Here is a 55552-nt window from a genome sequence, read left to right on the forward strand (position 1 = left end):
TGGCTTCGCGGTGGCGGCCCACCCGCCAGGACACGAGCCACAGCCAGGCCAGCGTGGCGGCGGCGCCGAGCGCGAACAGCAGGAAGGAGAACTCGGGCACGAAACCCGGTGCCAGGCGCGCCACGTTGGCGGCGGGCTTGGCCGGCACGCCGGTCATCATGGCCACCCAGATCACCCAGATGACCAGGGCGCAGAAGGAGAAGAAGAGCAGCGTGAACCAGTCGATCAGCGCCGCCACGCTGCGCCGCAAGGTGGGCAGGGCGAAGGCGGCCAGCGCGGCCAGCGCGGGCAAGGCGAGCAGCAGGGCGCGGTCGCGATCCGGGTCCAGCGCGGAGTGCAGCACCACGACCAGCGCGGCCCACAACGGCAGGGCCACGTGGGGCTGCTGCCACTGGCGGCGCCAGCGCCACACCGTCCAGAGCGCCAGCGGCCAGGCCGGCCAAGTGAACCAGAGCAGCAGCCGGCCCCAGCTGTCCCAGGGACGGCTCAGCGCCAGGGACGTGTCGGGCAGCGCCAGGGCTCCCGACCAGGCGCTGCCCAGGGCCATGAGCGCGCCGACGGCGCTGGCGGCACCCAGCGTGGCGGCATCGTGGCGTTCTTCGCCGGGCTGAGCCTGGCGGTTGAACCACAGCAGCGCCAGCCAGCCCAGGCCCAGGGTCAGCGCCAGGGTGGCCGAGCCGCTGAGCGCCAGCGCCAGCCAGCCGCCCGCCCACCACATGAGGCCGCGCCAGGCGCGGGGCAGGCTGGGATGCGCCAGCCGGGCGGCGCCGAGCAGCATGGCGGCGGTGGCGGCCAGGCGCACCCCGTCGGGCGTGGTTTCATGCGAGAACTGCGCCAGGCCCAGGCAGGCCACCAGGGCCAGCAAGCCGGCGTCGGCCAGGGCGCGGGCGTAGTCGGCCGGTTGCGCCTCACCGCCGAAGGCGAAGGCCACGGGCAGGGCGGCGGGCTGGCGCGCCAGCTGGTACACCGCGTACCAGGTGCAGCTCAGGGTGAGCGCCAGCAGCAGGCCAAAGGGCAGGCGGGCCGCGAAATCGGGGGGCAGGAACGGCAGGGCCTTGATGAACAGCGCGCCCAGCCAGTAGGGCAGCAGGGCGGCGTCCTCCACCGGCAGGCCCAGCACGGCGGGGTGCCACCAGCTGCCGCCGGCGGCCATTTCGGCCATGGCCCCGAATGCGCCGACGTCGGCGTTCTTCCAGGGCTCGCGGCCCAGGAAGCCGGGCAGCACATAGGCCACGCAGAACAGAATCAGGGCCACGCGCGGCAGGCGGCGCACGGCCGACTGGCTCACGATGGCGGGCGTCGGGCGGTTCACGGCTGGGGACTATACAAGCGGCATGGCCGGGGCAAGCGGCGTGCGCGTGGCGGCGGGGGCAAAAAAAAAGCAGCCGGTGGCGGCTGCTTTTGGGGGATCAGGCGCCAGGCTTACTTGGCTGCCTTGGCGTAGCGGTTGCGGAACTTCTCGACGCGGCCGCCCATGTTGTCCACGCTCTTCTGCGTGCCCGTGTAGAAGGGGTGCGACTCGCTGGAGGTGTCGAGCTTGAACAGCGGCAGTTCGCGGCCATCGTCCAGCTTGACGGTTTCCTTGGTGGGGGCGCAGGAATTGATGATGAACTGGGCGCCGTTCGACAGGTCCTGGAAGCAGACCGGGCGGTAGTTCGGGTGGATGCCTTCTTTCATGGCGGTTCCTTGAGGTCGGTTGCGACAGCCGCGCCGGAACCCTTCCGACGTACTTGCCGCCAAGCAAAGCCGGCGATTATAGCCGAGCGCGAATGTCTGGCCGGGAATGGCGCGGGACCGGCTTGGCCGGGCCGCGGGCCTGGGCCCCCGTCCAGGGGGGCGCGGGAGGCTTAGCCTCCTCGGCGCATCATGTCGAAGAACTCGGAGTTGTTCTTCGTCGCCTTCATGCTCTTGAGGACCATTTCCATGGCCTCGATCTCGTCCATGTTGTACATGAACTGGCGCAGGATCCGGGTCTTCTGCAGGATCTCGGGCTGCAACAGCAGCTCTTCGCGGCGGGTGCCGCTGCGGTTGAGCTGGATGGAAGGGAAGACGCGCTTTTCGTACAGGCGGCGGTCCAGGTGGATCTCGCAGTTGCCGGTGCCCTTGAACTCCTCGAAGATCACCTCGTCCATGCGCGAGCCGGTATCAACCAGGGCGGTGGCGATGATGGTCAGCGAGCCGCCTTCCTCCACCTTGCGCGCCGCGCCGAAGAATCGCTTGGGCCGCTGCAGGGCGTTGGCGTCCACGCCGCCGGTGAGCACCTTGCCCGAGGAGGGCAGCACGTTGTTGTAGGCGCGGGCCAGGCGGGTGATCGAGTCGAGCATGATCACCACGTCTTTCTTGAGCTCGACCAAGCGCTTGGCGCGTTCGATCACCATCTCGGCCACGTGCACGTGGCGGGCGGCCGGTTCGTCGAAGGTGGAGGCGATGACCTCGCCGCGCACGGTGCGCTGCATCTCGGTCACTTCCTCGGGGCGCTCGTCCACCAGCAGGACCATGAGCTCCACGTCGGGGTGGTTGGCGGTGATGGCGTGGCAGATGTGCTGCATCATCACCGTCTTGCCGCTCTTGGGCGGGGCGACGATCAGCGCGCGCTGGCCGCGGCCGATGGGCGCGATGATGTCGATGATGCGACCGGTGATGTTCTCTTCGCTCTTGATGTCGCGTTCCAGGCGCATCTGCTCCTTGGGGAACAGCGGCGTCAGGTTCTCGAACATGATCTTGTGCTTGTTCTCCTCGGGAGCCAGGCCGTTGATCTTGTCGAGCTTGTTGAGGGCGAAGTAGCGTTCGCCGTCCTTGGGGATGCGGACCTCGCCCTCGATCATGTCGCCGGTGTGCAGGTTGAAGCGGCGGATCTGGCTGGGCGAGATGTAGATGTCGTCGGTGCTGGCCGTGTAGCTGGTGTCCGGCGCGCGCAGGAAGCCGAAGCCATCGGGCAGGACCTCGAGCACGCCGTCGGCGAAGATCTGTTCGCCGGCTTTCGCTCGCTTCTTGATGATGGCGAACATCAGCTCCTGCTTGCGCATGCGGCCGGTGTTTTCGATTTCGAGCGCTTCGGCCTGCTTGACCACTTCGGAAACGTGCAGGGCCTTGAGTTCGTTCAGGTGCATAGCCGTCACTCCAGGGCGGAGGCGATAGGGGGATGAGCGGGGAGGTGGGCGCTGCGGTCCGGATGACGGACGTTGCGCTGGGGGAAAGCGGCGGGCTTGCTGCCCGCGTTGCGGCGGATTATGACAGGAATCGCTGCGTGTGCGCCCTGTCGCCGAGCCCGCGCGCGGCTCGGGGCCCGGGCGGGTGCCCGGGCCAGGGAGGGGGGTCAGGCCAACTGCTGGTCGATGAAGGCGGTGAGCTGGGCCTTGCTGAGGGCGCCCACCTTGGTGGCGGCGAGCTGGCCGTCCTTGAACAGCATCAGCGTGGGGATGCCGCGGATGCCGAATTTGGCGGGCACATCGCGGTTGTCGTCGACGTTGAGCTTGGCGACCTGCAGCTTGCCGTCGTAGGTGCCGGCGACCTCGTCCAGGATGGGCGCGATCATCTTGCAGGGGCCGCACCATTCGGCCCAGAAATCCACCAGCACCGGGGCTTTGCTGTCCAGCACATCGGCCTTGAAGCTGGCATCGGAAACGTGTTTGATCAGGTCGCTGGCCATGGTTCGTCCTTGGGTGTTCGGTGAGCGGTGGGAGGTTACAGTGCGGCGCTTGCGGCAGGCCGGGCGACGACATCGGCTCCCTCGTGCAAGCGGCCGCATTGTGACAGAAACCCCCCATCCATGACGCCAGCGCCCGCGAGACCTCACGACGAGTCAGCCCTTGTGGCCGGCGCTGTGCAGGACGGCGGGATGCCGTGCGCGTGGCGCCTGCCCATGGACGAACTGGCGCGCCAGGTCGCCCAGGCGGGCCTGGCGCCGTCGCGCGTGGTCGTGCTGCTGCCCTACGGAGCGCTCGTGGCCGAGGCGCGCCGCGCCTGGGCCGCCCGTGCGCCGCTGGCCTCGGGCTTCGCGCCGCGCTTCACCACGGCGCGCGATTGGGCCGCCGCGCTGTCTCCCTGGCGGCCGGGCTCGGACGACATCAGCCACGACATGGCGCGCGACGCGCTGGTCGCCGCCGCCTGGATAGAGCGCGTGGTGCGCGAGCGCCTGGAGCCCGGCCTGCGCCGCGAATTGGTGGCGCGCCTCATCGGCGCCGCGCGGCAGCTGGCCCCGCTGGCGGCCGCGCAGCCGCCCGAGCGGCGCGCGGCCTGGGCCGAGGACCGCCGCGCCGCGTTGGCCGCCACGCTGGGCTCGGCCGCCGCGCAATGGGAGTCGCTGGTGGCGAGCCTGGCCATCACCTGGGCGGGCAGCTCGGCCTACGTCACCGACGCCTTGTGGTCACCGCTGGCCGCACCCGGTGCCGACGCCGACCGCCTGCTGTGCCTGCCCGGCCACCACCCCGACCCGCTGGCCGAGGCCTTGCTGGCCCACTGGGGTGATCGCGCCGCTCGGCTCGCCTGGTCGGCGCCCGCCGAGCCGGCCCCGCGCGTGTGGGCCTGCGAGGACTTCGAGGCCGAGGCCCAGGCCGCGGCCGCCTGCGCCATCGAACACCTCAACGCCGGGCGTGCGCCGGTGGCGCTGATCGCCAACGACCGCTTGCTCACCCGCCGTGCGAGCGCGCTGCTGGTGGGCGCCGGCGTGCGCCTGCGCGACGAGACCGGCTGGAAGCTGTCCACCACGCGCGCGGCCGCCAGCCTGATGGCCCTGCTGCGCGCGGCGGACGCGCGCGCCAGCACCGACGAGGTGCTGGATTGGCTCAAGCTCTCGCCGGCCTTCCCGCCGCTGGCGGTGGAGTCGCTGGAGCGGCGGCTGCGGCAGCGGGGTGTGGCGCGCTGGTCCGCCGTGCCGCTGGACTGGCGCGGCGCCGACATCGATCCCCAGCGCGCCGAACTGCAGGCCTCGCGCCCCTTGCTCCTGTGGCTCAAGGACACCGCGGCGGCCCTGGAGCGCAGCGGCCAGTGGGCTGCCCTGCAGGCCGACGAAGCCGGCCGCCAACTGATTGGCGTGTTGCGATTGGGCGAGGGCGCGCACGAACTCGACGGCCTGGGTGAGGCCGCCGCCGGTGAGCGCGGCGCCAAGGCTCGCTGGCCGCTCACGGCCTTCGCCGCCTGGGTGCGCGACGTGCTCGAGGGCGCGGTGTTCCAGCCCACCGTGGCCGGCGCGCCGCAGGTCGTCGTGCTGCCGATGGCGCAGCGCCTGGGCCGCCGCGTGGCCGCCGTGGTGGCGCCCGGCAGCGACGAACGCCACCTGAGCGCCAGCCCCGAACCCGACAGCGCCTGGACCGCCGCACAGCGCGCGCTGCTGGGCCTGCCCGACCGCGAGGCCCTGGCCCGCGCCGAGGCCTCGGCCTGGGCGCAGTTGTTCGACGGCGCGCCGGTGGACGCGCTGTGGCGCCGCCACGAGGCCGGCGAGGCGCTGCTGCCCAGCGCCTTCATCGACGGCATCGAACCGCGCCCGGCCAGCGAGCTGCTGCCCGCCAGCGCCGTGCCCGCGGGCGGCACGGCCCCGCCCGCGGCCCGCGCGCCCGCGCTGCTGCCCGAGCGCCTGTCCGCCAGCGCCTACGACGACCTGCGCACCTGCCCCTACCGCTTCTTCGCGCGCCGCCAGTTGCGGCTCGACGAGGTGGACGAGCTCGACACCGAGCCCGACCAGGGCGACCTGGGCAACTGGCTGCACGCGGTGCTGCGCGCTTTCCACGAAGCGCGCGGCGACGATCGCCCGGGCGAGGACGCCGACCGCGCCGCGCTCGACGCGCTGGCCGAGCGTGTGGCGCTGGACATGGGCCTGGGTGATGAGGTGCAGGCCGGCGGCTTCCTGCCGTACCGCGCCGTCTGGCCCGCGCTGCGCGAGGCCTACCTGCGCTGGCTCTGGCCGCACGAGGCCGAGGGCTGGCGCTTCGTGGCGGCCGAGGCCGAGCGCGAGCAGCGCGCGGGCCGCTGGGCCTTGTATGGCCGGCTCGACCGCATCGACGCGCGGCGCGACGCCGATGGCGGCGAGAGCTTCGTCATCGACCACAAAACCGAGAGCCGCGCGCGCACCGAGGCGCGCGTGAAGGAGCCGATGGAGGACACGCAACTGGCCTTCTACGCCGCGCTGCTGTCCGAGCCGCGCCTGCGCGCGGCCTACCTCAGCATCGCCGACACGCGCGGCGAGCGCGACGAACCCGCGAAGCTGATCGAGCAGACCGAGGTGCTGGCGGCGCGCGACGCCATCGTGCAGGGCTTGGTGCACGACCTCGACCGCGTGGCCGGCGGTGCCGCCATGCGGGCGTTGGGCGAGGGCATGGCCTGCGAGTACTGCGCGGCGCGCGGCCTGTGCCGCAAGGATTTCTGGACCCCGTCGACCGACGGCGTGCAGGGACTGCCATGAGCGGGCTTGCTTACCGCGTCGATGGCCAGCCTGCTGGCCCCGAGGCCTTCTATGCCCGCGCCTGCGACCCGGCGCGCAGTGTGGCGGTGGAGGCCTGCGCCGGCGCCGGCAAGACCTGGATGCTGGTTTCGCGCATCCTGCGCGCGCTGCTCGACGGCGCGCTGCCGCAGGACATCCTGGCCATTACCTTCACCAAGAAGGCCGCGGGCGAGATGCGCGAGCGCCTGCAGCAGGCGGTGGCCGAATGGTCCCGGCTGAGCGACGACGAACTGTGCGCCGCGCTGGTGATGCGCGGCCTGAACGAGGCCGCCGCGAGCGCCCTGGTGCCCGCCGCGCGCGGCCTGCGCGAGTGGTTGCGCCAACACGGCCGTCCGGTGCAGCTGCGCACCTTCCACAGCTGGTTCGCGGCGCTGCTGCGCGGCGCGCCCCTGTCCGTGCTGCAAGAGCTGGGCTTGCCGCCCCAGTACGAGCTGCAGGAAGACGACAGCGCCATCCTTCAGCGGTTGTGGCCGCGTTTTTATGCCGCGCTCGCGCAGGACGCCGCCGCGCGCGAGGACTTCTTCGCCAGCGTGGCCGACATCGGTCGCCACCAGACCCTGGCCGCGCTGCGCAACGCGGTCGCCAAGCGGGTGGAGTTCCAGTGGGCCGACAGCGCGGGCGCCGTCGACGGCGCCGTGCGGCCGTTGGCCGAGCAGATGCCCGACTGGGCGGGCGCGGGCGACGACCCGTTGGCCTGGTTGGTGTGCGGCGAGCGCTTCCGCGCCGAACTGCTGGCCGCGGCGGCGGCGCTGGGTGGCCTCGCCAAGGCCAAGAAGGCCGAGACCGCCGCGCGCGAACTGGAGCAGGCGGTGTCGGCCGGCGACGGCCGCGCCGCGATCGCTGCCTTGACCACCGCCAAGGGCACGCCGCGCAAGCTGGGCGAGCAGGCCGACGCGCTGCCCGCCGTGCAGGCCGCGCACGCGCGCATCGAAGAAGCGCTGCAGGCCGAACGCCAGCAGCGCGCCTGGGTGCACCACCAGCGGCTGGCGCGGCTCACGCGTGTGCTGCTGAGCGCGCTGGCCGAGCTCAAGCGCGAGCGCGGCTGGGTCGACATGAACGACGTGGAGGGCGCGGCGCGCCGCCTGCTGGGCGACGCCGAGCTCTCCGGCTGGCTGCAGCAGCGCCTGGACGCGCGCGTGCGCCACCTGCTCATCGACGAATTCCAGGACACCAACCCGCTGCAATGGCAGGCCCTGTACGGCTGGCTCTCGGCCTACGCGGGCGCCGGGCCGGGACAGGCCCCCAGCGTCTTCATCGTCGGCGACCCCAAGCAGTCCATCTACCGCTTCCGCCGCGCCGAGCCGCAGGTGTTCCGCGCGGCCCAGGCTTTCGTGGTCGAGGGCCTGGGCGGCTCGCTGCTGGCCTGCGACCACACGCGCCGCTGCGCCATCGCCGTGGTGGACGCCGTCAACACCGCCTTGCAGCGGGCCGTGGACGCGGGCGAGTACGGCGAGGCCGTGGGCGCGGCCTTCCGCCCCCACACCACCGCCAGCCCGCAGGCGGGCGCCGTGCTGTCCCTGCCCGTGGTCCCGCGCGAGGCGCGCACCCCCACAGAGGCGGGGGACCCGAGCGCCTGGCGCGACAGCCTGGCCACGCCCCGCCACCTGGCCGAGGACCTGATGAGCGAGCGGGAGGCCCGCCAGGCGGCCGACTGGATCGCCGATGAGATCGCCGCCGGCCGGTTGCGCGCCGACGAGGTGATGGTGCTCGCTCGCAAGCGCGAGCGCCTGGGCTGGATGCATGAAGCCTTGCGCGAGCGCGGCATCGCCAGCGAACAGCCCGAGAAGCTGGACCTGGCCGAGGCGCCCGCCGTGCAGGATGTCATCGCGCTCATCGACGCCCTGGTGTCCCCGGGCCACGACCTGAGCCTGGCGCGCGCCCTGCGCTCGCCCATCGGCGGCTGGGGCGACGAGGACCTGGCCGCGCTGGCCGCCGCCGTGCGCGCGGCCGGCGCGGGCGCGCGCTGGTGGCCCGTGCTGCAGGACGCGGCCGGCTCGGCCGAGGTCCCGCCGCTGTGGCGCGACACCGCCACCCGCTGGCGGGCCTGGCGCGAGGCACTGCTGAACCTGCCGCCGCACGACGCGCTCTCGCTCGTGTTCCGCGACGGCGATCTGCCCGCGCGCTACCTGCGCGCCGTGCCGCCTGCGCAGCGCGCCGCCACGCTGGCGCAGCTGCAGGCCCTGCTGGGGCAGGCGCTCGACCACGAAGGTGGCCGCTTCCTCAGCGCCTACCGCTTCGTGCGCGCGCTCAAGGCCGGTGGCACGCCGCTGCCGCCGGTGGCCACGCCCGGCGCGGTGCGCCTGCTCACCATCCACGGCGCCAAGGGCCTGGAGGCCGACACCGTGCTGCTGCTCGACACCGACGCGGCGCCCGCGCGCGCCGAAACCATGGGCGTGCTGGTCGACTGGCCCGGCGAGGCGCCGCAGCCGCGCCGCTTCGTCTTCCTGGCGAGCGAGAAGTCGGCGCCGCTCTGCGCCCAGGCGCTGCTCGACGCCGAGCGCCGCGCGCGCTCGCTGGAAGAACTCAACGCGCTCTACGTGGCCATGACGCGCGCGGGCCGCCGGCTCGTGGTGTCCAGCTTCGAGCCCGGCCGCGCGGGCACCGGCGCGTCCTGGTGGCAGCGGCTGTCGCCGCTCGCCGAGCCGCTGGCCGCGCCCGAGGCCGCCGCGCCCGCCGCGCGGGCCGACGCCGAGCCGTTTGTCCTGCACGCGCTGCCCGGCTTGCGCGTGGCCCCGGAACCGGTGGCCGACACCGAAGCGGCCGAGGCCGACGAGCAGACCCGTTTCGGTCGCGCCGTGCACCAGCTGCTGCAGTGGTGCCCCACACCCGCGCGCGGGTTTGACTGGACCCCCACGCACCAGCGCGCCGCCGCCGAGCGGCACGCGCTCGACGCCGCCGGCGGCGCCCGGGCCGTCGAGGCCGCGCGACGCATCGTGCGCGGCGAAGCGGCCTGGGCCTGGGACGACGGGCTCGTCGAACAATGGGGCAACGAGGTGGAGCTGCTGCACGGCGGGCAGCTGCGCCGCCTCGACCGCCTGGTGCGCGAGCGCGCCAGCGGCACCTGGTGGGTGCTGGACTTCAAGACCCACGAAGCGCCGCACACCGTGCCCGCGCACCGCGAGCAGATGGCGGCTTACCGCGCGGCGGTGTCGGCCATCCACCCCGGGGAGCCGTTGCGCCTGGCGTTCATCAACCCGCAAGGGCGGGTGTTCGAATGGAGCGGGGAATGAAGCCTGATCAACGCGTGGCCATCGTCGGCGGTGGCCCGGCGGGCCTGATGGCGGCCGAGGTGCTGTCGGGCGCTGGTGTGCCCGTGGACCTGTTCGACGCCATGCCCTCGGTGGGGCGCAAGTTTCTGCTCGCCGGCAAGGGCGGCCTCAATCTCACGCACGCCGAAGCCTTCGACGCCTTCGTTTCGCGCTTCGGCGAACGCGCCGGGGCGCTGAGGCCCCTGCTCGAACGCTTCGGCCCGCAGCAGGTGCGCGACTGGGCCGAGGGCCTGGGCATCGGCACCTTCGTCGGCAGTTCGCGGCGGGTGTTCCCCACCGACATGAAGGCCGCGCCGCTGCTGCGCGCCTGGCTGCACCGGCTGCGGCACCCGGCGCCGGGCGGCGAGGCCGTGCACTTCCACATGCGGCACCGCTGGCTGGGCTTCGGCGCCGATGGTGGGCTGCGCTTCCACACCCCCGACGGCGAGCGGACGGTGCACGCGCGCGCCGCCTTGCTGGCCCTGGGCGGTGCGAGCTGGCCGCGCCTGGGTTCCGACGGCGCCTGGGTGCCGCGCTTGCGCGAGGCGGGTCTCGACGTGGCCGATCTGCGGGCCGCCAACTGCGGCTTCGACGTGGCGGGCGCGCCGGCGCGCGGGGTGGCCGAGGGCTGGAGCGCCGTGTTCGCCGAGCGCTGGGCGGGCCAGCCCTTCAAGACCGTGGCGGTGGCGGTGGGCGGGCCGCCGCCGGCCGCCGCGCGGCCGGACGCGCGCCCCGATGCGCGGCAGTGGCATCGCGGCGAGTTCGTCGCCACCGCCACCGGCGTTGAAGGCAGCCTGGTCTATGCGCTGTCGGCGCCGCTGCGCGAAGGCATCGCGCGTGAGGGCTCGGCCACGCTGTGGGTTGACCTGCTGCCCGACCGCTCGGCCGAGCGGGTGCTGGCGGAGGTGGCGCACCCGCGCGGCTCGCGCAGCCTGTCCAGCCACCTGAAGGGCCGGCTCGGGCTCGACGGCATCAAGCTCGCCTTGCTCAACGAATGCCTGGACCGTGAGGCCATGCACGACGCCGCGCGCCTCGCGGTCGCCATCAAGGCCCTGCCGCTGCGCCTGATCCGCCCCCGCCCGATGGCCGAGGCCATCAGCACGGCCGGCGGCGTGCGCCTGGCGTGTTTGGACGAGGGCCTGATGGCGCGCGGGCGGCCCGGCCTGTTCGTGGCGGGCGAGATGCTCGACTGGGAGGCACCCACGGGGGGCTACCTGCTGACGGCCAGCCTGGCCAGCGGGGCGTGGGCGGGAGAGGCGATGCGGCGCTGGGTGCGGCCGGGCTGAACGGCCAGGGCTGGGTGGCGGTGGCGAAGGGCGCGGATGAACTTTGCCCTGGGGCCCGTTACTCAGCGCAGGCCCCGGCCATCCGGGGTTGCCATTTGCCCTCATCTCCTTCCTTCGTGAAAGCCCTTCGATGACCCAACCCACCGCCATCAAGCGTTCATCGACTCCCGTGACAGCGCCGCAGGTGCCCGTCGACCAGGGCAGCGCCACCGCCCAAAGAGTGGATAGGGTGCTCGGTCGCAATCCCCAGGCGAAGCAAGCCTTCGTCTTCAAGCTGCCGGGGTTTCGAGAGCTGTCGATGGCGACGCCCAACTGGTTCAAGCGGTGTCAGAAAGGCATGGATGCCATCAACCGGGATACCCACCGGTTCTTTCACAAACTGGGCGTCGAGAACCTGTTCCACCCGGATCCCACGGTGCGCGAAGCGGCGACATTCGTGGCGCAAATCGCTGAAAAGAACGGCAGCGATGCGTTCGACGTGACACCGAAGCTGCGCGCGGCGGTACGCACACTGGCCGACCCCTCCAGCGGAGCCTTTCAGCGTTTCCAGCACCGCGAAGAGAAAGACCGATTCTTGAAAGAGACCGGCTTTGGCAACCAGCTGACGGCGCTTGCCCGACAGAAGCTGGCGTCTGGTGCTGCCAGTGCGAGCCCTCTCGTGGAACTCGATGCGGTCGTGTCGGCGTTCCATCCTGCACTTCCTCATGAACTGCAGGAACGATACGACGCGATGCGCCAAGGCCGCGTCAGATGGTCTCGCGAACTCGACGCCGCCGTGACCGCCTATGCGCGTCAGACGTACGGCGGCGAGAACCCTTTCGAGGCGCGGTCATCCGCGGGCCAACCGGTGTCGGACCTGCTGACGTTCATCACGACGGGGGGGACGGAAAAACTGGCCAAGGGGGGGCGTTCGATCCAAGCCTTGAACGGATTCGATGGCATCACATTCGGCACTCGCACCGAGGCGCTTCACCACCTGCTGTGGAATACGCCCTTCCTCGTCCGCGTGCCGCCCGCGGAAGCCAACCGGTTCATGAAGCTGTACAACGAACTCGCGAACGCGGGGCTGTAAGGACGCGCTGATGCGCGGTGCACCAGCATCGCGATCCACCTCAACGGGAGATGCTGTCGGCATCTCCCGTTGTGTTTGGGGCGGATGAATCGCCAAGCCGCCTCCCGCCGCTAGGCGGGCGCTGTTCGGTCGCTTAATTCAGTCGCTCAAGGCGCTGAGGTCCAGCGCATACGACCTGCCCAGCCACAAGGCGCTGTCGCGGTGGTCGCCCAGTTCATCGCCGGTGTTGGGGTGGATGAACACATCAAGCGCGCCATGGTTGAGCGCGAGCCAGCTGGTCACACACGAAAACTGGTCGGCCTCAAAGGCCAGTTGGTACGACCACATCGGGTGTGGCCCCACGGGTTTTTCGTGGAAACGGCCGATCTGCACCCGCTCGGCCAGATCGCTGGCGATCAATTCCCGCAGGGCCCAGGCCGCGTCGCGCGTGGCGGCGTCGAAGTAGACGTGGGCGTGCCAGCTGGCGATGGAAGAGGGATCGCGCGGGGACATGGGAAGAGAAAGAAGGTGACGAGCCTTGACCCCGGCACTGGCTCCACAGTTAGGGCTGCTTGGTTCCCCACCTGACCCGGTTGGCCGCTTCACCATGCGGGAAGGCCCGTCACCCGCGATTGTAGGCGACGGGGCATGACCGCCACCGGGGCACGGGTACCCCGACGCATAGAATCGCCCGATGTCCTACGTCGTCCTCGCCCGCAAGTACCGGCCGCGCAATTTCCGCGAGATGGTGGGCCAGGGCCACGTGGTGCAGGCCCTCGCCAACGCGCTCACCAGCCAGCGCCTGCACCACGCCTACCTGTTCACGGGCACGCGTGGTGTGGGCAAGACCACGGTCTCGCGCATCCTGGCCAAATCGCTCAACTGCACCGGGCCCGACGGGCAGGGCGGCATCACCGCCGAGCCCTGTGGTGTGTGCCAGGCCTGCACCGACATCGATGCCGGCCGCTTCGTCGACTACACCGAACTCGACGCGGCCTCCAACCGCGGCGTGGACGAGGTGCAGTCGCTGCTGGAGCAGGCGGTCTACAAGCCGGTGCAGGGCCGCTTCAAGGTCTTCATGATCGACGAGGTCCACATGCTCACCAACACCGCGTTCAACGCGATGTTGAAGACGCTGGAGGAGCCGCCCGAGTACCTCAAGTTCGTGCTCGCCACCACCGACCCGCAGAAGGTGCCGGTGACGGTGCTGTCGCGCTGCCTGCAGTTCAACCTGCGTCCCATGGCACCCGAGACCGTGGCTGAACACCTTCAGCAGGTGCTGCAGGCCGAGGGCGTGAACGCCGAGCCGCAGGCGCTGCGGCTGCTGTCGCGCGCGGCGCGCGGGTCCATGCGCGACGCGCTGTCGCTCACCGACCAGGCCATCGCCTTCGGCGGCGGCCAGCTGCTGGAGGCGCCGGTGCGCCAGATGCTCGGCGCGGTCGACCGCAGCCATGTGCTGCGCCTCATCGACGCGCTGGCGCGCGCCGACGGCGCGGCCGTGGTGGACACCGTGAACACGTTGCGCATGAACGGCTTGAGCGCGGCGTCCACGCTGGAGGAGATGACCGGCCTGCTGCAGCGCATGGCGGTGCTGCAGAGCGTGCCTGAGTCGGCCACCACCGACGACGACCCCGACGCGCCCGAGATCGCGCGCCTGGCCGAGGCCCTGCCCGCCGACGAGACGCAACTGCTCTACAGCCTGTGCCTGCATGGCCGCACCGAACTGGGCCTGGCACCCGACGAGTACGCGGCCTTGACCATGGTGCTGCTGCGCCTGCTCGCCTTCAAGCCTTCGGGCGCGGCGGAAAAAAAAACTCTGAGGCCGGCTGAGGCCCGGCCAGCGCCGGCGGTACCGGTCGCCACGGCGGCGCCTGCCGTGCCCGCTGCGCCTGTGGCCGTCGCACCGCGTCCGGTGCCCGCTGCGCCCGTGGGGGCGCCGGTCGCTGGCGAACCGGGCGCGCGACCGGCCCCCGCCGCGCCAGCGCAGGCCCCCGCGCCGGTGGCGCCCGTGGCCCGGGAGCCCATCGCCGCGCCGCCGCTGCCCGCGACCGCCGCCGATGGCCCGCCCGACGACGAAGCCCCGTGGCCCGAGCCCGACGAGGACCTGCCGCCCTGGGACCCGGTGCCGGCGCCCACGGCGGCTCGGTCACCCGCGGCACCGGCCCCCGCCGCCGCGCCGGTGGTGCGCATCCCCGTGCGCGACCCGGGCTCGCCGGGCCGGCTAGACCAACCCCGGCCCGCCGCCGCGCCCTTGCAGCCCACGCCCGAGGGCGACTTCTGGACCGGGCTGGTGCAGCAGCTGGCGGACAGTGGCGCTATCACCGCGCTGACACGCGAGCTCGCGCTGCAGTCACAGCTGGTGTCGCGCGAGGGTGCGCGCTGGCTGCTGCGCATCGAACGCGAAACCCTGGCCCAGGGCAGCAACCGCGAACGGCTCATGGCCGCGCTGCACGCCGCGGGCCACACCGTCGAACTCGCGCTGGAGAACGGCGTGGTCACCGATTCGCCCGCGCGGCGCGCCACCGCCGAGGCCGAGCGCCGCCAGCGCGAGGCCGAGCAGCAGATCCTCGGCGACCCCTTCGTTCAGGCCATGATGCGCGACTTCGGCGGCACAATCGTGCCCGGCTCGCTCAAGGCGATAAGCTGAATCACCCCCGCCGCGCTTCGCGCGACCCCCTCCAGGGGGCACACCAGCGGCCCGTCCTGCACATGTCAAAGGGCGGTTCCGCGGTGTGCCCCGATCAACCCCAAGGATTGCCATGTTCAACAAAGGACAACTTGCCGGCCTCATGAAGCAGGCCCAGGCCATGCAGGACAACCTCAAGAAGGCCCAGGAAGAACTCGCCCACATCGAGGTCACCGGCGAGTCCGGCGCCGGCCTGGTCAAGGTGGTCATGACCTGCAAGCACGACGTCAAGCGGGTCACCATCGACCCCAGCCTGCTCGCCGACGACAAGGACATGCTCGAAGACCTCGTGGCTGCCGCCTTCAACGCCGCCGTGCGCAAGGCCGAGGAGACCTCCAGCGAGAAGATGGGCAAGCTCACCGCTGGCATGCCGGGCCTGCCGCCGGGCATGAAGTTTCCCTTCTGATCCCCCGCCCGGTGGCCGACAACCATTCCCTGGAGAACCTGGTGCAGGCGCTGCGGCGCCTGCCCGGCGTGGGTGTGAAGTCGGCCCAGCGCATGGCCTTTCACCTGCTGCAGCACGACCGCGAGGGCGCGCAGCTGCTGGCAGGAGCCTTGCAGGCGGCGGTGAGCGAGGTGCGCCACTGCGCGCTCTGCCACACCTTCACCGAAGACGAGGTCTGCGCCACCTGCCGCGACCCGCGGCGCGACCGCAGCCAGCTCTGCGTGGTGGAAACCCCGGCCGATCAGGCCGCCATGGAGCGCACCGGGGCCTACAAAGGCCTGTACTTCGTGCTCATGGGCAAGCTCAGTCCGCTTGACGGCGTGGGCCCGCGCGACATCGGCCTGGACAAGCTGTTCGACCGCGTGGACGACCCCGCCGCCGAGGTGCCGGTGCGCGAGGTGATCCTGGCCACCAACTTCACCGCCGAGGGCGAGACCACCGCGCACGTCATCGCGCAGGCGCTGAAGGACCGGGGCCTGCAGGTCACGCGCCTGGCGCGCGGCGTGCCGGTGGGCAGCGAGCTCGAGTACGTCGACCTGGGCACCATCGCGCACGCCCTGGTCGATCGGCGCTGAAGTTCCCGTTCCGCGGGTCGGTGTAAACCCGCTCAGGACTCGCCCGGATGGCGGGCGCGCCTCGCCCCCCTAATCTCGGCGCATGGGTCCCCTGAACCGCCGCCAGTGGAGCGCCGCCATGGCCGGGCTGGCGCTGGCCGCCGGTGCGGGGCCGGCCGGGGCCGCTCAGCCCACCCCGCGTCCGGCCCCCTGGCCACCCAAGCTGGTGGACACCCGCATCGTGATCGCGCTGGAGCCGCGCACCGGCCTGGGCAACCTGCCGCTCACGGTGGCCGAACAGCGCCACTTCTTCCGCGAGGAAGGCCTGGACGTGGAGCTGCGCGAATTTCCCGACCTGGGCCAGGCCATGGCGGCGGTGCAGGCCAAGGCGGCGCACGTGGTGTGCGTGCCCTTCGCGCAGCTGATCGCGCCGCCGGTGCACGCCCTGGGCTGGCAGAGCTTCGTGGTGCAGGGCCGCGCGCCGCAGGTGGTGCTGGGCGTGTCGCACAAGACGGTGCCGGGGTTTCGTGGCCCGGCCGATCTGCGCGGGCGGCGCGTCGGACTGCACGCCAAGGACCCGCTGGCCCGGCGCGTGCTCACGGCATTCCTGCAGCGCGAACAGGTGAGGGAGGACGAGGTGCAGGTGCTGCCCCAGTCCAGCCCCGGGGCGGCGCTGCTGGCGTTTCGCGGCGGGCAGCTGGACGCGCTGTGCCACGCCGATCCCATGATGACGCTGCTGGAGCAGTTGGGCGAGCTGCGCGTGGCGGTGGACACGCGCAGCCTGGGCGGCACCACCGAGGTGTTCGGCGGGCCCGTGCCGGTGGGCTGCCTGAGCGCGCCGGCCGAATTCCTGGAGCAGTACCCGCGCGTGACGCAGGCGCTGACCGACGCCGTGGTGCACGCGCTCAAATGGCTGCAGACGGCCGGTCCCTCGGACCTCATCAAGACCGTGCCCGAGAGCCACTTCCAGGGCGACCGGGCAATCTACCTGGCCACGGTGGAGCGATCGCGCGACGCCTGGACGGCCGATGGCCTGATGCCGCGCGGCGGTCCCGAGGCCATGAACCGCGTGGGGGAGGGAACGCCGCTGGCGCCGGCCGAGGTGGCGCGGCATTTCACGAACGCCTTCGCGCAGAAGGCGAAGGCGCGCTTCAGGGCCTGAGGCCCGCCCGCGCGCCGCGTCACTGGCGCGCGGTCTTGCTCGACCCCGAGCTGGCCGTGCGGGACTTGCTGGAGGAGGTCTTCGCGGCGGTCGCCGGTTTTTTGGCCGCGGGTTTTTTTGCCGCGGCCGAGCGGCTCGCGCTGGCGCGTGGCTTGACCGCCTTGGTGGACCGCGCCGTGGTCGTGGCCTTGGCGCGCTGGGACGGCAGGTGCAGGGTCACGCGCTGGCCGGTCTTGAGCGAACTGCCCACCGAGAGGCGGTTCCATTCGGCCACGCTCGCCGCGCTCAGGCCGTAGCGCCGCGCCAGGCGGGCCACGTTCTCGCCCTTGCGGGCCTTCACCACCACGCGCCGCGTGGTCACTTCGGGCTGCAGGCTGAGGGTGCCGTTGTCGGCCACGTGGGCGGGCACGTCGCGGTCCAGCTTGCCGTTGCGCGGCACGATGAGGCTGGAGCCCGCGCGCAGCCGCATGCGCGGCGGAATGGCGTTGACCTTGCGCAGTTCGGCCTCGCTCATGCCCACGCGCTCGGCCGCCTGCGCCACCGTCATGGTGCTGGGCACCACCCAGGCCGTCCAGCTCGCCAGCGGGCCGTTGTAGGCCTGCAGCTTGCGTTGGAAGATCACCGCGTTGTCCCAGGGCAGCAGCACCTGGGGCGTGCCGGCGGCCATCACCACGGGCTGCTTGAGGGACGGGTTGAGCGCGCGCACGTCGGCCTCCTCGACCTCGGCCAGGCGCGCGATCACGGCCACGTCCATGTCGCGCTCGATGCCGACCGTGTCGAAGAAGGGGTGGTTGCCGATGTCGGGCAGGGTGGCCGAGTAGCGCGCCGGGTTGGCCACGATGTTCTTTACCGCCTGCAGCTTGGGCACGTAGTGGCGGGTCTCGGCGGGCATGATGAGGTCGCCATAGCCCGTGGGCAGGCCCGCGCGCTGGTTGCGCGTGATGGCACGGCTGACGTTGCCCTGGCCCCAGTTGTAGGCGGCCAGCGCGAGGTGCCAGTCGCCGAAGCGGGCGTGCAGTTGCTCCAGGTAATCGAGCGCGGCGCGGGTGGAGGCCAGCACGTCGCGCCGGTCGTCGCGGAACGCGTTCTGCTTCAGGTCGAAGGAGGCGCCGGTGGCCGGCATGAACTGCCACATGCCGGCGGCGCGCGCGCTGGACACGGCCTGCGGGTTGAAGGCGCTTTCGATGAAGGGCAGCAGCGCCAGCTCCATGGGCAGGCCACGCGCCTCGATCTCCTCCACGATGTGGAAGAGGTAGCGGCTGGAGCGCTCGGTCATGCGCTGGATGTAGTCGGGGCGCGAGAGGTACCACTGCTCGTGCTGGCGCACCAGCTCGTCGTTCAGGTCGGGCAGGGCCAGGCCGCGGCGGATGCGCTCCCACAGATCGGCGGGCGCGGCCAGCGAGGTGACGGTGGGCGCGTCCATCGGCGCGACGGCGAGGTCACTCAGGGGCACGTTGCCGGGCAGGCGCACGGCGGGACCGCCGCGCGCGCCGGTGGCGGGGTCGCTGGCGGGCGCGCTGGCGGTGGGCGAGCCGGGGGCATCGACGGCGACGGTGCTGGCGCAGCCGGCCAGCGCCACGGGGAGGGCGAGGGCCAGCGCCAGGCGCTGGGCACCGCCACGCAGGCGCGCGAGCGCCGGGGCAAGACAAGGGATCATCGAAAAACGTTCTTCCATTCGCGCAGCGTGGCGAACACGGCCACCGGATCGGCCGAGAGGCCGGGCGCCTGTTGCTGAGCCGCGGCCACCACCTCGGGTTCCGCGGTGCGCAGAAATGGGTTGATGCGCCGCTCCAGATCGATGGAGCTGGGCAGGGTGGGCTGGTTGCGCGCGCGCTGCTGCTGGCAGTGCCGCGCATAGGCCGCGAGCTCGGCGTTGCCGGGTTCCACCGCTTGCGCGAATTTCAGGTTGGAGAGGGTGTACTCATGCGTGCAGCACACGCGGGTGGTGCCGGGCAGGGCCGCCAGGCGGTTCAGCGAATGGTGCATCTGCGCGGGCGTGCCTTCGAACAGTCGGCCGCAGCCGCCCGAAAACAGCGTGTCGCCGCAGAACAGCAGGGGCAGGCCGTCGAGTTCGGGGGTGTAGTACGCGATGTGGCCGCTGGTGTGGCCCGGCACGTCGATCACCTCGAAGGCCAGGCCCAGCGCCGCGACCCGCTCGCCCCCGCCCACGCGGTGCAGCGGCTCGGGCATGGGCTCGTGGACGGGGCCGATGACCTGGGCACCCGTGGCCTCGCGCAGGGCGGCCACGCCGCCGGTGTGGTCGGCGTGGTGGTGCGTGATGAGGATGGTGTCGAGCGCCAGGCCCAGGTCCTTCAGCGTGGCCAGCACGCCCGAGGCCTCGCCCGGGTCGACCACCAGCGCGCGGCGGCCGTCGTGCAGCAGCCAGATGTAGTTGTCGGTGAAGGCGGGGATGGGCAGGAGCTGCATGGGGGCTGCGGTGGGCGTAGGGGTGGGGCGTGTAGAGTGCGGGCACTGTGAACACGCCCCCGCGCCGATGACCGAAAAAATTATAGGGTTGACCGAATGGTTCGCGACCCCGCCTGGCAGGTACCTGCTGGCCTGGGAGCAGGACCGGTTCGACCTGGCGGTGGCCGATGTGTTCGGTTTCCATGCCTTGCAGCTCGGTGTGCCCGAGCTCGACGCGCTGCGCGCCAACCGCATGCCGCAGCGCTGGCTGGCCTTGCCCGAAGGCGATGCGCCCGCCATCGATGGCGCGCGCGTGGCGCTCGTCACCGACGCCGCGGCCCTGCCGTTTCCCGAGGCCAGCCTCGACCTGGTGGTGCTGCCGCACACGCTGGAGCTCAGCGCCGACCCGCACCAGGTGCTGCGGGAGGTCGAGCGCGTGCTGGTGCCCGAGGGTCGGGTGGTGCTCACCGGCTTCAATCCCGCGAGCCTGTGGGGCCTGCGCCAGGCGCGCGCGCGCGCCCTGCAGCGGCTGGGCCGGGGCACGCGTCCGTACCTGCCCGAGGCGGGCGAGTTCATCGGGCCGGGCCGCCTGCGCGACTGGTTGCGATTGCTGAGCTTCGAGATCGAGGCCCAGCACTGCGGCTGCTACCGTCCCGCGGTGCGCACCGACAAATGGCTGCACCGCCTGCGCTGGATGGACCGCGCCGGCGCGCGCTGGTGGCCGATCTTTGGTGCGGTGCACGTCACCACCGCGGTCAAGCGGGTGCGCGGCATGCGCCTGCTGGGCCCGGCCTGGAAGCCGCGCCGCGTGCCGGCCACGGCGCCGGTGCCGCTGGCCAACCGGCAGCGGCGCTGAGGCGCTCGCCGTCGCGCCGCGCGGCGGCACGCACGGCCACCGGGCATTTTTTCTTTGGATGGAGCATTCTTTGGACCACGTGGTGATCTACACCGATGGCGCCTGCAAGGGCAATCCCGGCCCCGGCGGCTGGGGCGTTTATCTGAAATCCGGCGGGCATGAAAAGGAGTTGTGGGGCGGCGAGCGCGACACCACGAACAACCGCATGGAACTCATGGCGGTCATCCAGGCTCTGTCCGCCCTGAAGCGGCCCTGCCGGGTGTCGCTGCACCTGGACAGCGAGTACGTGCGCAAGGGCATCACCGAATGGATCCACGGCTGGAAGAAGAAGGGCTGGGTGACGGCAAGCAAGCAGCCGGTCAAGAACGCCGATCTGTGGCAGCGCCTCGACGCCTTGGTGCACGGCGGGCCGCACCGCGTCGAGTGGCACTGGGTGAAGGGCCACGCCGGCCACGCCGGCAACGAGCGCGCCGACGCGCTGGCCAACCGGGGCGTGCCGGGCTGAGGGTTCTGCGCGAAAAATCGCCCGGTTCGACTGTTACCGTTTGTCAGCGGGACACATTCGGACTGCACAATGTCGGGATTGTTGGCATGGAAACTGTTGCCCCAGGGGCACAGGGCTGACAGCAGCATTCGAGCGGAGACTTCATGGCGAAACCCAAATCAACGGTCTGGCTGGCGGTGCTGGGCCTGGCGCTGGCGCTGGGCGGTGCCTGGTGGTGGCAGCAGCAGCCGCGCGCCTCGGGCGTGTCCGGCTCGGCGGGCGCGGCCTCAGCGCCCCGTGCCGCCAGCGGCGCCGGTCCGGTCAGCGTGGAGATCGCCGCCGTCAAGCAGGCGCGCCTGCAGGACGACGCCCAGGCCGTGGGCTCGCTGAACTCGCGCCAGGCCGTCACCCTCAAGCCCGAAACGGCGGGCCGCGTCGCCCGCATCGCGTTCAAGGACGGCCAGGGCGTCAAGCGTGGCCAGTTGCTGGTGCAGCTCGACGACACGCTGCAGCGCGCCGAGCTGAGCCAGGCCCAGGCCCAGCTGTCCATCGCGCGCGCCAACCTCAAGCGCAATGAGGAGCTGCTGGCGCAGAGCTTCGTGGCCGCGCGCGTGGTGGACGAAAGCCGCGCCGCCCTGCAGGTGGCAGAGGCTCAGGTGGACCTGGCCCAGGCGCGGCTGCAGCGCATGCGCATCACCGCGCCCTTCGATGGCACGCTGGGCCTGCGCAGCATCAACCTGGGCCAGTACGTGAAGGACGGCGATCCGCTCGTCAACCTGGAGGACACCTCCCAGCTGACGGTGGATTTCCGCCTGCCCGAGCGCTATCAGAACCGCATCGCCCCGGGCCAGTCCGTGCAGGTGCAGCTCGACGCGCTGCCCGGCCAGCGCTACCCGGCGCGTGTGCTCGCGGTCGATCCCCTGCTGGACGCCAACGGCCGCTCCATCGCGGTGCGCGCCGAGATGCCGTCCTCCCGCGGCCAGGAGCTGCGCCCCGGCATGTTCGCGCGCGTGCTGATCGTGTTCTCGGTGAACGAGAACGCGCTGGTGGTGCCCGAGGAGGCCCTGGTGCCCCAGGGCGGACGCCAGTACGTCTACGTGCTCGACGAGCAGGGGCAGGGCGACGCGCGCAAGCGCACCTCGCGCCGCGTCGAGGTGGAGCTGGGCGTGCGCCGCGGCGCCGACGTGCAGATCACCCAGGGCCTGAAACCCGGCGACACCGTGGTGGTGGCCGGCCAGCAGCGCCTGCAGCGCGACGGCACCGTGGTGCGCGTGGTGGACCTGGCGGCCCGCGCCGCCGCCGCGAACTGACGCCGCCGCGCGCCCGCCACCGGAGGCCCGCATGCAACTGCCCGAAGTCGCCATCCGCCGGCCGGTGTTCGCCACCGTGCTGTCGCTGCTCATCCTGCTGGTGGGCCTGGTCTCGTTCAACAACCTCACGGTGCGCGAGTACCCGCGCATCGACGAACCCACCGTCACCGTCACCACCCGCTTCGGCGGCGCCTCCAGCGAGGTGATCGAGTCCCAGGTCACCAAGGTGCTGGAAGACTCGCTCGCCGGCATCGAGGGGGTGGACATCATCACATCCATCAGCCGGCAGGAGCAGAGCCAGATCACGGTGCGCTTCAAGCTCGAGCGCGACCCCGACTCCGCCGCCGCCGACGTGCGCGACAAGGTCAGCCGCGTGCGCCAGCGCCTGCCCGACGACGTCGACGAACCCACCATCGCCAAGGTCGAGGCCGACGCCACGCCCGTCATCTGGCTCGCGCTCAACTCCGACACGGTGTCGGCCCTGGACCTCAGCGACGTGGCCAACCGCCTCATCAAGCCGCGCCTGCAGACCGCGCCCGGCGCGGCCGATGTGCGCATCTGGGGCGAGCGGCGTTTCTCCATGCGCATCTGGCTCGACCCGGACCGCCTGGCCGCCTACAACCTGACGGTGCAGGACGTGGAGGACGCGCTGCGCCGCTCCAACCTGGAGGTGCCGGCCGGGCGCATCGAGAGCTCGCAGCGCGAGTTCAACGTGACGGCCGCCACCGACGTGCAGACGCCCGAGCAGTTCCGCGCCATCGGCATCCGCACGGTCAAGGGCCAGACCATCCGCATCGGCGACGTGGCGCGCGTGGAGCAGGCGCCGCAGGACGAGCGCACGTCGGTGCGCTACAACGGCCGCGACGCCGTGTCGCTGGGCGTGATCCGACAGGCCACGGCCAACCCGCTGGAGCTCTCGGCCGCGGTGCAGAAGATGCTGCCCAGCATCAGCGCCGAACTGCCCAGGGGCGTGAGCATCGAGGTCGCCAACGACAACTCCATCTTCATCGACCGCTCCATCAAGGCGGTCTACACCACCATCGCCGAGGCGGTGGTGCTGGTGGCGCTGGTGATCTTCCTGTTCCTGCGCACGCTGCGCGCCTCGGTCATTCCGCTGATCACCATCCCGGTCAGCCTGATCGGCTCCTTCGCGCTGATGGGCCTGTTCGGCTTCTCCATCAACACGCTCACGCTGCTGGCGCTGGTGCTGGCCATCGGCCTGGTGGTGGACGACGCCATCGTGATGCTGGAGAACATCTACCGCCACATCGAGGAGGGCATGAAGCCCTTCGACGCGGCGATCAAGGGCGCGCGCGAGATTGGTTTTGCCATCGTGGCCATGACGCTCACGCTGGCGGCGGTGTACGCGCCGCTGGCCTTCACGCCCGGGCGCACCGGGCGGCTGTTCGCCGAGTTCGCGCTGGCGCTGGCCGGCGCGGTGGTGGTCTCGGGCTTCGTGGCGCTCACGCTCTCGCCCATGATGTGCTCCAAGCTGCTGCGCCACGTGGACCAGCCCGGCCGCTTCGACCGCTTCATGGAGCGTGTTCTGGTGCGCATCAACCAGGGCTACGACCGCCTGCTGGGCCTGTCGCTGCAGGTGCGCTGGCTGGTGGTGGGGGTGATGCTCGCCAGCGCCGGCGCGAGCTGGTGGCTGCTGAGCTCCACGCGCTCGGAGCTGGCACCCATGGAAGACCGCGGCGTGGTGCTGGCCAACATCAATGGACCCGACGGCGCCACCCTGGCCTACACGCGCCGCTATGTGGACGCGATCGAGAAGATGGCCAGGGAGCAGCCGGAGTTCGACCGCATCTTCGCGGTGGTGGGCAACCCCTCGGTGGCGCAGGGCAGCGTGACCATGCGCGGCAAGGCCTGGGAGGAGCGTGAGCGCAGCACCATGGAGATCGCGCGCGCGCTGGCGCCGCGCATGGCGGCGCTGCCGGGCATCAGCGCTTACCCGATCACGCCGCCTTCGCTGGGCCAGGGCTTTCGCGAGCGGCCGCTCAACTTCGTCATCGTCACCAACGACACCTACGAAAACCTCGCAGCCGTGGTGCGCCAGTTCCAGGACCGCATGGCGCAGAACCCGGGTCTGGTGCAGGTCGACACCGACCTGCGCCTGAACAAGCCCGAGATCCGCATGGACGTGGACCGCGAGCGCGCCGCCGACATGGGCGTGAGCGTGGACGCCATCGCGCGAACGGTGGAAACCATGCTGGGGGGGCGCACGGTCACGCGCTACAAGCGCGACGGCGAACAGTACGACGTGGTGGTGCAGACCGTCTCGGCCAACCGCAGCACGCCCGAAGACATCGACCGGCTGTTCGTGCGCGGGCGCGGCGACGCGATGATCCCGCTGGCCTCGCTGATCAGCACGCGTGAGGTGGTGGTGCCGCGCGAACTGAACCATTTCGGCCAACGCCGCAGCGCCTCGATCACGGCCAACGTGGCGCCCGACTACTCGCTGGGCGAGGCGCTGCAGTTCATGGAGCAGACGGCGCGCGAGATCCTACCCGCGGGCTACGCCACCGACCTGAACGGCCAGAGCCGCGAGTTCCGCAACGCCTCGGGCTCGCTGGCGCTGGTCTTCGTGCTGTCGCTGCTGTTCATCTACCTGGTGCTGTCGGCGCAGTTCGAGAGCTTCGTCGATCCCTTCATCATCATGCTGTCGGTGCCGCTGTCGATGATGGGCGCGCTGCTGGCGCTCAAGCTTTCAGGGGGCACGCTGAACGTGTTCAGCCAGATCGGCCTGATCACGCTGGTGGGGCTGATCACCAAGCACGGCATCCTGATCGTGGAGTTCTCCAACCAGCTGCGCGAGCAGGGACTGGAGAAGCTGGACGCGGTGAAGCAAGCGGCCGGCCTGCGCCTGCGGCCCATCATGATGACCACGGGCGCCATGGTGCTGGGCGCGATTCCGCTGGCGCTGGCCACGGGCGCCGGCGCCGAAAGCCGCCAGCAGATCGGCTGGGTGATCGTGGGCGGCATGTCGGTGGGTACGCTGCTCACCATCTTCGTGGTGCCCACCATGTACACGCTGCTGTCGCGCCGCCAGTCGGGCGAGTCGGCGCACCCGGTGATGCGCGACGAAGCGGGTGGCGATCACGCCGGGGCGATTCCCGCCAAGTAGGCGGGGTTACAGGGACACGCCCACGGCGTCGGGCAGCGGTACGGCGCGCCGCGCCCCGCCTGGATCGGGGGCCTCGCACACGCTGAGCGCGGCCTGAAGGTCCCGCGCCGCGCTGCGCAGCGCCTTGCCATTGCGCACGTCCTGCACGGGGATCCGTGCAAGCAGCTTGTGCGCCATGTTGCGAACCAGAAGGAAGGGGTGCTCTTCGGCCAGGACGCGGCAGGCGGTCTTGAACCGAAGGCTGGCCGCTTGCCTGGCCGACTGGCGGGTCTGCCGGTACTTCGTGATGTTGAACCCGCAGTCGAGCAGCCGCCGCAGGGACATCGGTTCCTCCCATGCGCATTGCCCGTGGTCCATGCAGAGGGCCTTGTCGGCTTGTTGGTCGGCGGTGAGCAGCGCCATGAACCCTTTCACCACCCCGGTGGCTTCGTCGAGCGATGGGGCGCTGGCCTCATGGGGACTGCTGGCGTCCCCTGGGGGCTGCTCGAGGGGGGCGGCGTCGGGAGGGGAAGGGCAATGTCTCATATCGGTCCGTGGAGTCGATGCTGACAATGCCGCTTCAGTCGCCGCGGGCCGCCATTCGTTCCGCGTTCGGCCGCATGGCCGATGCCGGGCCTAGGGGGGAGCGGGCCTCGCGGCCCAGGTCTTCAGATCACCCCGTCGAAGACCATCACCTCGACGGTGTCGCCCACGGCCACGTTGCCCTGGTCGTGCCGCAACACGATCAGCCCATTGGCCTGGACCATGGAGCTGAGCACGCCCGAGCCCTGGTTGCCGGTGGTGCGGGCCACCAGCGTGCCGTCGGCCGCGCGCTCGACGGTGCCGCGCTGGTACTCGGTGCGGCCGGGTTTCTTGCGCATGGCTTCGCCGCTCCTGGCCTGCAGCAGCACCGGTGGCGCCACGTCCGCGCCCATGAGCCGCTGCAGGGCCGGGCGCACGAAGGCCAGGAAGGTCACCATCACGGCGACCGGGTTGCCCGGCAGGCCAAACAGCACCGCGGACTGGGCGCCTTCGTTGATGCGGCCCACCGCCATCGGGCGGCCCGGGCGCATGGCGATGCGCCAGAAGGCCACGTCACCGAGCTGTTTCATCATGGCCTTGGTGTGGTCGGCCTCGCCCATGCTGACGCCGCCGCTGGTGATGACGGCGTCGGCGCGCGCGGCGGCTTCGCGGAAGGCGGCTTCCAGGCGCGCGGGCTGGTCGGGGACCACGCCCATGTCGATCACCTCCACGCCCAGGCGCGTGAGCAGGCCGAACACGGTGTAGCGGTTGCTGTCGTAGACCGCGCCTTCGCGTGGGGCTTCCCCCAGGCTGAGGATCTCGTCGCCGGTGGAGAAATAGGCCACGCGCGCGCGGCGCCGCACGCGCACCGTGGGCAGGCCCAGGCTGGCCACCAGGCCCAGCGCCGCGGGGCCCAGCACCTGGCCGCGGCGCAGCGCGGGCTGGCCCGCCATCAGGTCTTCGCCCATGAAGCGGCGGTTGTCGCCGGGCTTGACCACGCCGGGCGGAATGGTGACCGTGTCGCCATCGACCCGGACGAATTCGATCGGCACCACCGTGTCCAGGCCCGCCGGCATGATGGCGCCGGTCATGATCTTCAGGCACTCGCCCGCGCCCACGGGGTGCGCCCAGGCCTTGCCCGCGAAGGCCGTGCCTTGGCAGCGCAGCACCAGCGGCGACGAACCCAGCGCGGCGCCATCGAAGGCAAAGCCGTCCATGGCGGAGTTGTCGTGGGGCGGCACGCTGATGGGCGAGACCACGTCCTCGGCCAGCACGCGGCCCAGGGCCTCGAAGATGCCGACGTCCTCGGTGTCGTTGATCGGCTCGACGAGGCGCGCGAGGAATGCATTGACGCGCTCGGCCGCCAGGGCCTGGGGGTCATAGCCCTGCAGCTCGGCCGCGATCTGTTCGATGGTCTTCATGGGCGGCCCTGCTCCAGCGCGTGCAGCTCGTCCAGGGTGTTGGTGTTGAAGAAGGCCAGGGGGTCGTCGCCGGGTTGGTCGAAGGGCACGAGCACGGTGTGGTGCTGCTCGGTCCAGCGGTCGATCTTGCGGCCGCCGGCCTGCGTGAAGGCCACCAGGCTCTCGAGCAGTTGCACGCGCAACAGGCTGAACACCGGCTGCGCCCGCGGCGCGCTGCCGTTCTCGGGCGCGCTGGCCATGGCGATGTCGGTGGCCGGGTCGTCGAAGGCGGCGGCCAGGCGCCGCGCGAGGTCCAGCGGGAAGCGCGGCGTGTCGCAAGGCACCGTCAGCAGGTAGGGCGTTTCGGCGCGCTCCAGGCCGGTGAGAAAGCCGGCCAGCGGGCCCGCGTAGTCGCTCAGGGTGTCGGGCCATACCGGCACGCCGAAGGCCTCGTAGGCGCCGAGGTTGCGGTTGGCGTTGAGCATCAGCTCGCCGATGTGTTCGCCCTCCTGCAGCTGCAGGCGCATGAGCGCGTGCAGCGCCAGCGGCGTGCCGTTGAACTTCTGCAGGCCCTTGTCGGCCCCGCCCATGCGCGAGCCCCGGCCGCCGGCCAGGACCAGTGCCGTGATTTCTCTGGGGTGGATCATTCGAGGAAGTGAGGCTTAGCCACCGATGTAGCTCATCTCGACGCGCCGCTTGCCCGAGCCGGGCTCGGGCGGCAGCGAGGCGCGCAGCTGCGAGTAGCGGTCGTCGCGGCCTTGCCAGATGGCGCCGATGGCGCTGGCCAGTTCGGCGTCGCTCGCGCCGCCGCGGATCAGGTGGCGCAGGTCATGGCCTTCGGTGGCGAACAGGCAGAGGTAGAGCTGGCCCTCGGTGGACAGGCGCGCGCGGTTGCAGTCGCCGCAGAAGGCCTGCGTCACGCTGCTGATGGCGCCGATCTCGCCCGAGCCGTCGGCGTAGGCCCAGCGCTCGGCGGTCTCGCCGGGGGCGGTGGGGTCCAGCGGCACCAGGGGCAGTTCGCGCTGAATGCGTTCGATGAGCTCGGCGCTGGGCAGCACCTCGTCCATGCGCCAGCCGTTGGTGGCGCCCACGTCCATGTATTCGATGAAGCGCAGCACGATGCCGGTGCCCTTGAAGTGGCGCGCCATCGGCAGGATCTGGTCGTCGTTGGTGCCGCGCTTGACCACCATGTTGACCTTGATCGGCCCCAGGCCCGCGGCCTGCGCGGCCTCGATGCCGGCGAGCACCTCGGCCACGGGGAAGTCGACGTCGTTCATGGCGCGGAAGACCTTGTCGTCCAGACCGTCGAGGCTGACCGTGACGCGCTGCAGGCCGGCGGCCTTGAGCGCGGCGGCCTTGCGCGCGAGCAGCGAGCCGTTGGTGGTGAGCGTCAGGTCCAGCGGCCGGCCCTCGGCGGTGCGCAGCGCGGCCAGCTGGCCGACCAGGATCTCCAGGTTCTTGCGCAGCAGCGGCTCGCCACCGGTGAGCCGGATCTTCTGCACGCCGTGCGCGGCGAACAGGCGCGCCACGCGGGTGATTTCCTCGAAGCTGAGCAGGGCGCCGTGTGGCAGGTACTGGTAGTCCTTGTCGAACACTTCCTTCGGCATGCAGTAGCTGCAGCGGAAGTTGCAGCGGTCCGTCACGCTGATGCGCAGGTCGCGCAGCGGGCGGCCCAGGGCGTCGCCCAGCAGGCCGGTGGCGGGCACGGCTTGTGCCGGTACCGTGGCGGCGCGCCGCTGCAGGCGCTGGTCGATGAGGGGAATGACCCGTTCGGACATCCCCCGATTGTGGTTCAAACGCAGCGGGCGCCGTCCACCTCCAGGCAAACCCCGGAAATGAACGCGGCTTCGTCGCTGGCGAGGTAGAGCACGGCGTTGGCCACGTCCTCGGGGGTGGAGAAGCGCCCCAGCGGGATGGTGCTGCGGAACTTGGCCAGTCGCTCGTCGGTGAGCTCGCCACCCGCAAAGGCCGTGCCCAGGCCGGTGAAGGGGTTCATCACCGGGTTGATGCAGTTGACGCGGATGTTGTCCGGCCCGAGTTCGGCCGCGAGCGACTTGCTGGTGGTGATGACCGCGCCCTTGGAGCCGTTGTACCAGGTGAGGCCGGGGCGCGGGCGCACGCCGGCGGTGGAGGCGATGTTGATGAAGGCGCCGCCGCCGTTGGCGCGGAACACCGGCACCGCGTGCACGGCCGAGAGGTAGATGCTTTTGACGTTGACCGCGTAGCAGCGGTCGAACTCTTCCTCGCTCACGTCCAGCGCGGGCTGGTTCTTGTGTGTCCAGCCGGCGTTGTTGACCATGGCGTCGAGGCGGCCGTGGCGCTGCACGGCGGCCTGCACCAGGGCCTTCATGTCGCTGGAGCGCGTGACGTCGGCGGCGAAGAAGCTGGCGCGCCCGCCCTTGGCCGTGATGTCGGCGACCACGCGCTCGCCGCCAGCGGTGTTGACGTCGTTGACGATGACCCGCGCGCCTTCTTCGGCCAGTCGGTGGGCGATGCCCTCGCCGATGCCGCCGCCCGCGCCGGTGACGATGATGGATTTGTCTTTCACTCGCATGGGATGTGCCTCTGTGGTCTTGCTGAATCAGCCGTGGCGGATGGCCACGGTCTTGAGGGTGGTGAAGCCCAGCAGGGCCTCGAAGCCTTTTTCGCGGCCATGGCCGCTGGACTTGACGCCGCCGAAGGGCAGCTCCACGCCGCCGCCGGCGCCGTAGTTGTTGATGAACACCTGCCCGGCCTTCACGCGCCGCGCCATGCGCAGCTGCCGCGCGCCGTCGCGCGTCCACACGCCGGCCACCAGGCCGAAGGACGTGCCGTTGGCCAGGCGCACCGCCTCGTCCTCGTCCTCGAACGGCATGGCCGCGAGCACCGGGCCGAAGACCTCTTCCTGCGCCAGCCGGTGCTGGGGCGGCACGTCGCGCACCAGGGTGGGCGCGGCGTAGTAGCCGTTGGCGTCGGCGGCGGGGTCGATGCGGCCCTGCGCGACGATGGGCAGGCCGTCGCGCCGCACCTCGTCCAGGAAGCCGCGCACGCGTTCCTGCTGGGTCTGGCGGATCAGCGGACCGAGGTCCAGGTCCAGGGTGGGCGGGCCGGCGCGCAGGGCGGTGAAGGCCTCGCCCAGGCGCTGCAGCAGCGGCTCGTACAGGCCGCGCTGCACCAGCAGGCGCGAGCCGGCGCTGCAGGTCTGGCCGCTGTTCTGCACGATGGCATTGACGATGAAGGGCAGGGCCGCGTCCACGTCGGCGTCATCGAAGACGATCTGCGGGCCCTTGCCGCCCAGCTCCAGCGTGACCGGGCAGTGGCGCTCGGCCGCGGCCTGCTGGATCAGCGTGCCCACGCGCGGGCTGCCGGTGAAGCTGATGTGGTCCACGCCGGGGTGGCGCGCCAGCGCGTCGCCCACCTCGTGGCCGTAGCCGGTGACGATGTTGATGGCGCCGGGCGGAAAGCCCACCTCGGCCGCCAGTTCGGCCACGCGCAGCAGCGAGAGGCAGGCGTCCTCCGAGGGCTTGACCACGCAGACGTTGCCCGCGGCGAGCGCGCCGCCCACGCTGCGCCCGAAGATCTGCATCGGGTAGTTCCAGGGGATGACGTGGCCGGTGACGCCGTGCGGTTCGTGCCAGGTGAGCACGCTGTAGCCGTCCAGGTAGGGGATGGTGTGGCCGTGCAGCTTGTCGCCCGCGCCGGCGTAGAACTCGAAATAGCGCACCAGGGCCAGGGCGTCGGCCTTGGCCTGTTTGGTGGGCTTGCCGCAGTCGCGCTGCTCGATGGCGGCCAGCTCGTCGGCGTGCGCGGCCACGGCGGCGCTGAGCTTCATGAGCAGGCGCCCGCGCTCGGCCGCCGTCAGGCGCGACCAGGCGCCGTGCAGGCAGCGCCGCGCGGCCTGCACGGCCGCGTCCACGTCGGCGGCGTTGCCGCGCGCGATGCTGTCGTAGGTCTGGCCGTCGGCGGGGTCGATGACGGGCAGGGTCTGGCCCGAGGCGCTGGGCACGGACCGGTTGTCGATGAAATGCAGGGCCATGGAAGGAACTCCTTCACTGCGGGCCGATGGCGGGCGCGGGCCCGATCGGCGCCACGGCGGCGGGCTTGTGGTAGACGAGGTCGCGCAGGGTGAGCGAGACCGAGGGGAAGTAGGTGATGACGGCCAGGCAGCCGACGATCACCAGCACGAAGGGCACCAGGTGGGCGACCATGCGGTCCAGCGATATCTTGGCGACGGTGGCCGCGGCGAACAGGTTCACGCCGAAGGGCGGGGTGATCATGCCCATGGCCAGGTTGACCACCATGATCATGCCGAAGTGAACCGGGTCGACGCCGAAGTGCACGGCCACCGGCACCAGGATGGGCGCCAGCACGATGATGGCCGCCGAGGTCTCGATGAACATGCCGATGACGAACAGCGCCGCGTTCACGCCGAGCAGGAACCACAGGGGCGACTGCAGCACGTCCTTGAGCCACAGGCCGATCGCGTCGGGGATGCCGGCGCGCGTGATGAGGAAGGCGAAGAGGCCCGCGTTGGCGATGATGAACATGATCACCGCGCTGGAGATGACCGACTTGCGCAGCACCGGCATCAGGTCCTTCAGGGCCAGCTCGCGGTGGATGCCCAGGCCCACCAGCAGCGCGTAGAACACCGCCACCACCGAGGCCTCGGTGGGCGTGAACACGCCGCCGTAGATGCCGCCCAGGATGATCACCGGCATCAGCAGCGCCCAGCCGGCCTCCCGCGTGGCGCGGCCCACGGTGAGGCGGCCGTCGCCGTCGTTCTTGCCCAGGCCCTTGAAGCGGCACCACAGGTGCACGAACAGCATCAGCGTGCCGCCGATCAGCAGGCCCGGCACCACGCCGGCGATGAACAGCTCGCCAATGGACACCTCGGCCGCCACGCCGAACAGGATCATGGGGATGGAGGGCGGGATGACCACGCCCAGCTCGGCCGAGGTGGCCTGCAGCGAGGCCGCGTAGCCCACCGGGTAGCCGTGCTTGACGAGCGCGGGGATGAGGATGGAGCCGATCGCGAAGGTGGTGGCCACCGACGAGCCCGACACCGCGGCGAAGATCATGCAGGTGAGCACGCAGGTCATGGGCAGGCCGCCCTGCACGCCGCCCACCAGCGACTTGGCGAAGTTGACCAGGCGGCGCGAGATGCCGCCGGTCTCCATGAGGTTGCCCGCGAGGATGAAGAAGGGGATGGCGGCGAGCGGAAATTTGTCGATCGCGCTGAACATCTCCTTGGGCACCAGGATGAGCTTGTCGCCGTCGAACAGCGCCAGGCCCAGCATGGCCGAGCCGCCGATGGCGACCGCGATGGAGATGCTGAGCGCGAAGCCCAGCAGCATGGTGAAGATCAGGGTGAAGGTCATGGCGCGGTCCGGCGTGGTCGGCGGGTCTGGGCCTTATTGGGCCGTGGCGAGTTCTTCGTTCTTCGGGTCCAGGTGGTGCGCGATCACCGCGACCATGCCCAGCGCGGCGCCCACGGGCAGCGCGGCGTATGCCCAGGCCATGGACAGCTCCATGCTGGCGAAGGTCTGGAAGCGCACGCGCGTCACGAGGTCGATGCCGAACCAGAGGATCACGCCCAGGAAGCCCAGGTTGACCAGCGTGATGACCCAGCGCACGGTGTGGTGCCAGGCGCCGCGCGACAGGCGCAGCATCAGATCCACCGAGACCAGCGCGCCCTGGCGCAGCGCGGCCACCACGCCCAGCATCACCATCCAGATGAGTAGGCGGCGCATGGCCTCCTCCGTCCAGGTGGAGGGCTGCGAGAGCACGAAGCGGCTGGTGACCTGCCACAGGCCCAGGCAGGAGATGAGCGCGAGCAGCACGCAGGCCAGCGTGAGGCACAGACCGGTGAGCGCGCGGTCCAGCCGCAGAAAGAGGGATTTCATGAGAGCACCTTCGAGGGCAGGCCCGCCCAACCAGCGATGCCGCGGATCCGGCGTTGCCGGTCCGCAGGCACCGTCTCTTGGGGGGGTGACGGCCCACGCCAGTGGGCCGGCGCGGGGGGACCTACTTCACCGCTTGAATGGCGGCGATCTTGTCGGCGCCGAACTCCTTGGCGTACTGCTGGTAGGCGGGCGCCACGGCCTTGCGGAAGCTCTCGCCGTTGACCTGCTTGACGACCTGCATGCCGTCCTTCTCCAGCTGGGCGATGCCCGTGTTCTCGTCGTCGTTGACCTTCTTGCGCTGCGCGGCGGCGGCCTTCTTGCCGGCCTCCAGGAAGACCTTCTTGTCGCCGGCCGAGAGCTTGTTCCAGACGGCGGGCGAGAGGATCAGCGCGGCCGGCGAGTACACGTGGCCGGTCAGCGAGAGGTGCTTCTGCACCTGCGAGAACTTGGAGGACAGGATGACCGGAATCGGGTTCTCCTGGCCGTCCACCGTGCCCTGCTGCAGCGCGGTGAACAGCTCGGGGAAGGGCATGGGCGTGGGCAGGATGCCGAAGGTCTTGTAGCCGTCCATGTGCACCTTGTTTTCCATGGTGCGCATCTTCAGCCCGGCCGCGTCGCTGGCCTGGGTGATGGCCCGCTTGCTGTTGGTCATGTGGCGGAAGCCGTTCTCCGTCCAGGCCAGGTTGATCAGGCCCTTGGCCTCCATCTTCTTGCTCAGGTCCTGGCCGATGGGGCCGTCCATCACCTTGCGCGCGTGGTCGTAGTCGCGGAAGAGGAAGGGGATGTCGACGATCTTGACCTCGGGCACGAAGTTGCCCAGCGGGCCGGTGGAGGTGTTCACCAGGTCCTGCGTGCCCAGCTGCACGGCCTCGATCTGCTCGCGTTCGCCGCCCAGGGCCGAGTTGGGGAACTGCTGGCACTTGTAGCGGCCTTGCGTGCCCTTCTCCATTTCCTCGCAGAACACGGTGGAGCCCACGCCGTAGTGCGAGGTGGGCGAGGTGGCGTAGCCGATCTTGAGCACGGTCTGCGCCTGGGCGCCGGTGGCGGCCAGCAGCGCGGCCATGGCCAGGGGGGTGAGCAGCGTTTTTTTCATGCGTTTGTCTCCTTGGGGTGGGTCACTGGCAAAAAAGGACTCAGCGCGCGGGTGTCGGCCGTGGGCGCGCCGCAGGTGGTTTCACGGCATCGGGGTGGTCCTGAGCGTACTGGCGCAGGACGGCATGGAAATCGGGGTCTGCCTGTAGGCCCAGGGCGCGCGCGCGCGGGCTGTCGAAGCGCGCGGGCCAGCCGGCCACGATGCGCGCGGTGGCGGCGTCGGGCTCGTGGCCGACGAGCGCGGCGGCCTCGGGGCCGGCAAAGTCGACGAGGGCGTCCAGCATGTCGCGCACGCGCAGGCTCAGCGCGGGCAGGTTGATGGCGGTGCGCCCGCCGAAGGCCTCGCGGCTGGCCTCGGCCACGGCGAGGATGCCGGCCACGGTGGTGGCCGGCGAGGACAGTGCCACGGGCGTGTCCAGTGGCACGGGGCAGTTGCTGGGCAGGCCGGCCAGGGGCTCGCGCAGCATGCCCGACAGGAAGCCCGAGGCCGCGCCGTTGGGCCGCCCGGGCCGCACCGAGACCGTCATCAGGCGCGCCGCGCGGCCGTCGATGTGGCCCTTGCGGGTGTAGTCGGCCACCAGCTGCTCGCACACGAACTTGTGGATGCCGTAGCTGGACTGCGGCGTGGGCAGGGTGTCGTCGCCCACCACCGCGGGCAGGGGCAGGGCCGGGTCGCTGCCGTAGACGGCGACCGAGCTGGAGAAGAAGAACAGGACCGGCGCATGGCCGTCGGCCGTCTGCCGGCGGCAGGCGTCGAGCAGGGCGCGCGTGGTGTCCAGGTTGGCGCGCAGGCCGAGGTCGAAGTCGGCCTCGCACTCGGCGGACACGGCCGAGGCGAGGTGAAAGACCGCGTCCCAGCGCTGGGCGAACAGGGTGGGCAGGCTGTCCATGAGGTCGCCGGCCAGGGACCGCACGCGCGGGTCGCGCGTGAGCGCCGCGTCGCCGGGCGCGAACAGGTCGGCCAGCATCAGGCTGTCGATGGGACGGCCGGCGAGCCGGCCGCGTTGCAGCAGCTCGCGCGCGAGGCGGCTGCCCAGGAAACCGGCGCCGCCGGTGATGAGGATGTTCATGCGGTGAAGCGGTGGGCGGATGGGCGGGGCGGTGGGGACTGGGGCCTTACCAGGGGGCGCCAAAGCGCTGGCGCAGTTCGTCGATGCGCGCGTCGCTCAGTGGGGCGGGGCGGGGGGAGCAGAGCAGCCACAGGCGCGCGGTCTCTTCCAGTTCTTCCAGCAGGGCCATGGCCTGCGCGGGGCCCTGGTGCCACACGACGGGGCCCAGGCGTTCCAGCATCACGGCGCGCAAGGGCTGTTCGGCCCGGGCGATCAGGCCGGCCACCTCGTGGGCCACGGTGGGGTCGCCGGGCACGCGGTAGGCGACGTGGGGCACGTGGCCGACCTTCATCACCTGGTAGGGCGTGATCGGCGGCAGGATGTCGTGCTCGGCCCACACGCCTTGCAGGCTCAGCGCCACCAGGTGGGTGCTGTGGGTGTGCAGCACGCAGCGGGCCTGGGGCGCGGCGTCGTAGATGTGGCGGTGCAGGGCCAGGGTCTTGCTGGCGCGTTCGCCGCCGCGCTGGTGGCCGTCTTCGCCCACCCAGGCCAGGGCCTCGGGGCGCAGGTGGCCCAGGCAGGCGTCGGTGGGGGTGATGAGGAAGCCGCCGCCCTGCGAGGCGTCGAGCCGCAGGCTGATGTTGCCGGCCGTGGAATGCGCGTAGCCGCGCAGGAACAGCGAGGCGCCCACGCGCACGATCTCGTCGCGGCAGGCCTGCTGGGCGGGGGGGATGGCGTCGCTCATTCGGGGCGGGACAGGGTGGGTTTGAGCAGCGCGTCCAGGGCGCGGCGCACGGGCGGCGAGGCGTGTTCGATGCGGTGCGCGGCGTTGGCCATGTGGCGCATGGCGGCCTCGCGCGCGGCGGTGACGTCGCCGCGGCACACGGCCTCGGCGATGGCGCGGTGCTCGTGGTGCACCTCCACCATGTAGCCGCTGTCCAGGGATTCGTTGGTGCGCGTCACGCGCATGGCGTCGCGCTGGTACTGCTCCAGGAAGCCCAGCAGGCGCTCGTAGTGCGGGTTGTCGGTGGCGCGGGCGATGCTGCGGTGAAAGCGCAGGTCGGCCTCCACGCCGGGGGCGCCCACGGGCGGGCAGGCCTCCAGTTCGGCCAGCGCGTCCATGATGGCGCGCGCTTTCTCGGGCGTGATGCGCCGCGCCGCGAGTTCGGCCACGTCGGCCTCCAGGCCGCGCCGCACCTCCACCACCTGCAGCACGGCCTCCATGGAGTGCAGCACGGTGGGGTCGAAGGCCAGGGCGCGCGCCTGGTGGCTGGGCGCCACGAACACGCCCGCGCCCTGGCGCGAGGTGAGCAGGCCGATGGACTTGAGCTGGCTGATGGCCTCGCGCACCACGGTGCGCGACACGCCGAACTGCTCGGCCAGGCGCTGCTCGGTGGGCAGTCGCTGGTCTGGGCCCAGTTCGCCCGACTCGATGCGCTGCATCAGCAGGGCCGCCAGCTGGTCGGTCAGGCGGGGCGGCGCCTGCAGGGGCTCGGCGCTGTCGGGGTTCATGGTGTCTCGGCCATTGGTGTGCTTGTCAGGTCATCATACAAGTTGAGCGGGCGAAAAAAATCCCGGGAAAACCCGGGACGCGCACTCGTTCAGCGACCGGCAGCGCTCACCGGCACGAACTGTTCGTTGTGTTCGCGCAGCCAGGTGGCCGAGCGTTCGCTGTGCTGCTGGTTCGGGTGGAAGTCGGGCCGGAAATAGGCCCGCCAGGCCGGCCAGTTCGTCCTCAGCAGGCCTTGCCGGCCCAGCAGGTGGCGCGCGGCGCTGCGCCAGGTGGACCAGCGCCACAGCGTGCCGTCGCGCCGCAGGTTGGAGACGGTCTGGCGCAGGGCGTCGCTGAGGAAGAAGACGGTGACGCGGCGCATCCATTTCGCGCGCCAGGCGTGGTCGCCCCCCAGGGCCTGGTAGAGGTCGAATGCGGTGCTCTTGTGCTCGGCCTCCTCGGCGCTGTGCCACAGCCACAGGGTTTGCAGGCGCGGCTCGCTGCCGTCCAGCACCTGGGGATGCGACAGCAGCCACTCGGCGAAGAGGGCGGTGAAGTGCTCGTAGGCCGCGGTCACGCCCAGCGGGTGGCGGGGATCGGCGCCCTCGAACAACACCATGCGCGACTCGGCGCGCGGCGCCCACGCGTTCACCAGGCCGTGCTTCTCGATCTGCGCGTTGAACAGGGCGTGGATGCGCCGGTGCGTGGCCTCCTGGCCCACGAAGCCCTTGATCTCGGCTTCCCAGCGCGCCTGCTGGTCGGCGGGCAGGGCCTTGGCGCCTTCCCGCACGGCGTCGATGAAGAACTGCTCGCCCACCGGAAAGCTCATGGACAGGGCGTTGAACCAGGCGGTGAGGAAGGCGTCGCCGCCGCACCAGTGGCGCGCGACGGGCGTTTCCAGGTCGATGAGCAGGCGTCGGATGGTGAGGTTGGTCATGTTGGTACATGTGAGTACCGGGCGACTGTGCGCGCCTGCGCAAGGGCTGTCAAGCGGGTGGGGCTGTCGAATCGGTGACGGCTGATCCGTCGTGCAGACGGGGCCGGCTCCAGCGTTCGCGTCGAACCGCGGCCGCCCCAGCGAGGACTGAACCATGCCCATGCGACCCCTTCGGTATTCCATCCACCTCACGCTGGACGGCTGCTGCGACCACAGCGCCATTCCCGCGGACGAGGAGCTGCACCGCCACGCCGTGGAGAACCTCCGGCAGGCCGATGCCCTGCTGTTCGGGCGGGTGACCTATGAGTTGATGGAGTCGGCGTTCCGGGCGCCCGCGGGGGCGGCCGCAGGGTCTCACGCGGTGGACCCCTTTGCCCGGACGATCGACGCCGCGCGGAAGTACGTCGTGTCCGACAGCCTGGACGTGGTCGACTGGAACGCGGAGCTCGTGCGCGGGGAGCTGGGACCGCTGGTGCGGCGGCTCAAGCAGCAACCGGGCAAGGGCCTGTTCGTGGGGGGTGTGAAGCTCCCGCTGGCCCTGGCGGAGCTGGGCTTGATCGACGAGTACGAGTTCATCGTGCACCCGCGGCTGGCCGGCCATGGGCCGAGCGTGTTCGCGGGCTTGTCGAAGCATGTCGACCTGAGGCTGGTGAGCCGGCTCGAGTTCGGCTCGGGGGCGGTGGCGATGCGGTATGTGCCGAAATAAACGAAGGGCGCGCGCCCTCAGGCCGCCGCCCCCCGCGCCACCCCCGGCCCGCTCCCCCGCACCCGCCAGAACAGGAACAGCGCGATGCCCATGTTGAGCAGGTTCCAGCCGATCCCGTTGAGGAAGGCCGCGCGGTAGCTGCCCGTGAGGTCGAACACCCAGCCCGACATCCAGCCACCCAGCGCCATGCCCACCAGCGTGGCCATGATCACCGCGCCCACGCGGGCGCCGGCCTCCTGCGGCGCGAAGTACTCGCGCACGATGATGGCGTAGCTGGGCACGATGCCGCCCTGGAACAGGCCGAACAGGGCAGAGATCACGTACAGCGGCACCAGGCCGTCGAAGGGCAGGAACAGCAGCAGCGCCACGCACTGCAGCGCCGAACCCAACAGCAGGGTGCGGATGCCACCGATGCGGTCGCAGATCCAGCCCGAGACCAGGCGGCTGACGATGCCGCTGGCCAGCATGAGCGAGAGCATCTCGGCGCCGCGCGCGGCGCCGAAGCCCAGATCGACGCAGTAGGCGACGATGTGCACCTGCGGCATGGACATGGCCACGCAACAGCCCACGCCGGCCAGGCACAGCAGGGTCTGCGCCCGCGCGGGCGTCATGCCGAAGGGGCGGCGGGTGTCGGGCACGGCGCCGCCGGGCGTGGCGGGCGCGGCCATCACGACCACGGGCGGGCGCTGGCGCATGCGGTTGGCCAGCAGGAACATGCCCGTGCCGCAGACGATGGCCAGCAGGAAGTAGGTGTTGCGCCAGCCGATGGTCTCGATTCCCCATTGCACCAGTGGCGGCCACACCGTGCCGGCCACGTAGTTGCCGCTGGCCGCGATGGCCACCGCGATGCCGCGCCGCTTGCGCCACCACAGCGCCGTGTCGGCCAGCAGCGGCGCGAAGGTGGCCGAGCTGCCCAGCAGCCCCAGCAGCAGCCCGTGCGCCAGACCGAAGGTCCAGATGTTGCCGGACAGCGCGGCGGCCGCGAAGCCGCCGGCCACCGCCACCGCGCCCAGACGCAGCACCGGCGTGATGCCGTGGCGGTCGGCCATGCGCCCGGTCCACAGGCCGCCCAGGCCCAGGCAGACCATCATCAGGGTGTAGGGCAGGGAGGCGTCGCCGCGGCCGATGCCGAACTCCGTCTGCACCGCGGGCAGCACCACGGCCACCACGTACATGCCGCTGTTGCCCAGGGTGACCAGGCCCAGCACGGTGAGCAGCCGCCAGGCGGCGGCGCGGGAATCGATGAGGCTGGGGTCGGCGGGCGTGTTGTCTCGGTGGGGTGTTTTCATGGCCGGGCGATGCTACGCCGGGCCGCCGCCGCGCGCTGTCGCCGGTGAAATATCAGTGCGCCTGCAGTTGCGCACGCAGCAGGTCGATGGCGTGGCGGTGCACCTGGCTGACGCGGGACTCGCTCACGCCCAGTTCGCGGCCGATGTCCTTGAACATCATGTCCTCGCCGTAGTGCCTGAGCATGACCTGCTGTTCGCGTTCGGGCAGACCCTGGATGGCGTCGACCAGGGCCAGGCGCATGCGCTGCTGTTCCAGCACGCTCAGCGGGTCGTGGGTGCTGTCGCCGAACTCGCTGCCGTGCAGGCCGTCGTCGTCCTCTTCCCCCACCAGGCCGGTGTCGTCCAGCGGCATCAGCTGGGAGCGGTGCAGCTTGGCCTGCAGCGCGTGGTATTCATCGAGCGTGAGGCACAGCTCCGCGGCCATTTCGCTGTCGTGCGGGCGGCGGCACAGGCGCTGCTGCAGGCGCTGCGCGGCCTCGTCGATGTCGCGCCGGCTCTGCCGGCAACCGCGCGAGGCCCATTCGGTCGCGCGCAGCTCGTCGATCATGGCGCCTCGGATGCGCGGCATGGCGAATTTCTCCAGTCCGCCGGCCTCGGCCTCGGCCGGGTCGCAGCGGCCGATGGCCTCGTTCAGGCCGATCATGCCGGCCTGTATCAGGTCGTCCACGTCGACCGAGGGCGGCAGCTGGGCGCGCAGGTGGCGGGCCACGCGCCGCACCAGGGGCTGGTAGAGGCGGATCTGGGCGTTGCGCGGGTCGGCGAAACAGGCGGTGGTGCTCATGCGGATGTCCCTTCTGACGGCCTGGACGCGGGGCTCAAGGGCCGCGTGGCCATGGCAGAAATTCTGGGGATCGGTCGCCCCACCGTCTGTGGGGATTGCTGGATGCGCCCTGTCAGCACCGGGCGGCGAAGGCCGTAGGCGTTTCCGGTACCGCCGCGCGCGCTTAGGTATTTTTTAAGCTTCGCCTAGGAAAGATTTAGGACGGAGGACTGAGCCCCTTGCGAACAATGCCGGCACACCAAAACAAGGAGTGTTTTCATGTTCCGCACCGCCGCGCTGGCCCTGGGCCTGTTCGCGTCCACGGCCGCACTGGCCAATGGCCCGGCCCCCGTCCGTCCGCCCGAGACGGACCTCGTGGCCCTGGGCCGCTACCTCGTCAAGACCTCGGGCTGCAATGACTGCCACACCCCCGGCTACGCCCCCAGCGCGGGCGCCGTGCCCGAAGCCCAGTGGCTCACGGGCGATGCTGTGGGCCTGCAGGGCCCCTGGGGCACCACCTACCCGAGCAACCTGCGCCAGCAGTTCCAGCAGATGAGCGAGGCGCAGTGGCTGCAGCGCGCCCGCCAGCCCATGCGCCCGCCCATGCCGTGGTTCGCGCTGCGCGACATGGCCGACACCGACCTGAAAGCGATCTACGCCTACGTGCGCGCCGCCGGCCCGGCCGGCCAGGCCGCGCCGGCCTACGCCCCGCCCGGGGTGGCCGTGCGGACGCCGGTGGTGGCGTTTCCCTCGCCGCCGCCGGCTGGCAAACCCTGATCCGCCAGGCGTGTCGGCGGGCCGCCACACGCGCTCGAAAAGCCCTCGTCAATTCCCCCGGGATTGCGGCTTAATCCGCAACTCCCTCAGCGCCACACCCCCTACCCGGGGGTGTCGGCGCCGGCATTTTCTGGAGCACCCCCATGCCAGCCAAGTCCCACGGGCGCATCCCCGCCCTGGCCGTCCTGTTCCCCGTGCTGTTGTCCCTTCTGCCGGCCTGCGGCGGCCCCGCCGACGCGCAGGGCGCGCCGCCACCGGCCATGCCGGTGAGCGTGGCGCCCGCGGTGCAGCGCAGCGTCACCGACGTCGAAACCTTCAGCGGCCGCCTGGAAGCGGCCGAGTTCGTGGAGCTGCGCCCGCGCGTGGCCGGCACCATCGACAAGGTGCACTTCACCGACGGCGCCAGCGTCGCGGCCGGTGCCTTGCTGTTCACCATCGACCCGCGCCCTTTCGAGGCCGAGGTGGCGCGCGCCGAGTCGCAGCTGGCGGCCGCGAAGTCGCGCGCCGAGCTGGCGCAGACCGAGTACGCCCGCGCCCAGAAGCTGCTCGACAGCCGCGCCGTGTCGCGCCAGGAGTTCGATCAGCTCGCCGCCGGCGCGCGCACCAGCGAGGCCGACATCAAGGCCGCCGAGGCCGCGCTGCGCGTGGCGCGCCTGAACCTGGCCTACACGGCGGTGCGCGCGCCCATCGGCGGGCGGCTGTCGCGCGCCAGCGCCACGGCGGGCAACCTGGTGAACGAACAGGTGGTGCTCACCACCATCGCCGCCACGAACCGCGTGTACGCCTACTTCGACGGCAGCGAGCAGACCTTCCTGCGCCTGCGGGCCGCCGGTAACGCCAAGCCCGTGGTGCGCCTGGGCCTGGCCAACGAGACCGGCTACCCGCACCAGGGCACGCTGGACTTCGTCGACAACCGCCTCAACCCGCAGACCGGTGCCATTCGCCTGCGCGCCAGCTTCGACAACCGCGACGGCCGCTTCGTGCCCGGCCTGGCCGCGCGGCTGACCATGACCACCAGCGCGCCCTACCAGGCCACGCTGGTGCCCGAGCGCGCCATCGGCACCGACCAGAACCGCAAGACCGTGGTGGTGGTGGGCGCCGACGGCCAGCCGCAGTTCCGCGTGGTGCAGCTCGGCGCCCTGCAGGACGGCATGCGCGTGCTGCTGGGCGACGCGGTCAAGCCCGGCGAGCACGTGGTGGTGGAAGGCCTGCAGCGCATCATGCCCGGCGTGCCGGTGCAGCCGCAGGTGCTGAAGGTGGACGACAAGGGCATGCCCCTTCCTCCGCCGACTTCGGCCGCGCCGCAGCAGCCCGGCCAGTAAGGGAGCGCCCGAATGGACATCTCCCGGTTCTTCATCGACCGGCCGCGTTTCGCGGCCGTGCTGTCGATCTTCCTGTTCCTGGTCGGCGCGCTGGCCATCTTCCAGCTGCCGCTGTCCGAGTACCCCGAGGTCGCGCCGCCGCAGATCGTGGTGCGCGCCCAGTACCCGGGCGCCAACCCGCGTGTCATCAGCGAAACCGTGGCCACGCCATTGGAAGAGCAGATCAGCGGCATCGAAAACCTGCTCTATTACGACTCGTCGGCCACGGCCGACGGCGGCATGGCGCTCACGGTCACCTTCAAGATCGGCACCAGCCCCGAGGCGGCCGAGACGGCGGTGCAGAACCGCATCAACCGCGCGCTGCCCCGGCTGCCGGACATCGTGCGCCAGATCGGCGTGACCACCGAGAAAAGCAGTCCCAACCTGACGATGGTGGTGCACCTGCTGAGCCCGGACAACAGCCGCGATGCGCTCTACCTGCGCAACTACGGCCAGATGAACGTGCGCGACGACCTGCTGCGCCTGCCCGGCATGGGCTCGGTGTTCCTGTTCGGCGCCGGCGACTACGCCATGCGCATCTGGCTGGACCCGGGCAAGCTGGCCGCGCGCAACCTCACCACCGCCGAGGTGGTGGGCGCCATCCGCGAACAGAACGCGCAGGTGGCCGCCGGCACGGTGGGCGCGCCGCCCGCGCCCAAGGGCACGGAGTTCCAGCTCTCGGTGAACACGCAGGGCCGGCTGACGACCGAGGAGGAGTTCGCCGACATCATCGTGCGCACCGACCCGGCCACGGGCGGGCTGATCCGCATCCGCGACGTCGGCCGCGTGGAACTGGCGGCCGGGACCTACGCCATGCGCAGCCTGCTCAACAACAAGGAGGCCGCGGCCATCGCCGTCTTCCAGGCCCCGGGATCGAACGCGCTGGCGCTGTCCAACAGCGTGCGCGAGACCATGGAGCGGCTGTCCAAGGGCTTCCCGCCCGGCGTGGAGTACGACATCGTCTACGACCCCACGCGCTTCGTGCAGACCTCGATCGAGAAGGTCGTGGCCACGCTGCTGGAGGCCATCGCGCTGGTGGTGCTGGTGGTCATCGTGTTCCTGCAGACCTGGCGCGCCTCGCTCATCCCGCTGCTGGCGGTGCCGGTGTCCATCGTGGGCACCTTCGCCTTCCTGCTGCTGCTGGGCTATTCCATCAACACGCTCACGCTGTTCGGCCTGGTGCTGGCCATCGGCATCGTGGTGGACGACGCCATCGTGGTGGTGGAGAACGTGGAGCGCAACATCGAAGAGGGCCTGTCGCCGCGCGAGGCCACCATCAAGGCCATGCGCGAGGTCTCCGGACCCATCATCGCCATCGCCCTGGTGCTGTGCGCGGTGTTCGTGCCGCTGGCCTTCGTGCCCGGCCTCACGGGCCAGTTCTACAAGCAGTTCGCGGTGACGATCGCCATCAGCACGGTGATCTCGGCCTTCAACTCGCTCACGCTGAGCCCGGCGCTGTCGGCACTGATGCTGCACCCGCACGACCAGTCGCCCGACCGGCTGACGCGCGCCATGGACAAGGTCTTCGGCCGCTTCTTCCGCTGGTTCGACCGCGCCTTCCACCGCCGCAGCGAAGGCTACGGCCGCCGCGTCGGCTACATCGTGCGGCACAAGACCGTCTCGCTGGTGGTGTACGCGGTGCTGCTGGGCGTGACAGGCCTGCTGTTCGCGCGCATCCCGGCCGGCTTCGTGCCCGCGCCCGACAAGCAGTACCTCATCGGCATCGCGCAGCTGCCGGCGGGCGCCTCCATCGACCGCACCGACGCCGTGATCCGCGAGATGACCGACATCGCGCTCAAGGTACCCGGCGTGATCGACTCGGTGGGTTTCCCGGGCCTGTCGATCGCGGGCTTCTCGGCCGCGCCGAACGAAGGGATCATCTTCTTCGGCCTGGCGCCCTTCGAGGAGCGCACCTCGCCCGAGATGAGCAAGGAGGCCATCCTGGGCCAGGTCAACGGCGCGATCCAGCAGATCCAGGGCGCGCGCATGTTCGTGGTGCCGCCGCCGGCGGTGGACGGCCTGGGCAACGTCGGCGGCTTCAAGCTGCAGGTGCAGGACCGCGGCGGCCTGGGCGAGCAGGCGCTGTACGGCGCGGTCTGGGGCACGCTGGGGCAGGTGTACGCCAACCCGAAGTCGGCCGTGGGCACGCCCTTCTCCAGCTACGACATCAACGTGCCGCAGCTCTACGCCAACGTCGACCGCACGCGCGCCAAGCAGATGGGCATTCACCTGGCCGATATCTACGACACCATGCAGGTGAACCTGGGCTCGCTCTACGTGAATGACTTCAGCCGCTTCGGCCGCACCTACCAGGTGGTGGTGCAGGCCGACGCGCCGTTTCGCGCCGACGCCGAGGCCATCACCAATCTGAAAACGCGCAACGCCGCGGGCGAGATGGTGCCCCTGGGCGCGCTCATGACGGTGGAGCCCAGCTTCGGTCCCACGCGCGTGACGCGCTACAACGGCTACCCCTCGGCCGACATCAACGGCGCGCCCAATCCGGGCTTCTCGTCGAGCCAGGCCGAAGGCGAGATCGAGACCCTGCTGCAGCGCACGCTGCCGCGCGGCATGACCTACGAGTGGACGGAACTCAGCTACCAGGACCGGCTCACGCGCGACTTCACCGTCCCGGGCACGCACATCACCCTGCCGGTGCTGGCGGCGGTGCTCCTGATTTCGGTGCTGCTGGTGATCCTGGTGCTGGCCGCGCAGTACGAAAGCTGGACCCTGCCGCTGGTGATCGTGCTGATCGTGCCCATGGGCATTCTGTCGGCCTTGTTCGGCGTGTGGCTGTCCAGTTTCCCGCCCTTCATGCAGCCGGGCGACCTGAACGTCTTCACCCAGGTGGCGCTGGTGGTGCTGGTGGGCCTGGCGTGCAAGAACGCGATCCTGATCGTGGAGTTCGCCAAGGAACTGGAGGAGCGCGGCGAGACGCTGGTCGACGCCATCGTGCACGCCTGCCGCATGCGGCTGCGGCCCATCCTGATGACCTCCATCGCCTTCTGCGCGGGCGTGATCCCGCTCATCGTGGGCAGTGGGGCGGGCAGTGAGATGCGCCGCGCCATGGGCATCGCGGTGTTCTCTGGCATGGTGGGAGTCACCCTGTTCGGCATCTTCATGACGCCGGTGTTCTACGCGCTGCTGCGCTCGCGCCGCGCGCACCGCCTGGGGCAAGACGAGACGGAGGCCCGACATGCGTGAGGGGAGCCTTTGCACGGTCGCACTGGCGGCGCTGCTCACCGGCTGCGCCGCCGTGGGGCCCGACCACCAGGCGCCGACCGTGGCGCTGGACGAGCGCTTCATCAACGCCGGCGCCAGCGGCAGCAACGCCCAGGCGCCGGGCGAAGACATCGCGCGCTTCTGGCGCGCCTTCAACGACCCGGCGCTGGACGCGCTGATCGAGCGCGCGCTGGCGGCCAACACCGACATCCGCCTCGCGCAGGCGCGCCTGCAGGAGGCGCGGGCGCTGCAGGGCGAGGCCGACGCGGCCGCGCGACCCGGCGTGGCCATCGAAGGCAGCGCGCAACGAGCGGTCACGCCGCTGACGCAGCAGCCCGGCGCTTCGCGCAGCGAGCGCACAGGCAACAGCTTCGACGCCAGCTTCGTCGCCGGCTGGGAGCTCGACCTGTTCGGCCGCGTGCGCCGCACGCGCGAGGCCGCCGCCGCGCAGGTGAGCGCGAGCGAGGCGGGCCTGCACGCGGTGCACACGGCCGTGGCGGCCGAGGTGGCGCGCTACTACCTGGAACTGCGCGGCCTGCAGGAGCGCCAGCGCGTGACCGAGGCCAGCCTGGCGAACCAGCGCGAGTCGCTGCGCATCACCGAGGCGCGGCTGGAGGCCGGCCGCGCGCGCCAGCTCGACGTGGCCGGCGCGCGCGCCCTGGTCGCCAGCACCGAGGCGCTGCTGCCCGTGTTGCAGGCCGGCGTCGAGGCCGCGGCCTACCGCCTGGCCACGCTCAGCGCCCAGCCGCCGCGCGCGGCGCTGGCCGAGCTGTCCACGCAGCGGCCCCTGCCGTCGCTGCCGGTGACGGACCTGGCCGCGCTGCCGGTGGGCACGCCGCAGCAGTGGTTGCAGCGCCGGCCCGACGTGATCGCCGCCGAGCGCCGGCTTGCCGCCGCCACCGCGGGCATCGGCATCGCGCGCAGCGAGCTGTACCCGCGGATCTCGCTCTCCGGCCTGCTGGGCTTCAACGCCGCGCGCCTGGGTGACCTGTTCACCAGCGACGCGGCGCGCTATGCGCTGGGCGTGGGCCTGTCGTGGACGCCGTTCGACTTCGGCGCCATCCGCTCGCGCGTGGCCGCCAGCGAGGCGCGCGCGCAGCAGGGCCTGGTGGTGTTCGAGCAGACCGTGGCGCTGGCGCTGGAGGAAACCGAGGGCGCGTTCAGCGGCTACAACCGCCACGCGCAAAGCGCCGGGCGCCTGCTGGAGGCCGCGCGCCACGCCGACGAGGCCGCGCAACTGGCGCGCGCGCGCTTCGAGGCGGGCGTGACCGACTTCCAGGCCGTGCTGCAGGCCGAGCGCGAGGTGCTGTCGATCCGGGAACAGCTGGTGCAGGCCCAGGTGGGCACGGCGGGCGCGCTGGTGGCGGTGTACCGGGCCATCGGCGGTGGCTGGTCGGCGGGGGCGGCGACCACCGCCGCGCGCTGACTCAGTTCACCAGCACCAGCTTGCCCTTGACCGAGCGCGATCCCATGATCGCGTAGGCCTTGCGCAGGTCGGCCATGGGCAGGGTCTGGTCGATGACCGGTTTCACCTGGCCCTTGGCGTACATGCCGGCCAGCGCCTGCATCATGGCCGCGTTGGCCTGGGGCTCGCGCTTGGCGAAGTCGCCCCAGAACACCCCCACGATGCTGGCGCCCTTGAGCAGCGCCAGGTTGAGGGGCAGGCTGGGAATGGGCCCGCTGGCAAAACCCACCACCAGGTAGCGCCCGCGCCAGGCGATGGAACGGAAGGCCGGTTCGGCGAAATCGCCGCCCACGGGGTCGTAAACCACGTCCGGGCCCTTGCCCCCGGTGAGGCGCTTGATCTCGTCGCGCAGGCCGCCCAGGGGGCCGTGCTGGGTGTAGTTGATGGTGGCATCGGCGCCGAGCGAGGCGCACAGCGCGCACTTGTCGTCGCTGGATGCGGCCGCGATCACGCGCGCGCCGGCGGCCTTGGCGATCTGGATGGCGGCCGTGCCCACGCCGCCGGCCGCGCCGAGGACCAGCACCGTCTCGCCCGCCTTGAGCTGCGCGCGGTCCATGAGCGCGTGGTACGAGGTGGCGTAGATCATGATGAACGCGGCCGCGTCCACGGCGGGAAAGCCGTCGGGCAGGGGCATGCACAGCGCGGCGGGCGCCAGGGTGTGGGTGCCGAAGCCGCCGGTGCCGCTCAGGCAGGCCACGCGCTGGCCCGGCTTGAGGTGCTTGACGCCGTCGCCCACGGCCTCAACGACGCCGGCGTATTCGCTGCCGGGAACGAAGGGCAGCGGCGGCTTCATCTGGTACTTGTTCTGCACGATGAGCAGATCGGGGAAGTTCAGGCTGGCCGCCTCGATGCGCAGGCGCACCTGGCCCGCGCCGGGTTCGGGCGTGGGCAGTTCCTTCCATTGCAGGGCGTCGACGCCGATGGGGTTCTCGCACAGCCAGGCGTGCATGGTGGGTCTCCTCTTGGAATGGGGGCGGGGCATGATAGGCACCGGTTTTGCATTCGCGCAGTGGGCTTTGTCCCTTGGGCGACGGGCGTGGCCGCCGCCGCAACGCCACCCGGGATAAGAAGAAAGCGCCACACCTCGGGTCAATAGAATTTCGCCCATGAAAATCCTGATCTCGAACGACGACGGCTTCCAGGCCAAGGGCCTCGTCGCCTTGTACGACGCCGTCAAGGCCCTGCCGGGCGTCGAGGTCGAGGTCGTCGCGCCCGAGCACAACAACAGCGCCAAGAGCAACGCCCTGAGCCTGCACTCGCCGCTCTACGTGCAGACCGCCGCCAACGGATTCCGCTACGTCAACGGCACCCCCGCCGACTGCGTGCACATCGCGCTCACCGGCCTGCTGGGCTACCGGCCCGACCTGGTGATCTCCGGCATCAACAACGGCGCCAACATGGGCGACGACACCATCTACTCGGGCACCGTCGGCGCGGCCATGGAGGGCTACCTGTTCGGCGTGCCCGCCATCGCGTTTTCGCAGACCGAGAGGGGCTGGGCCCACCTGGACGTGGCCGCCACCAAGGCGGCCGAGCTGGTGCAGCAGCTGCTGCCGTCGCTGCCCGAGATGCAGCAGCGCGGCCAGGCCTGGCTGCTCAACGTCAACATTCCGTGCCGGCCCGCCGAGCAGATCCGCGGCGTGAAGGTCACGCGCCTGGGGCGGCGCCACGCGGCCGAGCCCGTGATCGCGCAGGTCAACCCGCGCGGCGAGACCATGTACTGGATCGGCAGCGCCGGTCCCGCCCGCGACGAGGCCGAAGGCACCGACTTTCACGCCACGCAGCAGGGCTACGTCAGCCTGACGCCCCTGCAGGTGGACCTGACCGACCACGACACCCTGGCCTACTGGGTGCCGACGGCGGCCGCGCTGTCCAAGGAGGGCGCGTGAAAGCGCCGCCGCCACGCCAGCGCCCGGGGTTTCCGGCCCGCCTGCCGGCCGGCACGCCGGCCCCCGTGCCCGCGCGCCAGCACAAGCCCGACGCGCCGCCCGCGCATGCCCCGGCCCGGCCCAGCGGCGTCGGCATGGACTCGGCCGCCGTGCGCGCCGCCATGGTGCGCAAGCTGCAGGGGCAGGGCATCTCGCACCCGGCGGTGGTGGCGGCCATGCTCGCGGTGGAACGGCACCGCTTCGTCGACTCGGCGCTGGTGAACCAGGCCTACGAAGACACCAGCCTGCCCATCGGCCAGGGCCAGACCATCAGCAAGCCCGGCGTGGTGGCGCGCATGGTGGAGCTGCTGTGCCAGGCGCGCGTGCAGCCGCTGGGGCGGGTGCTCGAAATCGGCACTGGCTGCGGCTACCAGGCCGCCGTGCTGGCCCGCGTGGCCAAGGAGGTCTACAGCATCGAGCGCATCCGCAGCCTGCACGAGAAGGCGCGCGACAACCTGCGCGCCCTGCGCGTGCCCAATCTGCACCTGCTCTTCGGTGATGGCATGGTGGGTTTCCCGCAGGGGGCTCCTTATGCGGGCATCATTGCGGCGGCCGGCGGGAACGATCTGCCCGCCGCCTGGATCGATCAGCTCGCGGTCGGTGGCCGGCTGGTGGCACCGGCCGTGACGGCCGCCGGTCGACAGAACCTCGTGGTGGTTGACAAAACCGCCAATGGCGTGGTCCGCACCGAGCTCGAGGCCGTTCATTTCGTGCCCCTAAAATCGGGCCTCGCCTGACGGTCCCGCCCTTGCCGGCGTCGAGCGTGTATCGAAATGGGCCCCTTCGGGGCCCGCAAGACAATGGTGGAGTCTTCATGAACCAAATGGCAAGACACGACCTGGGTCACACCCGGGCGCAGGGACGCACAGCCCAGCGCGCGCTGACCTGGTCCGTGCTCGGCTTGGCCCTGCTCGTGAGCGCTTGCGGCTCGCAGCGCGTGGCGCGTCCCGCACCGGTCGACGACCGGGGCACATCCCGGCCCGCCGCGGAGTCGGCAACGGCCACCCCGGCCCCTGCCGCCGCGCAGCCCCGCGTGGGCTATGTGACGGTGCAGCCTGGCGACACGCTGTACCGCATCGCCCTCAACGCCGGCCAGGACTACCGCGACATCGCGACCTGGAACAACCTGCCCAACCCGAATGCCATCGAGGTCGGCCAGCTGCTGCGCGTGGTGCCGCCCACCGCCGCGGCGCCAGCCCCGGCCCCGGCCCCGGCCCCGAGCGTGGGCACCGCGCCCGTCACCAGCGGCAGCGTGGCCTCGCGGCCACTGAGCGAAACCAGCCCGTCCGCGGCGCCGGCGCCCGCGCCCGCCCCCGCGCCAACGCCGGCCCCCGCGGCGGCGGGCGACGACATCCAGTTCGTGTGGCCGGCCTCGGGCCCGGTCATCGCGGGCTTCGATGAGAACACCAACAAGGGCGTGAGCATCGGCGGCAAGATCGGCGATCCCGTGGTCGCGGCGGCCGATGGGCGCGTGGTCTACGCGGGCGCCGGTCTGCGCGGCTACGGCAACCTCATCATCCTGCAGCACAACAACACCTACCTCACGGCCTACGCGCACAACCAGGCGCTGCTGGTGCGCGAGAACCAGTCGGTGCGCCAGGGCCAGAAGATCGCCGAGATGGGCAGCAGCGACGCCGACCGCGTGAAGCTGCACTTCGAGGTGCGTCGCCAGGGCAAGCCGGTGGACCCGCTGGCCCACCTGCCGAAGCGCTGAGTCCGGCCGCGCATGGCCTGGCCGGTCCTCGTCTTCGACATCGAGTCCATCCCGGACGTGGACGGCCTGCGCGCGCTGCGCGGGGCCGGCGCCGAACTGAGCGATGAGCAGGTCTACGCCGCCTGGGTGGCCGAGCGCAAGGAAAAGGGGCAGAGCGACTTCATGCCCCTGTACCTGCAGCGCGTGCTGGTCATCAGCTGCGTGTTCCGCAACGCCGAGGGCCTGCGCATCCACTCCTTCGTCGACAGGGACAGCCAGAGCGAGGGCAAGGTCATCCAGAGCTTCTTCCAGGCGATCGAGAAGCACGTGCCCCAGCTCGTGAGCTGGAACGGCGGCGGCTTCGACCTGCCGGTGCTGCACTACCGCGGCCTGCGCCACGGACTGGAGGCCAACAAGTACTGGGACATGGGCGAGGACGACCGTGAGTTCAAGTGGAACAACTACATCGGCCGTTACCACATGCGCCACCTGGACCTGATGGACCTGCTGGCCATGTACACGCCGAAGAACAACGCGCCCCTCGACAGCCTGGCCAAGCTCTGCGGCTTTCCCGGCAAGCTGGGCATGGACGGCTCGCAGGTCTACCCGCAGTTCCTCGCGGGGCAGACCGACGCCATCCGCCGCTACTGCGAGACGGACGTGATGAACACCTACCTCATGTATTGCCGCTTCCAGAAAATGCGCGGCGGCTTCACGCCCGACGAGTACGAACGCGAGATCGCCTACGTGAAGGAGACGCTGGGGGGCCTGGCGCCGGGCGAAGCGCATTGGCAGGAATACCTGGCGGCCTGGGCGTGAGCGATCGCTGGCGGCCGGCCTGAGACAATCGCGGGATGTCCGCAGAGTCTCCCCACAACACATCCCCCGCCTACCCCGACGGCTCGCTCGCCGTCGAGTCCCTGGACATCGAAGCCCAGGGCATCGCCCACCGCGCCGACGGCAAGGTGGTGTTCATCGAGGGTGCGCTGCCATTCGAGCAGGTCAGCGTCTCGGTCCATCGCAAGAAGAACAACTGGGAAGCCGCCACCACCACGGCCGTGCACCGCGAGTCCTCGCAGCGCGTGCGGCCCCGCTGCCCGCATTTCGGCCTGCACGCGGGCGCCTGCGGCGGCTGCAAGATGCAGCACCTGCACCCCGCCGCGCAGGTGGCCATCAAGCAGCGCGTGCTGGAGGACAACCTCTGGCACCTGGGCAAGGTGCGCGCCGAGACCATCCTGCGCCCGATCGAAGGCCCCGCCTGGGGCTACCGCCACCGCGCGCGCCTGTCGGTGCGCCACGTGCACAAGAAGGGCGTGGTGCTGATCGGCTTTCACGAGCGCAAGAGCCGCTACGTGGCCGACATGGGCGTGTGCCTGGTGCTGCCGCCACACGTGAGCGACATGCTGGCGCCGCTGCGCGAGCTGATCTTCGAGATGGACGCGCGCGAAACCTGCCCGCAGATCGAACTGGCCTGCGGTGACAGCGTCACCGCGCTGGTGCTGCGCCACCTGGAGCTGCTGAGCGAGGACGACCTGTCGCGCCTGCGCGCCTTCGGCCAGCGGCATGGCGTGCAGTGGTGGCTGCAGGCCAAGGGACCCGACACCGTGCGCCGGCTCGACGAGGGCGGCGAGGAACTGAGCTACGCCCTGCCCGAGTTCGGCGTGGTCATGCCCTTCAGGCCCACCGATTTCACGCAGGTCAATCCTTCGATCAATCGCGTGCTGGTGTCGCGCGCGCTGCGTCTGCTGGACGCGCGCGCCGACGAGCGCGTGATCGACTGGTTCTGCGGCCTGGGCAACTTCACCCTGCCCATCGCCACCACGGCGCGCGAGGTGCTGGGCGTGGAGGGCAGCGAAGCGCTGGTCGCCCGCTCGCGCGAGAACCTGGCGCGCAACGGCGAAGGCCGGGCGCGGGCCTTCGCGCCCACGCGCTTTGCCGCCCGCAACCTGTTCGAGATGACGCCCGAGCAGTTGGTGGCCGATGGCGTGGCGCAAAAGTGGCTGGTCGATCCGCCACGGGAAGGCGCCTTTGCCCTGGCCAAGGCATTGGCCGATCTGCACCAGCAACCCGAGCTGCGGGGCGGTTGGACGCCCCCGACGCGCATCGTCTACGTGAGTTGTAACCCCGCCACGCTGGCCCGCGACGCCGGCCTTCTGGTGCACCAGGCGGGCTACCGCTGTGTCGCGGCGGGGGCGGTCAACATGTTCCCCCACACCGCCCACGTCGAGAGCATGGCCGTGTTCGAGCTGGCGGACGCCGGGCGCCCCGCGTAGCGAATCAGGGGAGGTGGGCCGGCGCAGCCGCTCCGGCGGGGGTCGTTCGTGGAGCAGCGTGCCCTGTGGCCGCCGGCGCCGCGAGCTGCGGGTTCGCCGTCTTCAGGACGTGGGTTTGTCCGACGAAGCCTTCTCGGCCGGCGCCGCCTCGCCTTCGGAGGGCATGCCCACGACGTTGTTGTCCCGCATGTACTGATCCATCTCTCGCCAGCCCGCGAACACCGCGGCCTTGCCCGCGCGCGGGTTGGTCTGGAAGCAGGACTCGATGCTGCGCACCGCGTGGCGGCAGGCGCTGCCGATGGCGCGGCCCTCCGACTCCTTGCGGGCGTTCACCTGCGTGGCGGTTTCGATGCCCAGGGCATCGCAGCCGGCCAGCCAGGTGCTGGCGAGTGTGAGCAGGATGAGGGCGGGGCGTCGCATGGTGGTCTTGGTGGCTTGCCCTTGCATTTCGGCGGGCCGGGCCGGAACTTGACGGCCGTGGCCAAGAAAAAAGGGCCCGAAGGCCCTTGTTTCATGGGGTGAAACGGCTCACTCGCGGTCGCCGCCGAACACGCCCAGCAGCATCAACAGGCTCTGGAACACGTTGTACAGGCTCAGGTACACGCCCAGCGTGGCGCTGATGTAGTTGGTTTCCTCGCCGTCCTGCACGCGCTTGAGGTCGACGAGGATGAAGGCGGAGAACACACCCACGGCTAGCACGGAAATGGTGATCATCAGCGCGCTGGACTGGATGAACACGTTCGCCACGGCCGCCACCACGATCAGGATCGCGCCGATGAACAGGAACTTGGCCATGTTCGACAGGTCGCGCTTGATGATGGTGGACAGCGAGGCCATGCCGAAGAACACGGCGGCGGTGCCGCCGAAGGCCATCATGATCAGGCTGGCGCCGTTGGAGAAGCCCAGCACCATCGCCAGCAGGCGCGACAGCATCAGGCCCATGAAGAAGGTGAAGGCCAGCAGGATCGGCACGCCAGCGGCCGAATTCTTGGTCTTTTCGATCGCGAACATGAAGCCGAAGGCGCCGCCCAGGAAGACGATCAGGCCCAGGCCGCCCGTGAGGCTGGCGGTGATGCCGGTGCTCACGCCCACCCACGCCCCCAGGACCGTGGGCAGCATGGACAGCGCCAGCAGCCAGTAGGTGTTGCGCAGCACGCGGTTGCGTTGCGTGGCGCTGGCCGAAACAGCGGTGCCGAAGCGGCCGTTGGTTTGCACGTGGTCGGACATGGTGGAATTCTCCTTAAGTCTGCCGTAAGACTCTGGCATTGTGCACGAGGTTCCTTGGGGCCCTCAAATTCCTGGCCGGCGCCCTTGGGCCTCCGGTAAGGGCAGTTGTGACTGTCGGGTCAGGAATCGCCGGGTTATCGTCGGGCTTTCCTGCTTTTCGATCTTGAATACAGAAAGACGTTCATGAAGACCAAACACCAGCTCGACGCCGCCGACGTGAAGGCCATGGCCGCCGCCGCCGAGGCCGAGGCCCTGAAAAACCAGTGGCACGTGACCATCGCCATCGTGGACGACGGCGGCCACCTGCTGTGGCTGCAGCGCCTGGACGGCGCGCCGGCCATCTCGGCCCACATCGCGCCCGCCAAGGCGCACACGGCCGCGCTGGGTCGCCGCGAGAGCAAGGTCTACGAGGACGTCATCAACCAGGGCCGCACCTCGTTCCTGAGCGCGCCGCAGCTGCAAGGCATGCTGGAGGGCGGGGTGCCGGTGATGAAGGACGGCCAGTGCATCGGCGCTGTCGGCGTGAGCGGCGTGAAGTCGAGCGAGGACGCGCAGATCGCTCGCGCGGGCATCGCCGCGCTCGGTCTTTGAGGATCGGGTAAAAAACGCCTGGCTAACGGCGGGTGACCGCCCTGGCTGGCTAAAAACGACGCGCGGGGATGGAGAATCCCCGGGTCGCCCCACGATACGTGACGCGGTCCCCGCCCCTCAGGGCGTGGGCTCCGTGATGAAACCGATCTTGCGCAGCCCGGCCTTCTGCGCCGCGGCCATGGCCAGGGCCACGCGCTCGTAGCGCACGGCCTTGTCGCCGCGGATGTGCAGCTCGGGCTGCGGGTCCTGCGCGGCGGCGGCGCTGAGCCTGCCCTCCAGTTCGCCATCGGCCAGGCGCTGGTCGTTCCAGAAGTACTGGCCCTCGGCGTTCACCGAGAAGCGGATGTTCTCGGGCTTGTCCTGCACTTTTTCGACGCTCACCTGCGGCAGGTCGATGTTCACCGCGTGCTGGATGACCGGCACCGTGATGATGAAGATGATGAGCAGCACCAGCATGACGTCGATGAACGGGATCATGTTGATCTCGCTCATGACTTCGTCGCTGGTGTCTTGCGTGCCAATGGCCATGTGATCAACCCCGCTGTTGCTGCTGCTTGATGGGCAGTACCTTGCCCTCGGCGCCCACGCTCACGCGGGCACCGGTGACGAAGTAGGCGTGCAGGTCGTGCGCGAAGCGGTTGAGCTTGTGCAGCACGGCCTTGTTGCCACGCACCAGCGCGTTGTAGCCCAGCACGGCGGGAATGGCCACCAGCAGGCCCAGGGCCGTCATGATCAGGGCCTCGCCGATCGGGCCGGCGACCTTGTCAATGGCCACCTGGCCCGAGCTGCCGATGCTCAGCAGCGCGTGGTAGATGCCCCAGACCGTGCCGAACAGGCCGACGAAGGGCGCGGTGGACGC

Annotated in this window: 50 protein-coding genes and 1 other RNA gene (2 of these 51 cut by a window edge); 23 read left to right on the plus strand and 28 right to left on the minus strand. The window is 71.0% G+C overall.

What is annotated here, in order from left to right; genetic code table 11:
• From DY262_RS04550 to trxA, 4 genes are all read right to left on the minus strand, one after another.
• Positions 1-1312, minus strand: the 5' portion of a protein-coding gene (locus tag DY262_RS04550) for an ArnT family glycosyltransferase (RefSeq protein WP_116957785.1). Its footprint begins 392 nt before the window's first position; only the first 1312 of its 1704 coding nucleotides appear in the window; it begins with the start codon at positions 1310-1312; its stop codon lies off the left edge, out of view.
• A 110-nt stretch (positions 1313-1422) separates the two neighbouring features.
• On the minus strand, positions 1423-1677 hold the full coding sequence (locus DY262_RS04555; RefSeq protein WP_070397985.1) for a type B 50S ribosomal protein L31: 255 nt from the start codon (positions 1675-1677) through the stop codon (positions 1423-1425).
• 170 nt (positions 1678-1847) lie between these two features.
• Positions 1848-3110, minus strand: coding sequence for a transcription termination factor Rho (gene rho / locus DY262_RS04560; protein WP_070397984.1), 1263 nt, complete (start codon positions 3108-3110; stop codon positions 1848-1850).
• Between the two features lie 206 nt (positions 3111-3316).
• Positions 3317-3649: a thioredoxin TrxA gene (gene trxA, locus DY262_RS04565; protein ID WP_070397983.1), complete on the minus strand. Its 333-nt coding sequence runs from the start codon at positions 3647-3649 to the stop codon at positions 3317-3319.
• 213 nt (positions 3650-3862) lie between these two features.
• Between trxA and DY262_RS04570 the strand changes: the two genes are divergently transcribed.
• The 4 genes from DY262_RS04570 (at position 3863) to DY262_RS04585 (ending at position 12042) form a co-directional block, all read left to right on the plus strand.
• Positions 3863-6397: a PD-(D/E)XK nuclease family protein gene (locus DY262_RS04570; protein ID WP_116957786.1), complete on the plus strand. Its 2535-nt coding sequence runs from the start codon at positions 3863-3865 to the stop codon at positions 6395-6397.
• Positions 6394-9666 carry a UvrD-helicase domain-containing protein gene (locus tag DY262_RS04575; protein WP_116957787.1) on the plus strand — a complete coding sequence of 1091 codons (3273 nt, stop codon included), beginning with the start codon at positions 6394-6396 and terminating at the stop codon, positions 9664-9666. Before DY262_RS04570 ends, DY262_RS04575 begins: the two co-directional genes overlap by 4 nt.
• On the plus strand, positions 9663-10970 hold the full coding sequence (locus DY262_RS04580) for a TIGR03862 family flavoprotein (RefSeq protein ID WP_116957788.1): 1308 nt from the start codon (positions 9663-9665) through the stop codon (positions 10968-10970). Before DY262_RS04575 ends, DY262_RS04580 begins: the two co-directional genes overlap by 4 nt.
• Before the next feature lie 130 nt (positions 10971-11100).
• Positions 11101-12042, plus strand: a complete 942-nt coding sequence (locus DY262_RS04585) for a hypothetical protein (protein ID WP_116957789.1) — start codon at positions 11101-11103, stop codon at positions 12040-12042.
• Positions 12043-12180: 138 nt separating this feature from the next.
• Here the strand turns inward: DY262_RS04585 and DY262_RS04590 are convergent, their stop codons facing one another.
• Together DY262_RS04590 and ffs are read right to left on the minus strand one after the other, a co-directional pair.
• On the minus strand, positions 12181-12534 hold the full coding sequence (locus tag DY262_RS04590; RefSeq protein WP_116957790.1) for a DOPA 4,5-dioxygenase family protein: 354 nt from the start codon (positions 12532-12534) through the stop codon (positions 12181-12183).
• 14 nt (positions 12535-12548) lie between these two features.
• Positions 12549-12645, minus strand: an RNA gene (ffs, locus tag DY262_RS04595) — signal recognition particle sRNA small type.
• 70 nt (positions 12646-12715) lie between these two features.
• On the opposite strand from ffs, the gene dnaX reads away from it, so the two are divergent.
• The 4 genes from dnaX (at position 12716) to DY262_RS04615 (ending at position 16868) form a co-directional block, all read left to right on the plus strand.
• Complete coding sequence (gene dnaX, locus DY262_RS04600; protein ID WP_116957791.1) at positions 12716-14668, plus strand: DNA polymerase III subunit gamma/tau; 1953 nt, start codon at positions 12716-12718, stop codon at positions 14666-14668.
• 112 nt (positions 14669-14780) lie between these two features.
• Complete coding sequence (locus DY262_RS04605; RefSeq protein ID WP_116957792.1) at positions 14781-15113, plus strand: YbaB/EbfC family nucleoid-associated protein; 333 nt, start codon at positions 14781-14783, stop codon at positions 15111-15113.
• Between the two features lie 11 nt (positions 15114-15124).
• On the plus strand, positions 15125-15727 hold the full coding sequence (gene recR, locus DY262_RS04610) for a recombination mediator RecR (RefSeq protein WP_070397975.1): 603 nt from the start codon (positions 15125-15127) through the stop codon (positions 15725-15727).
• 82 nt (positions 15728-15809) lie between these two features.
• Complete coding sequence (locus DY262_RS04615) at positions 15810-16868, plus strand: ABC transporter substrate-binding protein (RefSeq protein WP_116957793.1); 1059 nt, start codon at positions 15810-15812, stop codon at positions 16866-16868.
• A 19-nt stretch (positions 16869-16887) separates the two neighbouring features.
• Here DY262_RS04615 and DY262_RS04620 read toward each other — a convergent pair whose 3' ends face one another.
• Both DY262_RS04620 and gloB read right to left on the minus strand, forming a co-directional pair.
• A complete protein-coding gene (locus DY262_RS04620; protein ID WP_425459283.1) occupies positions 16888-18543 on the minus strand; it encodes a transglycosylase SLT domain-containing protein in 1656 nt (551 codons plus the stop codon).
• Positions 18522-19295, minus strand: a complete 774-nt coding sequence (gene gloB, locus DY262_RS04625; RefSeq protein WP_116957795.1) for a hydroxyacylglutathione hydrolase — start codon at positions 19293-19295, stop codon at positions 18522-18524. Before gloB ends, DY262_RS04620 begins: the two co-directional genes overlap by 22 nt.
• Positions 19296-19362: 67 nt before the next feature.
• Between gloB and DY262_RS04630 the strand changes: the two genes are divergently transcribed.
• From DY262_RS04630 to DY262_RS04645, 4 genes are all read left to right on the plus strand, one after another.
• Positions 19363-20130: a class I SAM-dependent methyltransferase gene (locus DY262_RS04630; RefSeq protein WP_181936417.1), complete on the plus strand. Its 768-nt coding sequence runs from the start codon at positions 19363-19365 to the stop codon at positions 20128-20130.
• Between the two features lie 70 nt (positions 20131-20200).
• Positions 20201-20635: a ribonuclease HI gene (rnhA, locus tag DY262_RS04635; protein WP_116957797.1), complete on the plus strand. Its 435-nt coding sequence runs from the start codon at positions 20201-20203 to the stop codon at positions 20633-20635.
• A gap of 143 nt (positions 20636-20778) precedes the next feature.
• Positions 20779-21924, plus strand: coding sequence for an efflux RND transporter periplasmic adaptor subunit (locus DY262_RS04640; RefSeq protein ID WP_116957798.1), 1146 nt, complete (start codon positions 20779-20781; stop codon positions 21922-21924).
• Positions 21925-21955: 31 nt separating this feature from the next.
• Positions 21956-25051: an efflux RND transporter permease subunit gene (locus DY262_RS04645; RefSeq protein ID WP_116957799.1), complete on the plus strand. Its 3096-nt coding sequence runs from the start codon at positions 21956-21958 to the stop codon at positions 25049-25051.
• A gap of 6 nt (positions 25052-25057) precedes the next feature.
• Here DY262_RS04645 and DY262_RS04650 read toward each other — a convergent pair whose 3' ends face one another.
• From DY262_RS04650 to DY262_RS04710, 13 genes are all read right to left on the minus strand, one after another.
• On the minus strand, positions 25058-25453 hold the full coding sequence (locus tag DY262_RS04650) for a hypothetical protein (RefSeq protein ID WP_116957800.1): 396 nt from the start codon (positions 25451-25453) through the stop codon (positions 25058-25060).
• Between the two features lie 245 nt (positions 25454-25698).
• The gene (gene moeA / locus DY262_RS04655; RefSeq protein WP_116957801.1) at positions 25699-26973 is read right to left on the minus strand and encodes a molybdopterin molybdotransferase MoeA; all 1275 of its coding nucleotides are present in this window, start codon (positions 26971-26973) and stop codon (positions 25699-25701) included.
• Positions 26970-27599, minus strand: a complete 630-nt coding sequence (gene mobA / locus DY262_RS04660; protein WP_116957802.1) for a molybdenum cofactor guanylyltransferase MobA — start codon at positions 27597-27599, stop codon at positions 26970-26972. The genes moeA and mobA overlap by 4 nt, the downstream gene beginning before the upstream one ends.
• Positions 27600-27614: 15 nt before the next feature.
• Entirely contained in the window at positions 27615-28730 is a 1116-nt protein-coding gene (gene moaA, locus DY262_RS04665; protein WP_116957803.1) for a GTP 3',8-cyclase MoaA, read from the minus strand.
• Between the two features lie 14 nt (positions 28731-28744).
• Positions 28745-29506, minus strand: a complete 762-nt coding sequence (locus DY262_RS04670) for an SDR family oxidoreductase (protein ID WP_116957804.1) — start codon at positions 29504-29506, stop codon at positions 28745-28747.
• Positions 29507-29533: 27 nt separating this feature from the next.
• Positions 29534-30967: an aldehyde dehydrogenase family protein gene (locus tag DY262_RS04675; protein WP_116957805.1), complete on the minus strand. Its 1434-nt coding sequence runs from the start codon at positions 30965-30967 to the stop codon at positions 29534-29536.
• A gap of 13 nt (positions 30968-30980) precedes the next feature.
• Complete coding sequence (locus DY262_RS04680) at positions 30981-32309, minus strand: TRAP transporter large permease (RefSeq protein ID WP_116957806.1); 1329 nt, start codon at positions 32307-32309, stop codon at positions 30981-30983.
• A 33-nt stretch (positions 32310-32342) separates the two neighbouring features.
• Positions 32343-32834 (minus strand): TRAP transporter small permease, encoded by a 492-nt coding sequence (locus tag DY262_RS04685; RefSeq protein WP_116957807.1) that lies wholly within the window; start codon positions 32832-32834, stop codon positions 32343-32345.
• 121 nt (positions 32835-32955) lie between these two features.
• A complete protein-coding gene (locus DY262_RS04690; protein WP_116957808.1) occupies positions 32956-33927 on the minus strand; it encodes a TRAP transporter substrate-binding protein in 972 nt (323 codons plus the stop codon).
• Positions 33928-33967: 40 nt separating this feature from the next.
• Entirely contained in the window at positions 33968-34996 is a 1029-nt protein-coding gene (gene denD / locus DY262_RS04695) for a D-erythronate dehydrogenase (protein WP_116957809.1), read from the minus strand.
• Positions 34997-35042: 46 nt separating this feature from the next.
• Positions 35043-35720 (minus strand): class II aldolase/adducin family protein, encoded by a 678-nt coding sequence (locus DY262_RS04700; RefSeq protein ID WP_116957810.1) that lies wholly within the window; start codon positions 35718-35720, stop codon positions 35043-35045.
• Entirely contained in the window at positions 35717-36487 is a 771-nt protein-coding gene (locus DY262_RS04705; protein ID WP_116957811.1) for a FadR/GntR family transcriptional regulator, read from the minus strand. The genes DY262_RS04700 and DY262_RS04705 overlap by 4 nt, the downstream gene beginning before the upstream one ends.
• An 89-nt stretch (positions 36488-36576) precedes the next feature.
• Complete coding sequence (locus DY262_RS04710; RefSeq protein ID WP_116957812.1) at positions 36577-37404, minus strand: metal-dependent hydrolase; 828 nt, start codon at positions 37402-37404, stop codon at positions 36577-36579.
• 154 nt (positions 37405-37558) lie between these two features.
• On the opposite strand from DY262_RS04710, the gene DY262_RS04715 reads away from it, so the two are divergent.
• Positions 37559-38110, plus strand: a complete 552-nt coding sequence (locus tag DY262_RS04715) for a dihydrofolate reductase family protein (protein ID WP_245980816.1) — start codon at positions 37559-37561, stop codon at positions 38108-38110.
• Between the two features lie 17 nt (positions 38111-38127).
• On the opposite strand, the gene DY262_RS04720 is transcribed toward DY262_RS04715, so the two are convergent.
• Together DY262_RS04720 and DY262_RS04725 are read right to left on the minus strand one after the other, a co-directional pair.
• Entirely contained in the window at positions 38128-39399 is a 1272-nt protein-coding gene (locus tag DY262_RS04720) for an MFS transporter (protein WP_116957813.1), read from the minus strand.
• 52 nt (positions 39400-39451) lie between these two features.
• Entirely contained in the window at positions 39452-40180 is a 729-nt protein-coding gene (locus DY262_RS04725) for a sigma-70 family RNA polymerase sigma factor (RefSeq protein WP_116957814.1), read from the minus strand.
• 258 nt (positions 40181-40438) lie between these two features.
• Between DY262_RS04725 and DY262_RS04730 the strand changes: the two genes are divergently transcribed.
• From DY262_RS04730 to DY262_RS04745, 4 genes are all read left to right on the plus strand, one after another.
• Positions 40439-40936 (plus strand): c-type cytochrome, encoded by a 498-nt coding sequence (locus DY262_RS04730; protein ID WP_116957815.1) that lies wholly within the window; start codon positions 40439-40441, stop codon positions 40934-40936.
• A 143-nt stretch (positions 40937-41079) separates the two neighbouring features.
• On the plus strand, positions 41080-42258 hold the full coding sequence (locus tag DY262_RS04735) for an efflux RND transporter periplasmic adaptor subunit (RefSeq protein ID WP_116957816.1): 1179 nt from the start codon (positions 41080-41082) through the stop codon (positions 42256-42258).
• 12 nt (positions 42259-42270) lie between these two features.
• The gene (locus DY262_RS04740) at positions 42271-45498 is read left to right on the plus strand and encodes an efflux RND transporter permease subunit (protein ID WP_116957817.1); all 3228 of its coding nucleotides are present in this window, start codon (positions 42271-42273) and stop codon (positions 45496-45498) included.
• Positions 45491-46942 (plus strand): efflux transporter outer membrane subunit, encoded by a 1452-nt coding sequence (locus tag DY262_RS04745; protein ID WP_116957818.1) that lies wholly within the window; start codon positions 45491-45493, stop codon positions 46940-46942. Before DY262_RS04740 ends, DY262_RS04745 begins: the two co-directional genes overlap by 8 nt.
• Before the next feature lies 1 nt (position 46943).
• On the opposite strand, the gene DY262_RS04750 is transcribed toward DY262_RS04745, so the two are convergent.
• On the minus strand, positions 46944-47930 hold the full coding sequence (locus DY262_RS04750) for an NADPH:quinone oxidoreductase family protein (RefSeq protein WP_116957819.1): 987 nt from the start codon (positions 47928-47930) through the stop codon (positions 46944-46946).
• A gap of 157 nt (positions 47931-48087) precedes the next feature.
• On the opposite strand from DY262_RS04750, the gene surE reads away from it, so the two are divergent.
• From surE to rlmD, 5 genes are all read left to right on the plus strand, one after another.
• The gene (surE, locus tag DY262_RS04755) at positions 48088-48870 is read left to right on the plus strand and encodes a 5'/3'-nucleotidase SurE (protein WP_116957820.1); all 783 of its coding nucleotides are present in this window, start codon (positions 48088-48090) and stop codon (positions 48868-48870) included.
• Positions 48867-49646, plus strand: coding sequence for a protein-L-isoaspartate(D-aspartate) O-methyltransferase (locus tag DY262_RS04760; RefSeq protein WP_116957821.1), 780 nt, complete (start codon positions 48867-48869; stop codon positions 49644-49646). Before surE ends, DY262_RS04760 begins: the two co-directional genes overlap by 4 nt.
• Before the next feature lie 77 nt (positions 49647-49723).
• A complete protein-coding gene (locus tag DY262_RS04765; protein WP_116957822.1) occupies positions 49724-50623 on the plus strand; it encodes a peptidoglycan DD-metalloendopeptidase family protein in 900 nt (299 codons plus the stop codon).
• 12 nt (positions 50624-50635) lie between these two features.
• Entirely contained in the window at positions 50636-51421 is a 786-nt protein-coding gene (locus tag DY262_RS04770; RefSeq protein ID WP_116957823.1) for a 3'-5' exonuclease, read from the plus strand.
• A gap of 35 nt (positions 51422-51456) precedes the next feature.
• Positions 51457-52875 (plus strand): 23S rRNA (uracil(1939)-C(5))-methyltransferase RlmD, encoded by a 1419-nt coding sequence (rlmD, locus tag DY262_RS04775; protein ID WP_116957824.1) that lies wholly within the window; start codon positions 51457-51459, stop codon positions 52873-52875.
• 102 nt (positions 52876-52977) lie between these two features.
• On the opposite strand, the gene DY262_RS04780 is transcribed toward rlmD, so the two are convergent.
• Complete coding sequence (locus DY262_RS04780) at positions 52978-53295, minus strand: hypothetical protein (protein ID WP_116958008.1); 318 nt, start codon at positions 53293-53295, stop codon at positions 52978-52980.
• A 108-nt stretch (positions 53296-53403) separates the two neighbouring features.
• Entirely contained in the window at positions 53404-54102 is a 699-nt protein-coding gene (locus tag DY262_RS04785; RefSeq protein WP_070397943.1) for a Bax inhibitor-1/YccA family protein, read from the minus strand.
• 183 nt (positions 54103-54285) lie between these two features.
• Here DY262_RS04785 and DY262_RS04790 point away from each other — a divergent pair, with 183 nt between their 5' ends.
• Positions 54286-54693 carry a GlcG/HbpS family heme-binding protein gene (locus tag DY262_RS04790; protein WP_116957825.1) on the plus strand — a complete coding sequence of 136 codons (408 nt, stop codon included), beginning with the start codon at positions 54286-54288 and terminating at the stop codon, positions 54691-54693.
• Positions 54694-54810: 117 nt separating this feature from the next.
• On the opposite strand, the gene DY262_RS04795 is transcribed toward DY262_RS04790, so the two are convergent.
• Together DY262_RS04795 and DY262_RS04800 are read right to left on the minus strand one after the other, a co-directional pair.
• Positions 54811-55221: an ExbD/TolR family protein gene (locus DY262_RS04795; RefSeq protein ID WP_116957826.1), complete on the minus strand. Its 411-nt coding sequence runs from the start codon at positions 55219-55221 to the stop codon at positions 54811-54813.
• A 4-nt stretch (positions 55222-55225) separates the two neighbouring features.
• Positions 55226-55552, minus strand: partial view of a MotA/TolQ/ExbB proton channel family protein gene (locus DY262_RS04800; protein WP_116957827.1) — the 3' end only. It continues 420 nt past the right edge of the window; the window shows 327 of its 747 coding nt (coding positions 421-747); the start codon falls outside the window, past its right edge; its stop codon occupies positions 55226-55228.

The organism is Hydrogenophaga borbori (assembly GCF_003417535.1).
In the GTDB taxonomy this organism is placed as follows: Bacteria; Pseudomonadota; Gammaproteobacteria; order Burkholderiales; family Burkholderiaceae_C; genus Hydrogenophaga; species Hydrogenophaga borbori.

What these genes read in the sequence shown, in the direction of transcription:
- DY262_RS04555 (WP_070397985.1), bottom strand. Translation starts at nt 1,677, where the DNA reads ATGAAAGAAGGCATCCACCCGAACTACCGCCCGGTCTGCTTCCAGGAC.
- rho (WP_070397984.1), bottom strand. Translation starts at nt 3,110, where the DNA reads ATGCACCTGAACGAACTCAAGGCCCTGCACGTTTCCGAAGTGGTCAAG.
- trxA (WP_070397983.1), bottom strand. Translation starts at nt 3,649, where the DNA reads ATGGCCAGCGACCTGATCAAACACGTTTCCGATGCCAGCTTCAAGGCC.
- DY262_RS04570 (WP_116957786.1), top strand. Translation starts at nt 3,863, where the DNA reads ATGGACGAACTGGCGCGCCAGGTCGCCCAGGCGGGCCTGGCGCCGTCG.
- DY262_RS04575 (WP_116957787.1), top strand. Translation starts at nt 6,394, where the DNA reads ATGAGCGGGCTTGCTTACCGCGTCGATGGCCAGCCTGCTGGCCCCGAG.
- DY262_RS04580 (WP_116957788.1), top strand. Translation starts at nt 9,663, where the DNA reads ATGAAGCCTGATCAACGCGTGGCCATCGTCGGCGGTGGCCCGGCGGGC.
- DY262_RS04585 (WP_116957789.1), top strand. Translation starts at nt 11,101, where the DNA reads ATGACCCAACCCACCGCCATCAAGCGTTCATCGACTCCCGTGACAGCG.
- DY262_RS04590 (WP_116957790.1), bottom strand. Translation starts at nt 12,534, where the DNA reads ATGTCCCCGCGCGATCCCTCTTCCATCGCCAGCTGGCACGCCCACGTC.
- dnaX (WP_116957791.1), top strand. Translation starts at nt 12,716, where the DNA reads ATGTCCTACGTCGTCCTCGCCCGCAAGTACCGGCCGCGCAATTTCCGC.
- DY262_RS04605 (WP_116957792.1), top strand. Translation starts at nt 14,781, where the DNA reads ATGTTCAACAAAGGACAACTTGCCGGCCTCATGAAGCAGGCCCAGGCC.
- DY262_RS04615 (WP_116957793.1), top strand. Translation starts at nt 15,810, where the DNA reads ATGGGTCCCCTGAACCGCCGCCAGTGGAGCGCCGCCATGGCCGGGCTG.
- DY262_RS04620 (WP_425459283.1), bottom strand. Translation starts at nt 18,543, where the DNA reads ATGGAAGAACGTTTTTCGATGATCCCTTGTCTTGCCCCGGCGCTCGCG.
- gloB (WP_116957795.1), bottom strand. Translation starts at nt 19,295, where the DNA reads ATGCAGCTCCTGCCCATCCCCGCCTTCACCGACAACTACATCTGGCTG.
- DY262_RS04630 (WP_181936417.1), top strand. Translation starts at nt 19,363, where the DNA reads ATGACCGAAAAAATTATAGGGTTGACCGAATGGTTCGCGACCCCGCCT.
- DY262_RS04640 (WP_116957798.1), top strand. Translation starts at nt 20,779, where the DNA reads ATGGCGAAACCCAAATCAACGGTCTGGCTGGCGGTGCTGGGCCTGGCG.
- DY262_RS04645 (WP_116957799.1), top strand. Translation starts at nt 21,956, where the DNA reads ATGCAACTGCCCGAAGTCGCCATCCGCCGGCCGGTGTTCGCCACCGTG.
- DY262_RS04650 (WP_116957800.1), bottom strand. Translation starts at nt 25,453, where the DNA reads ATGGCGCTGCTCACCGCCGACCAACAAGCCGACAAGGCCCTCTGCATG.
- moeA (WP_116957801.1), bottom strand. Translation starts at nt 26,973, where the DNA reads ATGAAGACCATCGAACAGATCGCGGCCGAGCTGCAGGGCTATGACCCC.
- mobA (WP_116957802.1), bottom strand. Translation starts at nt 27,599, where the DNA reads ATGATCCACCCCAGAGAAATCACGGCACTGGTCCTGGCCGGCGGCCGG.
- moaA (WP_116957803.1), bottom strand. Translation starts at nt 28,730, where the DNA reads ATGTCCGAACGGGTCATTCCCCTCATCGACCAGCGCCTGCAGCGGCGC.
- DY262_RS04670 (WP_116957804.1), bottom strand. Translation starts at nt 29,506, where the DNA reads ATGCGAGTGAAAGACAAATCCATCATCGTCACCGGCGCGGGCGGCGGC.
- DY262_RS04675 (WP_116957805.1), bottom strand. Translation starts at nt 30,967, where the DNA reads ATGGCCCTGCATTTCATCGACAACCGGTCCGTGCCCAGCGCCTCGGGC.
- DY262_RS04680 (WP_116957806.1), bottom strand. Translation starts at nt 32,309, where the DNA reads ATGACCTTCACCCTGATCTTCACCATGCTGCTGGGCTTCGCGCTCAGC.
- DY262_RS04685 (WP_116957807.1), bottom strand. Translation starts at nt 32,834, where the DNA reads ATGAAATCCCTCTTTCTGCGGCTGGACCGCGCGCTCACCGGTCTGTGC.
- DY262_RS04690 (WP_116957808.1), bottom strand. Translation starts at nt 33,927, where the DNA reads ATGAAAAAAACGCTGCTCACCCCCCTGGCCATGGCCGCGCTGCTGGCC.
- denD (WP_116957809.1), bottom strand. Translation starts at nt 34,996, where the DNA reads ATGAACATCCTCATCACCGGCGGCGCCGGTTTCCTGGGCAGCCGCCTC.
- DY262_RS04700 (WP_116957810.1), bottom strand. Translation starts at nt 35,720, where the DNA reads ATGAGCGACGCCATCCCCCCCGCCCAGCAGGCCTGCCGCGACGAGATC.
- DY262_RS04705 (WP_116957811.1), bottom strand. Translation starts at nt 36,487, where the DNA reads ATGAACCCCGACAGCGCCGAGCCCCTGCAGGCGCCGCCCCGCCTGACC.
- DY262_RS04710 (WP_116957812.1), bottom strand. Translation starts at nt 37,404, where the DNA reads ATGACCAACCTCACCATCCGACGCCTGCTCATCGACCTGGAAACGCCC.
- DY262_RS04715 (WP_245980816.1), top strand. Translation starts at nt 37,559, where the DNA reads ATGCCCATGCGACCCCTTCGGTATTCCATCCACCTCACGCTGGACGGC.
- DY262_RS04720 (WP_116957813.1), bottom strand. Translation starts at nt 39,399, where the DNA reads ATGAAAACACCCCACCGAGACAACACGCCCGCCGACCCCAGCCTCATC.
- DY262_RS04725 (WP_116957814.1), bottom strand. Translation starts at nt 40,180, where the DNA reads ATGAGCACCACCGCCTGTTTCGCCGACCCGCGCAACGCCCAGATCCGC.
- DY262_RS04730 (WP_116957815.1), top strand. Translation starts at nt 40,439, where the DNA reads ATGTTCCGCACCGCCGCGCTGGCCCTGGGCCTGTTCGCGTCCACGGCC.
- DY262_RS04735 (WP_116957816.1), top strand. Translation starts at nt 41,080, where the DNA reads ATGCCAGCCAAGTCCCACGGGCGCATCCCCGCCCTGGCCGTCCTGTTC.
- DY262_RS04740 (WP_116957817.1), top strand. Translation starts at nt 42,271, where the DNA reads ATGGACATCTCCCGGTTCTTCATCGACCGGCCGCGTTTCGCGGCCGTG.
- DY262_RS04745 (WP_116957818.1), top strand. Translation starts at nt 45,491, where the DNA reads ATGCGTGAGGGGAGCCTTTGCACGGTCGCACTGGCGGCGCTGCTCACC.
- DY262_RS04750 (WP_116957819.1), bottom strand. Translation starts at nt 47,930, where the DNA reads ATGCACGCCTGGCTGTGCGAGAACCCCATCGGCGTCGACGCCCTGCAA.
- surE (WP_116957820.1), top strand. Translation starts at nt 48,088, where the DNA reads ATGAAAATCCTGATCTCGAACGACGACGGCTTCCAGGCCAAGGGCCTC.
- DY262_RS04765 (WP_116957822.1), top strand. Translation starts at nt 49,724, where the DNA reads ATGAACCAAATGGCAAGACACGACCTGGGTCACACCCGGGCGCAGGGA.
- DY262_RS04770 (WP_116957823.1), top strand. Translation starts at nt 50,636, where the DNA reads ATGGCCTGGCCGGTCCTCGTCTTCGACATCGAGTCCATCCCGGACGTG.
- rlmD (WP_116957824.1), top strand. Translation starts at nt 51,457, where the DNA reads ATGTCCGCAGAGTCTCCCCACAACACATCCCCCGCCTACCCCGACGGC.
- DY262_RS04780 (WP_116958008.1), bottom strand. Translation starts at nt 53,295, where the DNA reads ATGCGACGCCCCGCCCTCATCCTGCTCACACTCGCCAGCACCTGGCTG.
- DY262_RS04785 (WP_070397943.1), bottom strand. Translation starts at nt 54,102, where the DNA reads ATGTCCGACCACGTGCAAACCAACGGCCGCTTCGGCACCGCTGTTTCG.
- DY262_RS04790 (WP_116957825.1), top strand. Translation starts at nt 54,286, where the DNA reads ATGAAGACCAAACACCAGCTCGACGCCGCCGACGTGAAGGCCATGGCC.
- DY262_RS04795 (WP_116957826.1), bottom strand. Translation starts at nt 55,221, where the DNA reads ATGGCCATTGGCACGCAAGACACCAGCGACGAAGTCATGAGCGAGATC.